The sequence below is a fragment of the Nocardia beijingensis NBRC 16342 genome, from assembly GCF_001612785.1.
GTDB lineage: Bacteria > Actinomycetota > Actinomycetes > Mycobacteriales > Mycobacteriaceae > Nocardia > Nocardia beijingensis.
The window spans coordinates 112,198-167,657 of record NZ_BDBC01000007.1; the positions used below are offsets into that span (position 1 = coordinate 112,198).

The 55,460-nt window shown below is 69.3% G+C and carries 56 protein-coding genes and 1 tRNA gene (2 of these 57 only partly in view); 30 read left to right on the forward strand and 27 right to left on the reverse strand.

The window, feature by feature from the left end:
• Positions 1-1,393: the 5' portion of an MmpA family trehalose lipid delivery protein gene (locus tag NB3_RS36020; protein WP_244891751.1), read on the reverse strand. Its footprint begins 758 nt before the window's first position; only the first 1,393 of its 2,151 coding nucleotides appear in the window; the start codon lies at positions 1,391-1,393; its stop codon lies off the left edge, out of view.
• A gap of 205 nt (positions 1,394-1,598) precedes the next feature.
• On the opposite strand from NB3_RS36020, the gene NB3_RS03495 reads away from it, so the two are divergent.
• Complete coding sequence (locus NB3_RS03495) at positions 1,599-2,834, forward strand: polysaccharide biosynthesis protein (protein WP_067796345.1); 1,236 nt, start codon at positions 1,599-1,601, stop codon at positions 2,832-2,834.
• Between the two features lie 24 nt (positions 2,835-2,858).
• Positions 2,859-3,224, forward strand: a complete 366-nt coding sequence (locus tag NB3_RS03500) for a VOC family protein (RefSeq protein WP_067796348.1) — start codon at positions 2,859-2,861, stop codon at positions 3,222-3,224.
• A 66-nt stretch (positions 3,225-3,290) separates the two neighbouring features.
• Here NB3_RS03500 and pgfA read toward each other — a convergent pair whose 3' ends face one another.
• A complete protein-coding gene (gene pgfA, locus NB3_RS03505; RefSeq protein ID WP_067796351.1) occupies positions 3,291-4,451 on the reverse strand; it encodes a cell envelope lipid trafficking protein PgfA in 1,161 nt (386 codons plus the stop codon).
• Positions 4,452-4,655: 204 nt separating this feature from the next.
• Between pgfA and NB3_RS03510 the strand changes: the two genes are divergently transcribed.
• Positions 4,656-5,840: an acyltransferase family protein gene (locus NB3_RS03510; RefSeq protein WP_067796354.1), complete on the forward strand. Its 1,185-nt coding sequence runs from the start codon at positions 4,656-4,658 to the stop codon at positions 5,838-5,840.
• Positions 5,841-5,854: 14 nt separating this feature from the next.
• Here the strand turns inward: NB3_RS03510 and NB3_RS03515 are convergent, their stop codons facing one another.
• From NB3_RS03515 to NB3_RS03530, 5 genes are all read right to left on the reverse strand, one after another.
• On the reverse strand, positions 5,855-6,319 hold the full coding sequence (locus NB3_RS03515; protein ID WP_067796585.1) for a DinB family protein: 465 nt from the start codon (positions 6,317-6,319) through the stop codon (positions 5,855-5,857).
• A 129-nt stretch (positions 6,320-6,448) separates the two neighbouring features.
• Entirely contained in the window at positions 6,449-10,825 is a 4,377-nt protein-coding gene (locus NB3_RS03520; RefSeq protein ID WP_174553162.1) for an alpha-(1->3)-arabinofuranosyltransferase domain-containing protein, read from the reverse strand.
• Positions 10,806-10,976 carry a DUF2613 domain-containing protein gene (locus NB3_RS33915; RefSeq protein ID WP_083880942.1) on the reverse strand — a complete coding sequence of 57 codons (171 nt, stop codon included), beginning with the start codon at positions 10,974-10,976 and terminating at the stop codon, positions 10,806-10,808. Before NB3_RS33915 ends, NB3_RS03520 begins: the two co-directional genes overlap by 20 nt.
• Positions 10,977-11,114: 138 nt before the next feature.
• Positions 11,115-12,209, reverse strand: a complete 1,095-nt coding sequence (locus NB3_RS03525; RefSeq protein ID WP_067796357.1) for an isochorismate synthase — start codon at positions 12,207-12,209, stop codon at positions 11,115-11,117.
• A gap of 67 nt (positions 12,210-12,276) precedes the next feature.
• Positions 12,277-12,750, reverse strand: a complete 474-nt coding sequence (locus NB3_RS03530) for a universal stress protein (protein WP_084485711.1) — start codon at positions 12,748-12,750, stop codon at positions 12,277-12,279.
• A 276-nt stretch (positions 12,751-13,026) separates the two neighbouring features.
• Between NB3_RS03530 and NB3_RS03535 the strand changes: the two genes are divergently transcribed.
• The 3 genes from NB3_RS03535 (at position 13,027) to NB3_RS03545 (ending at position 16,237) form a co-directional block, all read left to right on the forward strand.
• Positions 13,027-14,190 (forward strand): glycoside hydrolase family 3 N-terminal domain-containing protein, encoded by a 1,164-nt coding sequence (locus NB3_RS03535; RefSeq protein ID WP_067796359.1) that lies wholly within the window; start codon positions 13,027-13,029, stop codon positions 14,188-14,190.
• 99 nt (positions 14,191-14,289) lie between these two features.
• Positions 14,290-14,889 carry a TetR/AcrR family transcriptional regulator gene (locus tag NB3_RS03540; protein ID WP_067796592.1) on the forward strand — a complete coding sequence of 200 codons (600 nt, stop codon included), beginning with the start codon at positions 14,290-14,292 and terminating at the stop codon, positions 14,887-14,889.
• 52 nt (positions 14,890-14,941) lie between these two features.
• Positions 14,942-16,237, forward strand: coding sequence for a DUF5685 family protein (locus NB3_RS03545; RefSeq protein ID WP_084485713.1), 1,296 nt, complete (start codon positions 14,942-14,944; stop codon positions 16,235-16,237).
• Between the two features lie 93 nt (positions 16,238-16,330).
• On the opposite strand, the gene NB3_RS03550 is transcribed toward NB3_RS03545, so the two are convergent.
• The gene (locus tag NB3_RS03550; RefSeq protein ID WP_067796598.1) at positions 16,331-17,218 is read right to left on the reverse strand and encodes a MaoC family dehydratase; all 888 of its coding nucleotides are present in this window, start codon (positions 17,216-17,218) and stop codon (positions 16,331-16,333) included.
• Positions 17,218-18,576 carry a 3-oxoacyl-ACP reductase gene (locus NB3_RS03555; RefSeq protein ID WP_067796362.1) on the reverse strand — a complete coding sequence of 453 codons (1,359 nt, stop codon included), beginning with the start codon at positions 18,574-18,576 and terminating at the stop codon, positions 17,218-17,220. The genes NB3_RS03550 and NB3_RS03555 overlap by 1 nt, the downstream gene beginning before the upstream one ends.
• Before the next feature lie 209 nt (positions 18,577-18,785).
• On the opposite strand from NB3_RS03555, the gene NB3_RS03560 reads away from it, so the two are divergent.
• Entirely contained in the window at positions 18,786-20,108 is a 1,323-nt protein-coding gene (locus NB3_RS03560; RefSeq protein WP_067796366.1) for an acetyl-CoA C-acetyltransferase, read from the forward strand.
• Between the two features lie 48 nt (positions 20,109-20,156).
• On the opposite strand, the gene gnd is transcribed toward NB3_RS03560, so the two are convergent.
• Positions 20,157-21,185: a phosphogluconate dehydrogenase (NAD(+)-dependent, decarboxylating) gene (gnd, locus tag NB3_RS03565; protein WP_067796601.1), complete on the reverse strand. Its 1,029-nt coding sequence runs from the start codon at positions 21,183-21,185 to the stop codon at positions 20,157-20,159.
• A 555-nt stretch (positions 21,186-21,740) separates the two neighbouring features.
• Between gnd and NB3_RS03570 the strand changes: the two genes are divergently transcribed.
• Positions 21,741-23,396 (forward strand): VanW family protein, encoded by a 1,656-nt coding sequence (locus NB3_RS03570; protein WP_244891752.1) that lies wholly within the window; start codon positions 21,741-21,743, stop codon positions 23,394-23,396.
• A gap of 68 nt (positions 23,397-23,464) precedes the next feature.
• On the opposite strand, the gene NB3_RS03575 is transcribed toward NB3_RS03570, so the two are convergent.
• Together NB3_RS03575 and NB3_RS03580 are read right to left on the reverse strand one after the other, a co-directional pair.
• A complete protein-coding gene (locus tag NB3_RS03575; protein ID WP_067796372.1) occupies positions 23,465-23,671 on the reverse strand; it encodes a DUF397 domain-containing protein in 207 nt (68 codons plus the stop codon).
• Positions 23,668-24,561 (reverse strand): helix-turn-helix domain-containing protein, encoded by an 894-nt coding sequence (locus tag NB3_RS03580; RefSeq protein WP_067796375.1) that lies wholly within the window; start codon positions 24,559-24,561, stop codon positions 23,668-23,670. The genes NB3_RS03575 and NB3_RS03580 overlap by 4 nt, the downstream gene beginning before the upstream one ends.
• A 337-nt stretch (positions 24,562-24,898) precedes the next feature.
• Between NB3_RS03580 and NB3_RS03585 the strand changes: the two genes are divergently transcribed.
• The 4 genes from NB3_RS03585 (at position 24,899) to NB3_RS34780 (ending at position 27,579) form a co-directional block, all read left to right on the forward strand.
• Positions 24,899-25,330, forward strand: coding sequence for a DNA-directed RNA polymerase subunit beta (locus NB3_RS03585; RefSeq protein WP_244891753.1), 432 nt, complete (start codon positions 24,899-24,901; stop codon positions 25,328-25,330).
• A 257-nt stretch (positions 25,331-25,587) separates the two neighbouring features.
• Positions 25,588-25,797 (forward strand): hypothetical protein, encoded by a 210-nt coding sequence (locus NB3_RS03590; RefSeq protein ID WP_067796379.1) that lies wholly within the window; start codon positions 25,588-25,590, stop codon positions 25,795-25,797.
• A gap of 88 nt (positions 25,798-25,885) precedes the next feature.
• A complete protein-coding gene (locus tag NB3_RS34775) occupies positions 25,886-26,431 on the forward strand; it encodes a hypothetical protein (RefSeq protein WP_157111485.1) in 546 nt (181 codons plus the stop codon).
• 59 nt (positions 26,432-26,490) lie between these two features.
• On the forward strand, positions 26,491-27,579 hold the full coding sequence (locus tag NB3_RS34780; RefSeq protein ID WP_157111487.1) for a hypothetical protein: 1,089 nt from the start codon (positions 26,491-26,493) through the stop codon (positions 27,577-27,579).
• A 48-nt stretch (positions 27,580-27,627) separates the two neighbouring features.
• On the opposite strand, the gene NB3_RS03605 is transcribed toward NB3_RS34780, so the two are convergent.
• The 3 genes from NB3_RS03605 to NB3_RS03615 all read right to left on the reverse strand — a co-directional run bounded on the left by NB3_RS03605 (position 27,628) and on the right by NB3_RS03615 (position 31,561).
• The gene (locus NB3_RS03605) at positions 27,628-28,713 is read right to left on the reverse strand and encodes a glycoside hydrolase family 183 protein (protein WP_067796387.1); all 1,086 of its coding nucleotides are present in this window, start codon (positions 28,711-28,713) and stop codon (positions 27,628-27,630) included.
• An 86-nt stretch (positions 28,714-28,799) separates the two neighbouring features.
• The gene (locus NB3_RS03610) at positions 28,800-29,534 is read right to left on the reverse strand and encodes a helix-turn-helix domain-containing protein (RefSeq protein WP_244891754.1); all 735 of its coding nucleotides are present in this window, start codon (positions 29,532-29,534) and stop codon (positions 28,800-28,802) included.
• Between the two features lie 191 nt (positions 29,535-29,725).
• Positions 29,726-31,561 (reverse strand): acyl-CoA dehydrogenase, encoded by a 1,836-nt coding sequence (locus NB3_RS03615; RefSeq protein ID WP_067796393.1) that lies wholly within the window; start codon positions 31,559-31,561, stop codon positions 29,726-29,728.
• Positions 31,562-32,385: 824 nt separating this feature from the next.
• On the opposite strand from NB3_RS03615, the gene NB3_RS03620 reads away from it, so the two are divergent.
• Complete coding sequence (locus NB3_RS03620) at positions 32,386-33,006, forward strand: alpha/beta hydrolase family protein (protein ID WP_067796396.1); 621 nt, start codon at positions 32,386-32,388, stop codon at positions 33,004-33,006.
• Here NB3_RS03620 and NB3_RS03625 read toward each other — a convergent pair.
• From NB3_RS03625 to NB3_RS03640, 4 genes are all read right to left on the reverse strand, one after another.
• Positions 32,981-33,655 carry a class I SAM-dependent methyltransferase gene (locus tag NB3_RS03625; RefSeq protein WP_067796399.1) on the reverse strand — a complete coding sequence of 225 codons (675 nt, stop codon included), beginning with the start codon at positions 33,653-33,655 and terminating at the stop codon, positions 32,981-32,983. The two genes, NB3_RS03620 and NB3_RS03625, sit on opposite strands and share 26 nt — an antisense overlap.
• Before the next feature lie 49 nt (positions 33,656-33,704).
• The gene (locus NB3_RS03630) at positions 33,705-34,913 is read right to left on the reverse strand and encodes an erythromycin esterase family protein (RefSeq protein ID WP_067796402.1); all 1,209 of its coding nucleotides are present in this window, start codon (positions 34,911-34,913) and stop codon (positions 33,705-33,707) included.
• A 94-nt stretch (positions 34,914-35,007) separates the two neighbouring features.
• Complete coding sequence (locus tag NB3_RS03635) at positions 35,008-36,114, reverse strand: glycoside hydrolase family 183 protein (RefSeq protein WP_067796604.1); 1,107 nt, start codon at positions 36,112-36,114, stop codon at positions 35,008-35,010.
• 176 nt (positions 36,115-36,290) lie between these two features.
• A complete protein-coding gene (locus NB3_RS03640) occupies positions 36,291-37,046 on the reverse strand; it encodes a crotonase/enoyl-CoA hydratase family protein (RefSeq protein ID WP_067796405.1) in 756 nt (251 codons plus the stop codon).
• A gap of 117 nt (positions 37,047-37,163) precedes the next feature.
• On the opposite strand from NB3_RS03640, the gene NB3_RS03645 reads away from it, so the two are divergent.
• Genes NB3_RS03645 through NB3_RS03655 form a run of 3 tightly spaced genes read left to right on the forward strand, consistent with a single transcriptional unit; the run spans position 37,164 to position 40,095 of the window.
• On the forward strand, positions 37,164-38,693 hold the full coding sequence (locus NB3_RS03645; protein WP_067796408.1) for an acetyl-CoA acetyltransferase: 1,530 nt from the start codon (positions 37,164-37,166) through the stop codon (positions 38,691-38,693).
• Positions 38,690-39,454 carry a crotonase/enoyl-CoA hydratase family protein gene (locus NB3_RS03650; RefSeq protein ID WP_067796411.1) on the forward strand — a complete coding sequence of 255 codons (765 nt, stop codon included), beginning with the start codon at positions 38,690-38,692 and terminating at the stop codon, positions 39,452-39,454. The genes NB3_RS03645 and NB3_RS03650 overlap by 4 nt, the downstream gene beginning before the upstream one ends.
• Positions 39,439-40,095, forward strand: coding sequence for a TetR/AcrR family transcriptional regulator (locus tag NB3_RS03655; protein WP_084485715.1), 657 nt, complete (start codon positions 39,439-39,441; stop codon positions 40,093-40,095). Before NB3_RS03650 ends, NB3_RS03655 begins: the two co-directional genes overlap by 16 nt.
• 12 nt (positions 40,096-40,107) lie before the next feature.
• Here NB3_RS03655 and NB3_RS03660 read toward each other — a convergent pair whose 3' ends face one another.
• The gene (locus NB3_RS03660; RefSeq protein ID WP_067796417.1) at positions 40,108-40,899 is read right to left on the reverse strand and encodes an alpha/beta fold hydrolase; all 792 of its coding nucleotides are present in this window, start codon (positions 40,897-40,899) and stop codon (positions 40,108-40,110) included.
• 110 nt (positions 40,900-41,009) lie between these two features.
• Between NB3_RS03660 and NB3_RS03665 the strand changes: the two genes are divergently transcribed.
• From NB3_RS03665 to NB3_RS03680, 4 genes are all read left to right on the forward strand, one after another.
• A complete protein-coding gene (locus tag NB3_RS03665; protein ID WP_039802891.1) occupies positions 41,010-41,234 on the forward strand; it encodes a hypothetical protein in 225 nt (74 codons plus the stop codon).
• On the forward strand, positions 41,221-41,517 hold the full coding sequence (locus NB3_RS03670) for a hypothetical protein (RefSeq protein ID WP_067796420.1): 297 nt from the start codon (positions 41,221-41,223) through the stop codon (positions 41,515-41,517). The genes NB3_RS03665 and NB3_RS03670 overlap by 14 nt, the downstream gene beginning before the upstream one ends.
• A 127-nt stretch (positions 41,518-41,644) precedes the next feature.
• Positions 41,645-41,974: a hypothetical protein gene (locus NB3_RS03675; RefSeq protein ID WP_244891755.1), complete on the forward strand. Its 330-nt coding sequence runs from the start codon at positions 41,645-41,647 to the stop codon at positions 41,972-41,974.
• A 108-nt stretch (positions 41,975-42,082) separates the two neighbouring features.
• Positions 42,083-42,712: a hypothetical protein gene (locus NB3_RS03680; RefSeq protein WP_157111489.1), complete on the forward strand. Its 630-nt coding sequence runs from the start codon at positions 42,083-42,085 to the stop codon at positions 42,710-42,712.
• A 30-nt stretch (positions 42,713-42,742) separates the two neighbouring features.
• On the opposite strand, the gene NB3_RS03685 is transcribed toward NB3_RS03680, so the two are convergent.
• Positions 42,743-43,045: a DUF1905 domain-containing protein gene (locus NB3_RS03685; protein ID WP_067796428.1), complete on the reverse strand. Its 303-nt coding sequence runs from the start codon at positions 43,043-43,045 to the stop codon at positions 42,743-42,745.
• Between the two features lie 31 nt (positions 43,046-43,076).
• Between NB3_RS03685 and NB3_RS36025 the strand changes: the two genes are divergently transcribed.
• The 3 genes from NB3_RS36025 to NB3_RS03700 are packed head-to-tail and all read left to right on the forward strand — an operon-like array spanning position 43,077 to position 45,980.
• Positions 43,077-43,295 (forward strand): hypothetical protein, encoded by a 219-nt coding sequence (locus NB3_RS36025; RefSeq protein ID WP_067796431.1) that lies wholly within the window; start codon positions 43,077-43,079, stop codon positions 43,293-43,295.
• 31 nt (positions 43,296-43,326) lie between these two features.
• Complete coding sequence (locus tag NB3_RS03695; protein ID WP_067796611.1) at positions 43,327-44,550, forward strand: acyl-CoA dehydrogenase family protein; 1,224 nt, start codon at positions 43,327-43,329, stop codon at positions 44,548-44,550.
• Positions 44,547-45,980, forward strand: coding sequence for an LLM class flavin-dependent oxidoreductase (locus tag NB3_RS03700; RefSeq protein ID WP_067796608.1), 1,434 nt, complete (start codon positions 44,547-44,549; stop codon positions 45,978-45,980). The genes NB3_RS03695 and NB3_RS03700 overlap by 4 nt, the downstream gene beginning before the upstream one ends.
• Positions 45,981-46,041: 61 nt before the next feature.
• On the opposite strand, the gene msrC is transcribed toward NB3_RS03700, so the two are convergent.
• On the reverse strand, positions 46,042-46,524 hold the full coding sequence (gene msrC, locus NB3_RS03705) for a free L-methionine (R)-S-oxide reductase MsrC (RefSeq protein ID WP_067796433.1): 483 nt from the start codon (positions 46,522-46,524) through the stop codon (positions 46,042-46,044).
• Positions 46,525-46,622: 98 nt separating this feature from the next.
• Here msrC and NB3_RS03710 point away from each other — a divergent pair, with 98 nt between their 5' ends.
• The 6 genes from NB3_RS03710 (at position 46,623) to NB3_RS03735 (ending at position 52,884) form a co-directional block, all read left to right on the forward strand.
• Positions 46,623-48,014 carry a styrene monooxygenase/indole monooxygenase family protein gene (locus tag NB3_RS03710; protein ID WP_067796436.1) on the forward strand — a complete coding sequence of 464 codons (1,392 nt, stop codon included), beginning with the start codon at positions 46,623-46,625 and terminating at the stop codon, positions 48,012-48,014.
• Between the two features lie 127 nt (positions 48,015-48,141).
• A complete protein-coding gene (gene sfnG / locus NB3_RS03715; RefSeq protein ID WP_067796439.1) occupies positions 48,142-49,257 on the forward strand; it encodes a dimethylsulfone monooxygenase SfnG in 1,116 nt (371 codons plus the stop codon).
• Entirely contained in the window at positions 49,257-50,474 is a 1,218-nt protein-coding gene (locus NB3_RS03720; RefSeq protein ID WP_067796442.1) for an SfnB family sulfur acquisition oxidoreductase, read from the forward strand. The genes sfnG and NB3_RS03720 overlap by 1 nt, the downstream gene beginning before the upstream one ends.
• 11 nt (positions 50,475-50,485) lie before the next feature.
• Positions 50,486-51,001, forward strand: coding sequence for an NADPH-dependent FMN reductase (locus tag NB3_RS03725; RefSeq protein ID WP_067796445.1), 516 nt, complete (start codon positions 50,486-50,488; stop codon positions 50,999-51,001).
• A complete protein-coding gene (locus NB3_RS03730; RefSeq protein WP_067796447.1) occupies positions 50,994-51,509 on the forward strand; it encodes a flavin reductase family protein in 516 nt (171 codons plus the stop codon). Before NB3_RS03725 ends, NB3_RS03730 begins: the two co-directional genes overlap by 8 nt.
• Before the next feature lie 247 nt (positions 51,510-51,756).
• Positions 51,757-52,884 carry a methyltransferase gene (locus tag NB3_RS03735; protein ID WP_067796449.1) on the forward strand — a complete coding sequence of 376 codons (1,128 nt, stop codon included), beginning with the start codon at positions 51,757-51,759 and terminating at the stop codon, positions 52,882-52,884.
• A gap of 244 nt (positions 52,885-53,128) precedes the next feature.
• Here NB3_RS03735 and NB3_RS03740 read toward each other — a convergent pair whose 3' ends face one another.
• The gene (locus NB3_RS03740; protein ID WP_067796451.1) at positions 53,129-54,013 is read right to left on the reverse strand and encodes an RNA polymerase sigma-70 factor; all 885 of its coding nucleotides are present in this window, start codon (positions 54,011-54,013) and stop codon (positions 53,129-53,131) included.
• A 47-nt stretch (positions 54,014-54,060) separates the two neighbouring features.
• Positions 54,061-54,444, reverse strand: a complete 384-nt coding sequence (locus NB3_RS03745; RefSeq protein ID WP_067796453.1) for a DoxX family protein — start codon at positions 54,442-54,444, stop codon at positions 54,061-54,063.
• Positions 54,445-54,795: 351 nt separating this feature from the next.
• Here NB3_RS03745 and NB3_RS36505 point away from each other — a divergent pair, with 351 nt between their 5' ends.
• Entirely contained in the window at positions 54,796-54,927 is a 132-nt protein-coding gene (locus NB3_RS36505; protein WP_280516564.1) for a hypothetical protein, read from the forward strand.
• Between the two features lie 142 nt (positions 54,928-55,069).
• On the opposite strand, the gene NB3_RS03750 is transcribed toward NB3_RS36505, so the two are convergent.
• The 3 genes from NB3_RS03750 to NB3_RS03760 all read right to left on the reverse strand — a co-directional run.
• A tRNA-Gly gene (locus NB3_RS03750) sits at positions 55,070-55,143 on the reverse strand.
• A gap of 94 nt (positions 55,144-55,237) precedes the next feature.
• The gene (locus NB3_RS03755) at positions 55,238-55,453 is read right to left on the reverse strand and encodes a DUF397 domain-containing protein (RefSeq protein WP_067796455.1); all 216 of its coding nucleotides are present in this window, start codon (positions 55,451-55,453) and stop codon (positions 55,238-55,240) included.
• Positions 55,450-55,460 carry the final stretch of a helix-turn-helix domain-containing protein gene (locus NB3_RS03760; protein WP_067796457.1) on the reverse strand. Its footprint extends 874 nt past the window's final position, so only the last 11 of its 885 coding nucleotides appear in the window; its start codon lies off the right edge, out of view; its stop codon occupies positions 55,450-55,452. Before NB3_RS03760 ends, NB3_RS03755 begins: the two co-directional genes overlap by 4 nt.

Sequence of the window (55,460 nt, forward strand, 5' to 3'; positions counted from 1 at the left end):
TCGGGTACGTCGTCTCGGGTCGGGCCGTTGTCGGGTTCGATGTGGTCGGGTACGTCGTCTCGGGTCGGGCCGTTGTCGGGTTCGATGTGGCCGGAGACGTCGTCGCGGGCCGCTCCATTGCGGAGTCCGTGTCCGCGCGGAGCAGACGCCGGGCCGTCGCCGCGCAACCAGCCGCCGCGCACAGGGCGAAAGCGGGCATGGCCAGGGCCGCGTACTTCTGCGTGTCGCGCAGCAGACCCGCGCCGGGCACGTGCGCGACCAGCCACTCCATGGCGTGCATGCCCCACGCGGTCGCGCCGAGCGCGGGGAACAGGATCGCGATGACCGCGAGCAACAGCAATGCCCGGCGGACATGGCGGTTGTCGGGGTCGGCCCCGCCGGTCGCCACGGAGCGAACGCCCAGCGCGACGATCGCCAGCAGCACCAGGGTGGCGACCGCGGCCAGCGGCGTGGTGCGTGAGTCCGGCACCGCATCGGCGTTCCAGATCCCGCCGAGACCGGCCAGGCTCCCGAGCGTGCCGAGACCAGGTTCGGCCCGCGCGGCGAACGCGGCGATGCCCGCCGGATCGGACGGTTCCGCACCGGCGCCGGACAGCACGGTCGCGACCAGCCACGGCGCGGAAGCGGCAAGCCAGAGCACGAGCGTCCCGAGCAGTTGGCGTTGATGCACCAGCGCGATCGCGGTCGCGCCCGCCAGCAGCGCGCCGGTCGGGGTGAGCCCGGCCGCGGCGAGCGCTCCGGCGAGGGCCGCCCACGCGGCTGCCGTTCGGATGGTCGGGCGTCGGGCCGCCGGGCCGCCGAACCGAGTCCCGCCTTCGCTCGCCGTGCCGGTTGGTGCGGAAGCGTGAACTGAATCGGCTGGCGCTGGGCGGTCGGAGGAGTGGGGCACATCCAGCTTGTTCGACAGGACTCGCCGGCGCCGTTTCGCGGTGGCCGCTGATCGGAGGTGGTAGGCGGTCAGCGCTGTCCACGGCAACGCCGCGTAGCCCGCGAGCAGGCTCCAGTGCCCTTGGAGCAGGCGTTCGGCCACGTACGGATTCCATAACGCGACCGTCGCGGCGAGCAGCTGCGGGCCGAGCGACGCGCGCAGCAGTTCGCGCGCGAGCGCCGCAGCCCCGTACGCCGCGGCCCAGAGGGCACAGAGCAGAATCGCCTTGACCACCAGCCCGCCGTCCACGAACGACGACAACGCCGCGAGCAGCGCGTCCTGCGGCACCGCCCGCGGCGCGGCATCGCCGAGACCGAGCGCCGCGTCGGTCGGATAGCTGCGCGGAGTGCTCACGGCGTCACGCAACAGCAGATACCCCGGCGCGAGCAACGGCCCGGCGACGAGCAGCGTCACGACCGCGCTGTATGCCGCGACCACCGCTCGAGTCCGACCGCTCCCGCTCACGCCTGAGCACTGTACGTCCCGAGCACCGCAGTCGCCGATCCAGTGGGACCGGCGCGGAAATGTCCCGTTCAGTTGCGCCGGGACCGCGCGGCACCGCGTATCAGCGCCGTTGCGGGGTTTCGTGCACGTTGCTCCCGAGTCGGCGGCGCCTCACCGCTCGTGGTCCGGCGGGGCGCGCAGGATGGCGGACCGCACGGGTGGGACGATGGGCGGCGTGTCTGCTGTCGCTCGGTTTCCCGTGGTGGCGGATCTGACGTGGGTGACGGCGGGTGCGATGACCGCGAACGTCGCCGGGTATCTACTGCAACTGCTGGCCGGGCGGTGGCTGGGGGTCACCGGGTACAGCGAGTTCGCGAGCCTGCTCGCCGTCCAGCTGCTGTGCGCGGTGCCCGCGCTGGCGTTGCAGAACGTGGTGGCCAGGGAACTCGTGCGCGGCGCGGGAACGGCCGCGCTGCGCGGGCTGCAATGGCGCTGCGCGGTGATCGTCGCCGTGGCGGCCGCGGTGCTGGTGCCGCTGGTCGCCGTCACGCTGCACGCCGGGGTGGCCGCCACCGCGGCGGCGCTCGGCGCGGCGCCCGCGCTGGTGCTTTTGTCCGGTGAGCAGGGCGTGCTGCAGGGCGGCAAGCGGTTTCGCGCGTTGGGAGCCGTGCTCGGCGCCGCCGGGATCGCCCGGGTCGCGCCCGCGCTGGTGATCCTCGCGCTTGGCGGCGGCGCGACGCTCGCACTGTGGGCGGCGGCCTGCGGCATCGCGACGGCGGCGCTGCTGGCCAGGATCGTCGCCGGTGCGTCGGGGCGCGCCGATACCGGAACCGAACCGCGCGTCGCCGCCCCCGGTGTGCTGCCGGTCCTGCGGGCCGCCCAGGTGCAGGCGGCGATGATGGCGCTCTCGTCGGCGGACCTGATCGTGGTCCGGATCGTGCTCGATGACGTGGACGCCAGCCGCTACGCCCTCGGCACCATCGCCACGAAGATCGCCTTTTGGCTTCCGCAGGCGGTCGGTGTCGTGCTGTATCCGCGAATGGCGCAGCCGACGCACTCCGCGAGCGCGATCCGGGCGGCGCTCGCGGTGCTCAGCGGCATCGGTCTCGTCGCCGTGCTCGGGGCCGCGCTGGCCGCGCCGCTCGCCCCGCTGCTGGCGGGCGAGGACTACGCCCCGATCCAGGGCCTGCTGTGGATTTTCGCGCTGCACGGCGCGCTGCTCGCGGTGCTGCAAGGCGCGGTGTTGTCGGCGATCGCCGTCGACCGCACCTCGCTGGCCCTGGTCACCTGGCTCGGCCTGGCCGTCGAGGTCACCTTGATGCTGTCGCTGGCCCGCACGATTCCCGCGCTCATCACCACGGCGGTGTCGGTCGCGGCCACCACCACCGTCGTGGTCGCCGTCATGGTCCTGCGCGCGGCCGATCACACGGCGCGCCCGGAACCGCTGCGCCCGGTCGGCTGACCACACACCGCCTACGATCGGCGCATGATCACCGCGGTGCACACCTTGGTCTACGCGGACGATCCCGACGCCGCCCGCGCGTTCTTCCGCGATGTCCTCGGCCTGCCGAACCTCGACGCGGGCGACGGTTGGCTGTTGTTCGCCACCGGGCCGAGCGAACTGGGCGTTCATCCCACCGATGCGCCGCCGCGTCACGAGATCTCCCTGATGTGCGACGACCTGGAACGAACGATGAGCGACCTGGCCGCCCGTGGAGCGCGGTTCGAGGGCGAGATCGCCGAGCGCGGTTTCGGGCGCTGCGTGGACCTGCGCGTGCCGGGTGCGGGCACGATGCTGCTGTATCAACCGCGGCATCCGGTCGCCTATCCGCTCGCGGGCGGCGAAGTATAGGGACCGAAACGAAATCGGCTCCCCAGCCGGAAGGCGGGGGAGCCGAATTCAGGGGCGTTCAGCCGATCAAGGCTTCTTGTCGATCCGAATCTGTTCGGTCGGCGCATCGTCCGCGCCGCGGTTGACGTGCGGAGCGGGACCGGCCGGAGCCGAGCCGCCAGGACGCTGGAACGGAGCGCCGCCCGCCCGCGCGGGCGTCGGAGCCGAGCCGCCGCGGATGCCGAGAACCACACCGACGATCAGCGCGATCACGCCGAGGACGCCGAGCACGATGGGCAGGATGCGGCCGTACAGCGACAGCTTGTCGATGTTCTCCTTGGCCACCGCGAGCTGCGACTCGATCGTGTTCTCGTCGAAGACGAGGTGCGACTTCAGCGCGGTGACCTCCGGCTTGTCCGCCGTGCGCGAGTAGTAGAGGTGCAGCGCCTCGCCGCCCTTGACGACCGTGCCGGTTTGCGGCTCCACCCACAGGTCACGGGTGTTGGTGTAGAAGCGGGTCATCGTCACGGGGGCATCGCCGCCCTCGACGCCCCACTTGGCGGCGGGCAGGCTCAGCCGGTTGGTCGGCGCGGGAACGACGTCGTACAGGTTGGTGGCCGGCACCGACATCTGGAAGTGGTAGACCTTCGTGTTGTTGATCTCGGTCTCTTCGATGAAGTTCGCGTCGAAGGTCTTGCGCACGTTGAGGTCGAAGTACGGGTAGGTCTTCTTCTCGGTGCCGATCGGGAAGCGGTATTGCAGACCGGTGTGCTGCACCGGCTCCGCGATGCTCTGGCCCTCCAGGTTCGCGGTCACCGCGATCGAGCCGTTGGGCTCGGTGCCGACGGGCTCGCCGGTCACCCGGTCGATGGTCACCCGGTCGACGGTCGCGGTGAGCAGGCCGGTGTCGCCCTGCTTGTCGATGCGCCGCAGCGTCTGGCCCGCCTGCACGGTCATCTGGTGGGCGTCGGCCGGGTCCTCGACGGTGAGGAAGCGCTGCGAGACCAGCGGAACGTTGGTGTCCACCTTCGCCGAGCCTTCCGGAGCGGTGAGCGACTTGGAGTCGAGCACCAGGCTGTCCTCACCCTGCTGGTTCGTCGCGATGGTGGTGATCTCCAGGTCGAGGGGAGTTTTCGCCAGCTTGTCGACGGTGTAGGTCGGGATCATGATTGCGGCGACGATCAGCAACGCGCCGAGACCCACGAGCAGGCAGGCCACCGTCCTTCTGGTACCGGCACTCAGTGCCATGCAAACTCTCCTCGTCGTAGAACACGGGTCGCTCCGGCGAGCACCGCGGGCTCGCCACGGCGCTCGTGAGCCCCGACACTAACAGTCCGATGTCGTACCATGCGGCGTCGAGGCCGGAAACGGCCCAGAAATCGCCCGAGTCTAACGCGAAATCTGAAACGTCGGGTTATCAACTGTGGATCCGGCGAGGCAGACTGGAACCCGATGACCGCAACCCTCCCCACCACCGCGCCCGCGACCGAAAAGGTGCGCCCTCGCGCGTTCGTGCCCGCCTTGGAAGGCATGCGCGGCATGGCCGCGCTCGGCGTGCTGCTGACCCACGTCGCCTTCCAGACCGGCGCCGCCGGTACGCCGGTCATCGGCCGGGTGTGGGGCCGGTTCGACATGGCCGTGGCGGTGTTCTTCGCACTGTCGGGCTTCCTGCTCTGGCGCCCGCACGCGGCGGCGGCGCGCGGCCTCGACAGCGCCCCGCCCGTGGGCTACTACCTGCGACATCGTGCCGCTCGCATCCTCCCCGCGTACTGGCTGGTGGTGTGCGCGGTCCTGGTGCTGCTGCCGAGTGCGGCCGGTACGGCGGGCCTGCGGGTATGGGTGTCGAACCTGGCCCTGTTGCAGGTATTCGTGCCGCTGACGCTCACCGACGGCCTCACGCAGATGTGGAGCCTGTCGGTGGAGGTGGCGTTCTATCTAGTGCTGCCATTGCTGGCGTTCGCGCTGGTGCGCCTGCGCGGCCGCGCGGCGCGGTGGCGGGCGCCGTTGCTGGTCGCGGTCGCTCTGCTCAGCCTCGGCTGGAACTTCATCCCGGTGCCGACGCCGGACGCCATCCACGCGGACAATTGGCTGCCGGGCTATCTGCCTTGGTTCGCCGCCGGCATGCTCCTCGCGGAGCTCGCCGAACATAGCGTCCGGCTATCACGCTGGTGGAAAGTCGGAGCGAATCAGCCGCTGATGTGGACCGTCGCGGTGGCGGCCTTCCTGCTGGCGGCGACCGATCTGGCCGGGCCCGCCGGTCTGACCCGCGCCGAACCGTGGCAGTACGCGGTGAAGATGGGCCTCGGGGCGATCATCGGGTTCACGCTGCTCGCGCCGCTGGTGCTGCGCGAGCAGGCGGCGCGCGGGCACCGCTGGCTGGAGTCGCCGGTGGCCGCGACGCTCGGCCGCTGGTCCTACGGCATCTTCATCTGGCACCTCGCGGTGCTGTCGATCGTCTTCCCGGTGTTCGGCATCCTGCCGTTCCAGGGCGACTTCGGTTACGTTCTTGTGCTCACCGTCGCCGTCACCCTTCCGGTCGCGGCGGCCAGCTACGCGCTGGTGGAGGAGCCGGTGCGGCGCTGGGCCCGCCGCAGGGACCGAGTGCGGCGGACGCCGGAACCCGAACCGGCGCCCTGATCGGCGGCGCGAGCTCAGCCGTCGAGTTGCCGGTGCATGTCGAGCAGATGGTGGCGCAACTCGTGCAGGGTGTGCACGGCCAGCCAGCGCAGGGAGCGATCCGCGGGTTCGGGGTAGGGGAAGCCGAGGGTGCGTTCCCAGTCGTCGTCGCCGAGTCGCTCCAGCACGTTGGCGAACAGCAGAGCGGCGTCCCGGATCTGGCGGGCCACGTCGGCGGGGTTCTGCTGGGCGTAACCGTCGTGCTCGACTCGTTCGTCGCGGCCCATCGGCGTCGCGGGCGGATTGTCCCAACGGCGCGCGGCCAGCACGCGTTCGCGCTGGGCCAGCAGCACGTCCCGGACATGGCAGGCGTACTCCAGCGGCGACCACACATCGGGCTTGCCGCGCTCGCGTAACTTGACGCTGTCCGCGCCGAGCAGGTCGGCGTACTCCACGGCGTGTTCCCGCGCCAGCGACGGCACGTCGGCCGCCGAAGCCATGTCGTAGACGAAACCGCATTCGGCACAGGTGCTCACGCGTGGTCACGTTAGCAACGGGTGCCATTGCGGCGCACGGCGAATGGGGTCTTGTGCAGCGGCGCTTCGCCCGCGCCCGCGCGCGGGGGCCGGTCAGTGCTCGCCGGTCGGCGGATCGGCCTCGTCCGGCTCGAGCGCGCCGGGTCGGCCGGCGTCCTCCGGCCGGGGCAGCGCCGCGATGCCGACCGCGATGATCGCGAGCAGCGCGGGCAATTGCACCAGCACGGAGCCACCCATATATCCGCCGGACGAGCGCCAAGGACCGGTGGACAGCGCGGCGGCGGACAGCATGGTGCCCGCGCCCGCCACGACGACGAGTACGCGGGAGGTGATGTACCGCGTGAAATAGGTTGCGGCCAAAGCGATCACCGTGAGGGCAGCGCCCACCGGACCGGCGATCACGGTGGCCGCGCCGGTGAGCCCCACCGCGCCCATCCAGCGAAGGCCCCTGGTGCCAGGCGTTTCGGCACTCGAATCCGCTTGTTCCGCAGGGATATCAGAGTCTTCGGACCGAGCGCGACGGGGAACGGCCAGGATCGCGAGCGGCAGGAGCAGCAGCAATCCGCCGAAGATGGCGAGGCGATACCACCGGTCGACCGGGAAGGCGATCGTCACCGGCCCGGTGGCATCGGCGGGAAGCAGCCAGCCCTGCTGCCAGCCGTCGACCACCACGGGCGCGAGCGCGCGACCGTCCGCGCTGGTCGCGCGCCATCCGACATTGGTGCTCAGCGGCAGCACGAGCAGGCGGTCACCCGCGTTCGGCTCCGGTGCGGCGGAGGTCTGCGCGTCGGTCCGGTGCAAGCGCAGCCGATCCACGAAGAACAGGTCGGTCGGGCCGACCGCCACGTCGGCCCGGCCCTGCGGCAACGCGAGTTCGTTCGACGTTCCGGTCTCGTCCGCGCACACCCGGGCCGCAACCGGCGCGCCGGAGCGCAGTTCGCCGACGGTGGCGGTGACCGTGGTGTGCAGTGTGCGCCCGCCCGCATCGATCGTCGGCCCCAATGCGCACGGGACGGTGACCGCACGGTCCAGCGCGGCGGCCGCCGGGTAGTCCGGCCCGATGACCGTCACCTCCGCCAGTCCGGGCGGCTGGGTCTGCACGAAGCCGAGCGCGGTCTTGTCCAGCACCGGCCGCCAGGTCCGCATGCTCAGCTCGATGCGGTCGGTCACGGTGGGGTGCAGGGAGATTCGCGCCGGTGCGCCGGGACCGTCGTCGTCCAGCTCGCGCACCTGCGGACCGTCACCGAGATTCACCGTCACCGAGGTGGGCGCCGCGGGCAGACCGCCGAGCGACGGGGTCAGCTCCAGGCCGGTCACCAGCGTGGGTTCGGGCAGTTCGAGGGTGAGCGTCGGCCTGCCCGCGGTCGGTTCGCGGACCGAGTCCTCCGGTGCGGTCCAGCTGGTGCGCGGATCGCCGTCGGTCGCGGCGAACGCGGCCCCGCGCAAGTCGCCGACGTCGGCCTTGCCCCTGGCCACCGGACGGTCCTGGTCGGTGAGCAGCGCCTCCAGCGCCGGGCCCTGCCTGGTGCGGACGGTCAGTTCCGGAGCCACCGATATCGGTTCCCCGACCGTCAGCGTGCGCTGGAACGTGCCGGGTTCCTCCGGGGCCAAGGCGAGGCCCTTGCTGCACCGCACCCGGTCGGGCGCGTCGAAACAGGCGCTGCGGCCGGGGAATTCCTGACCGAGATCCCATCCCCGCATCGGTGCGCCCGCGGCCGCGGGGGGCACCACGGTGCGATGCCGGATGTCCACCCGGACGGGCGCGTCGCGGGTCGAGTAGTCGTCCAGCGTGAGTTCGCTGATGCCGAATTGCCCGCCGGAGGAACCGTTCTCGGTGCGGATGGCGGTGATCGTCAGCCACTCGGTGCGGCCGGCGGGGAGCGAAACCGACACCGGCGCGCCGGGCTCGGATACCCGCACCGAGACGGTGCCGTTCGCGGTGCGCACCTCGATCCATTTGATCGGGTCGCCGATGGCGGCCGGACTGGTGGTCAGGTTCAGTTGCCCTGCCTTGATCGGGCGATCGAGATCGAGCCGGAGCCATTGGCCCAGGGCGTGTTCGGTGCCGTTGCTGATCCACGCGGTGGACGGATCGCCGTCGACGACGGCCGCGGTGGAACTCCCCGGCGCAGCACCGCCGAGCTGGGTGGCGTCCGCGGCCGAGCTCGACGCGGTGACGGTCGCGCCCGACCACTCGCCGCGCACCAGTTCGGCGCCGGGCACCGGATAGTCGGGGACCAGGTTGAAGGTGCGGCGCGCGTCGTCGGGGGCGCGCAACGCGGAGTTGTGGTTGTCCACCCGGCCGAAATCGGTTTCGCGATCCATCGGCGTATCCGTGACGGTCACCGGGCCCATCGGCAGCCCAGCTCTGGAGGCGTCCGCGGCGAGCAGGGCGGGTGACCGGGCGAGACCGGGATCGCGGCGCATCCGCTCGAGCACTTCGGGTCCACCCTGAACGACCGGGACGTCCGCGAGCGGAACGGTGTACGCCCCGGGGAACGCGTCGGGCGCGCCGGCGCCGCCGCGTACATCGGCGGGCGTGCCGCGTCCGGGCGTGTCCACCCGGTAGATCTCGACCGCCGGATACGGCGGGCGCAGGTCACCGTCGGCCACCAAGCCGTCGGCGAGCACCAGCGATTCGATGGGGTTGCCGAACTCGGCGACCCTGCGCAGGCCGGGTGACCCGTCCAGCGCCTGATGGGCCAGCATCGGCCGGGTCGAGCGGGAGGTCTCCGGGTCGAGGTCGTTGCGCAGGACGACGACGCCGATGCCCTGGGCGCTCAGCGTCGCGGCCAGTCCCTGCGACGGCCTGCCGTCGGCGATGAGCCGCTGCACCGAATCCATCGCGCGGATGGTGCCCGGCGGGTTCAGCGGCACCGCGTCGCGGATCGCCCACGGCGTAGTGGCCAGCGCTTGCAGCGGTTCGTCGCGCGTGAGTCCCCAGACCTGGCTGCCGAACGGGGCGCCGGGCACCACCAGGGCGCGAGTATCGGCGGCGTTGTGCTCGAGCCAGTCCGCGGTCTGCTGCCAGTACTCGGGCACGCGGTCGTAGGCGCCGCGCGGCGCGAGTTTGCCGGTCCAGGCCAGCGAAGTGGACAGGGCCAGCGCGGTGAGGATCAGCGCCGCTACCGCGACCGAGCGGTCGCGCTCCGGGTGGGCGAACGCGCTGCGCCACACCTTCCGCGGCACCGAGGCGGGCAGCGGAACCCGGGCGAGCAGCTGCGCCAGCCCCAGCACGAGCGGGATGCGGATCAGCGGCTCCAGCTTGTGCACGTTGCGCAGCGGGGCGCCGCCGGAGTCCAGGAAGACGCGCACCGACTCGGCGAACGGTCCGCTCAGCTCACCGACGAATCCGGCGCAGATACCGACCAGCCCGACGCACAGGATCAGCGCCAGCCTGCCCCGGTACGGCATGGACCGCAGGGCCAGGCCCGCCATGCCCGCCGCCGCGACCAGCCCGGTGGCCAGCACCGCGGCGGGCTGGGTGACCAGCACCGCGCCCGCGATGCGTTCCGGCGAGACGAACGGCGTCCAACTGTCGGTGCCGCGCAGCACCTCACCCAGCGATGCCCACTGCGTGGTCACGCCCGAGGACTCGATGTAGTCCAGGAACGGCGGACTCACCTTGCCCAGCAGCAGCAAAGGCACCGCCCACCAGAACGTGGCCAGCACCAGCAGCGGAATCCAGGCGGCGGTGAAGCGCCACCAGCGCCGGTTCGCGGCACGTCGCCCGCCGGCGGACGCGATTCGTCCGCGGCTCAGCGCGGGCGAGGCAGCCGCCCACCACAGCAGGGCGGGCAGGAAGGCGGCCACCGTGGCGACCGCGTTGACCGAGCCCATCAGCGCCAGCGCCAGCGCGCTGCCCGCGGGCGAGGCGGCCCCGCCGCGCCGCCGGTTGCGCGCGACACCGAGTGCGGCGGGCGCGAGCAGCACCCACGGCGCCAGCATCATGGGCAGCGTCTCGGAGGAGATGGACCCGACGGTGGTCAGGACCCGCGGCGACAGCGCGAAGGCGAGCGCGGCGACGACACGCGACCCGCGCGTGCCGATGCCGAGCGCCTCACACAGGCGGACGATCCCCCAGAACCCGGCGAGCAGCAGCAGCGCCCACCAGATCCGCTGCGTCACCCAGGCGGGCACGCCAAGCAGATGGCCGAGGGAGAAGAACGCGCCGTGCGGGAAGAAGTAGCCGTAGGCCTGGTTCTGCACCTGGCCCATCGGCGCCTGGCTGCTCCACAGATGGCTCGCGCGTTCGAGGAAGCCGAGCGGATTCTGCGCCAGGTCGTATTTCGTGTCGGCGACCGTGAGGCCGGGCGCCTGCAGGAAGGTCAGCAGGAACGCCACTACGACGGTCGCGGCGAACCAGCCTCTGCCCAGCGGCGCGGTGCTGTGCTGCCCCGGCGCCCCGGACGATCCGAGCGAGTCGGCGGGTGAAGCGGAGGTCAGCGGGTCAGCGGCTGCCGTACTCAACGTTGTTCAGCAGCGAGGAGTCCTTGTCGCCGCTGCGGTCGATCTCCGGCCGCGAGTTCTGCTGGACCGCCATGGTGATGAGGAAGACGCTGAGCACGCCCAGCACGGCGCCCGCGACGGCACTCGCAACACCCGGGACAGCAAACTTCATCGCGGTACTCCAATACGTCGATGCAGGCACGTTCCCGGCCAACCTAGCAGGACGTCCGGTATTTGTATGCGTTCAGGCCGCCGAATCTCCGTCGGCCGGGTCCGCGAGCGCTCGACGGACCGCCGGGAAGCGGCCGCGTCAGTGCGCGGGCAGAGCGCAGTGCAGCGCGCCGAGCAGGGTGCGCAGCTTCGCGGTGGTCTCGTCGAGTTCCGCCTGCGGGTCGGAGGCCGCGACGATGCCGCCGCCCGCGTACGCCCGCAGGGAGCGGCCGTCGGCCGAGAGTTCCGCGCAGCGGATCGCGACCACCCAGGCGCCGTCGCCGTCGGCGTCGCACCAGCCGACGGCGCCGCCGTAGAAACCGCGATCGTCCTCGACGCGCGTGATGGTGTCCAGGGCCAGATCGGTGGGGGTGCCGCACACGGCGGGTGTGGGGTGCAGCGACAGCGCCAGGTCGAGCGCGGTGATCGAGGCGTCGCGCAGGCGTCCCGTGATCGGCGTCGCCAGATGCCACACCTCGTGGGTGCTGATCAGTTCGGGGCCTTCCGGAATCGACAGCTCGGCGCAGACGGGGCCGAGTCGCTCCCGGATCCAGTCGATCACGAACGCGTGCTCGTCGCGGTTCTTCGTGCTGGCCAGCAGTTGTGCCGCTTGTGCCGCGTCGGCTTCCGGGTCGGTCAGCCGTGGCGCGGTGCCCGCCAGCGGGCGCAGCGTCACCGTGTCACCCTGCCGGGCGATCAGCACTTCTGGCGTCGCGCCGACCAGCGTCGCGCCGGGACGTCCGGCCGGGGTGAGATCGACCGCGAAGACGTTCGCGTGCGGATGCCGCGTCAGCAGGTGCCCCGCGACGACTTCCGGATCGAGCGCGGCCTCCGCCTCGGCCAGCACCGAACGCGCCGCGACCACCTTGCGCAGCGGTTGGGCCGGATCGTTGAGCTGCTCCACCAGTTTGGTCACCCGTGCCACGTGCTCGGCCGGGCTGGGAATCTCGGTCACCGCCCGCACCGGCGGCAGTTCCGGCACCGCCGCGGGCCGCCATGGTCCAGCGGTGTGCACCGCGTGCTCCGGCACGCTCAGCGCGGCGGGTTCTCGTGGATCGAAGGGCAGCGCCCCCACCACCAGCGGCGCACTGCCGTCCAGCAGCGCCGCGCGCGCTCGTCGCGCGTCGTCGAAGCGGACTCGGCTCCCATGACCCCGAACAACGCCGTCGGCCCGAGCGAGCAGGAACCCATCCATGCACCCAACATAATCCCGTGGCCGCGTCCCACCGTGGTGGAGCGATCGAGATCTCACGCGAGCGCGGTCACGGGTTCTTGCCGGGTGGGACGAGCAGGACGGGGCGGTGGCAATGCTTGAGAACCGCGTCGGCCACGCTGCTGTGCAGGAGCGCGCGGAGGCCGGTGGCGCCGCGGGTGCCCGCCACGATGATGTCGACGTCCAGCTCGTCGGCGCAGTCGACGATGGCGTTCCAGATGGTGGTGCCGCATTCGGCCGTGCGCGCCTCGGCGTTCAGTCCGGCCAGTCGTGCCAGCCGCACGCCCTCTGCGTTGATCGCGCGCGCGTCGACGTAGGCGATGTCCTCGATCTCGTCGTCCGGCACCCACTCCGGTTGCATGACACCCGACAGCCCCGACAGGCGAGCGGCTTGGCGCACCATCGGCTCCCACGCGGTGAGCACGACGGCCCGGTCGGCGCTGAGGAATCGTCCGGCGTATTCGACGGCGCGCTTGGCGTTCTCGGAGCCGTCGTAGGCGATGAGCATCAGATCGCAGGGCACGATGACCTCCTGAGAAGGACGCACGGCGACACCTCGAGATTACCCCGCGCACGGCCGGGGGAACCGGCTCTTTCCTTACCGTGACCTGCCGGAACGTCATCGCGGCCGAGGCCGGCGTTGCAGGCGGATGACCGCGATGCCCGACGCGCCGAGGGGCCGCCGTGTCGAGGAATGACGTCCGGGGAGCAACGATCCGGCACCGGTGCGCGAGTTACCCGCCGGGTAGGGATGTAGCGAGTGCGGTCGCGCACGCCGCGGCGAGTACGGTTGACCTCTATGCGGAAGACGCCTCTGCTCGTCCTCACCGTTCTCGCCGCCGTCGCCACCGCCTGCTCGAACGGCGGCTCCACCGAGTCGGCCTCGTCGAGTACGACCACCACGACGGACGCGACCACCGCCGCGATCCCCGTCACCAGCTCGGCGCCGCCGGACTGCAACGCGGGATACCTCGCGCAGTTCACCACCCGCCAGAAGCTCGCCCAGTTGCTGACCGTGGGCGTCACCGGCGCGGCCGACGCCACCAACGTGGTGCGCAACGAGCAGATCGGCGGCATCTTCGTCGGCGGCTGGACCGACCAGGCGCTGCTCGCCTCCGGTCAGATCGCGCAGGTGAAGCAGGCGGCCAAGGTGCCGCTGATGGTGACCATCGATGAGGAGGGCGGCCGGGTCTCCCGGGTGCGCGACCTGATCGGCGCCGCGCCGTCGGCGCGGGAGACGGCGCAGACCATGAGCACGGAGCAGTTCTACGACGCGACGCTGACCAGGGGCCGCGCGCTGAAGGATCTCGGCGTGACGGTGGACTTCGCTCCCGACGTCGACGTCAGCTCCCAGCCGGACGACTCCGTCATCGGCGACCGCTCCTTCTCCGACGACCCGGAGGTGGTCACCCGCTACGCGGACGCCTACATCCGCGCCATGCGCGAGGTCGGCGTCGGCACGGTCATGAAGCACTTCCCCGGTCACGGTTCCGGGTCGGGCGACTCGCACACCGGCGCGGTGCGCACCCCGCCGCTGGACCAGATGCAGAACGTCGACCTGGTGCCGTTCCGCAACCTGATCGGCTCGGGCGCGGCGGTGATGGTGGGTCACCTCGACGTGCCCGGATTGACCACTCCCAACGTCCCGGCCAGCATCAGCCCGGAAGCGATGCGTTTGCTGCGCGAGGGCACCGGCTACGGGGCCGCGCCGTTCCAGGGACCGATCTTCACCGACGATCTGGGTGGCATGGCGGCGATCACGAGCCGGATGTCGATCGCGGACGCCGTCGAAGCCGCGTTGGTCGCCGGGGCGGACAGTGCCCTGTGGATCACCACCGATGCGGTGTCACAGGTGCTCGACCGGCTGGAGCAGGCGGTATCGAGCGGGCGACTGCCGATGGCCCAGGTGGATGCCTCGGTGTTGCGGTTGGCCGCGTACAAGGGCGCGCTGCCGCGCTGCTGACGCGCGCCGCACCGTCGGGCCGGGCGACTGGTGAGCAAATCGGACCGCCGGAACTTACCTTGGAGTAATATATGAGATTCACCTGTGGTAGGAGTGTGGATGGCGGGCGGTACGAAGCGGCTTCCGCGGGCGGTGCGCGAGCAGCAGATGCTCGACGCCGCCGTGGAGGTCTTCTCGCGTAGAGGCTTCCACGACACGTCGATGGACGCGATCGCCGCCGAGGCGAAGATCTCGAAGCCGATGCTGTATCTGTACTACGGCTCCAAGGACGAACTCTTCCGCGCCTGCATCCAGCGGGAGGGGATGCGGTTCATCGAATCCGTCGCGCCCGCGGGCAACCCGCTGCTCACCCCGCACGAACAGGTGCGCACCGCGCTGGAAGGCTTTCTCGGCTTCGTCGACCGCAACCGGCGTTCCTGGCAGGTGCTCTACCGGCAGGCCATCGGCCAGCAGGCGTTCGCCTCGGAGATCGAGAACGCGCGCGAACGCGTCATCGAACTGACCGCCAAACTGCTCGAGTCCAGCGCCAAGCACGCCGAGCCCGGGACCAATTTCGACGTCGTCGCGGTGGCCGTGATCGGCGCGGGCGAGGCCATCGCCGACCGCCTGGCCAGCGGCCGGATCGAGGTCGCCGAGGCCGTCGACCTGCTCGACGATCTGGCCTGGCGCGGTCTGGCGGGCCGGAAGAAAGCCGAGTAGCCCGCCTCCTGCCCGGACCGGTTGCTTCCACGCCGCCCTCCTGCCAAAGTGCGTGAGTTCGCACAGCGCGGACCGGCTCGCCGGAAGAGCCGGGGAGAACGGGGCGGAAGTGTTCGGGTTGCTCAGGCCGTGTGCGCACGGCGCTCAGAAGTACGGAATCGATGCGGCCGAATGGCAGGCGCATCTGTGCGGTTTGTGTCTCGGCTTGCGCGACGGGCACGGTCAGCTCGCCCGCGCCACCACCAACAAGGACGCGCTGGTGCTGAGCATGCTCACCGAGGCGCAGTCCGGATCGGCGGCGCGCGTCACCGCGGCGCCGTGCCCGCTGCGCGGGATGCGCCGCGCGTCGGTGGTCACCGCCGACGCGCCCGGCGTTCAGCTCGCCACCACCGCCTCGTTGCTGTTGGCGGCGGCCAAGATTCGCGATCACGTCGACGACGGTGAGGTGGCCGCACTCGCGCGGAGGCCGCTGGCGAAAGCCGCGACGCGGTGGCACCGGGAGGCCCGCACGGGCGCCGCGCGGATCGGGCTCGACGTCGAACCGCTCGTCGCGGCGCTCGACGCGCAGGTGCGGTTGGAGCAGCAGGCGCAAGAGCTGGTCGGCGTGGGCGGGCCCGCGTTCGTGCCGGAATCGCTTGCGGATTCCACGCATTGGCGTTCGGCGATGTCGTCGGCCGACCCGATCGACCGGCTGACCGCACCCACCCAGCTGTGCGCGTCGGCGTTCTTCGCGCACACCGCCGTACTCGCCGACCGTCCGGACAATGTCGACGCGCTGCGCGAAGCGGGGTGGCACTTCGGCCGGATCGCGCATCTGGCCGACGCCGTGACCGACTACGACGACGACGCGGGCAACGACCGCTTCAACCCGCTCGCGGCCACCGGCACCAGCATGCCGGAGGCATACGACCTGATGCGGCAATCCAACTCGCGTCTGCGCGCGGCGGTCGCGGCGGCCGAGCTCAGCCGGGTGCCCACCGTCCGCTGGATGCTGCTCGACCCGCTGAGCGCGGTGCTGCGGCGTATCGGCGGCGGACTCGGCGCGTTCGCCGCCCACACCTGCTCGGTGTCGCCCGGCGCCGAAGGGGCGTCGCGGACCGATGTCCGTGCCCACGCACACGGAACACGTCACCGTCCGCCGACTCGCCGCCCGGGTATCGGTGAGTCGCTGGCGCTCATCCTGGGCGCCTACTGCACCGGTTACGCCTGCTGCGCCGACCACACGCAACCGTGCACGGGCGAGCGCAAGGACGCGTGGATCAAGAACTGCGACTGCGGCGATTGCGGTGACTGCGGCGGATGCGATTGCGGTGATTGCAACTGCTGCGACTGCGGTTGCGACTGCTGAGCGATTCCCCCGAGCGTCGCACGGCTCGGCCTACTCCGAAAAGCACGAAGCCGCATCCCGATTCGGGGAATCGGGATGCGGCTCGCGAATGGTTCAGCGCAGGGTGGCCGTCAGATGCGGGTACCCCTTCTTCGGGTGACGCAGCGCCAGATCCCACCCGCCTTCGACCTGATCGGCGTACAGGTTGACGGTGGAGGGCAGCAGAATCGGCTTGCCGAACTTGACCGAGTACGTGGTCTGCTCCGGAATGCGACCCTCGACCGCGCCGAGAACGGTCGCCGCCGACCACATGCCGTGCGCGATCGACCGGGGGAAGCCGAACGCCTTGGCGCCCAACGCCGACGTGTGGATCGGATTGTGGTCACCGGACGCGGCCGCGTACCGGGTGATCGTCTTCTGATCCACCCGCAGGGTGCGCAGCGGGGGCGGCGGAACCTCCTCCGGCTTCGGCTCCGGCTTGGGCTCGCCCGACAGCGAGGTGCGCTGCTGGTGCAGGAACGTGGTGACCTGGTGCCACACCTGCTCCCGGCCCACCTTCACGTCGCTGATCGCGTCCACGAGCAGGCCCTTCGGGTGCTCGCGCAGGTTCTCGATGTGCGTGCGGATGTCCAGCGGCTCGCTCACCGAGATCTCGCGGGTGCGCTCGATGACGTTCTGCGCGTGCACCGCGCCCACCGCGACGAACGGGAAGTCCCGCGCCACCACCAGCTGCATGGCCAGCGGGAAGGTGAGGATGAACGGATAGGTCAGCGGGAGCGCGTCACCGAACCGCAGGCCGGTCGCGCGGCAGTAGGCGGCCAGATGATCCGGGTCGACCCGCAGCCCGTCGAGCCGCACGGCCCGGTCCGGCAGCGTCGGCTTGCGCGCCGACAGCAGCGGCACCGCGCCGAGCGCGGCCTTGACGAACAGGCGGCTGTTCTTCGGCGGTTCGGTGAGGGCGATCACCTGGGTCTTCTCCTTGCCTGCCGGAGCCTGGGTCATCATGCTCCGATCAGGCTCTGCCCGCAGACCCGCACCACGTTGCCGGTGACCGCGTTCGACGCCGGGCTCGCGAAGTAGGCGATGGTCTCGGCGACGTCGACGGTCTGGCCGCCCTGCAGCAGCGAGCTCATCAGCCTGCCCGCTTCCCGGGTGGCCAGCGGGATGGCGGCGGTCATCGCGGTCTCGATGAAACCGGGCGCGACGGCGTTGATGGTGATGTTCTTCTCCGCCAGCTTCGGCGCCTCGGCGTTCACCATGCCGATGACGCCCGCTTTGGACGCGCCGTAGTTGGTCTGCCCGCGGTTGCCCGCGATGCCCGCGATCGAGGACACGTCGATCACGCGACCGCCTTCCTTCAGCGCGCCCCTGGCCACCAGGCCCTCGGTGATCCGGTGCGGCGCGGCGAGATTCACGTTGATGACCGCGTTCCAGCGGCCCTCGTCCATGTTCGCCAGCAGCTTGTCGCGGGTGATGCCCGCGTTGTGCACGACGATGTCGATGCCGCCGAAACGCTCGGTGGCGAACTCGGCCAGCTTCTCCGCCGCGTCGGGCGCGGTCACGTCGAGCGCGAGCGCGGTGCCGCCCACCTTGTTCGCGGTCTGCGACAGCGCCTCGCCCGCCGCCGGGATGTCGGCCACGATCACCTGGGCGCCGTCGCGGGCGAACACCTCGGCGATGGTCGCGCCGATGCCGCGCGCCGCGCCGGTCACCACCGCGACCTTGCCCTCGAGCGGGCGGTCCCAGTCGGCGGGCGCGGTCGAGTCGTCCTTGCCGACCCGGATGACCTGGCCGTCGACGAACGCCGACTTGGCTGAGAGCAGGAAGCGCAGGGTCGACTCCAGGCCGGTCGCCGCGGCGGACGCCTCGGGGTGCAGGTAGACCAGCTGGGCGGTCGAGCCGCGCAGCAGTTCCTTGCCCACCGAACGGGTGAAGCCCTCCAGCGCGCGCTGCGCGATCTGCTCGTCCACGCTCGAAGTCAGCTCCGGGGTGGTGCCGATGACCACGACGCGCCCGGACGGGGTGAGGCTGCGCATGGCGGGCTGGAAGAACTCGAACAGTTGCGAGAGGTCCTCGATGGTGCCGATGCCGGTGGCGTCGAACACCAGGGCGCCGTACTTGGTGTCCTGGCTCGGGGCGTCGGCGAAGGTGTAGTCCGACAGCAGGGCGCGCACCGGCTCGGCGACCCGGCCCTTGCCGCCGAGCAGCACCGGCCCGGACAGCGGCGGCTCGCCCTTGACGTAGCGGCGCAGCGTCTCCGGCTTCGGCAGGCCGAGCTTGCCGGCCAGGAACGCGCCAGGCGCGGAGTGTACGAACGATCCATAGAGGTTGGGAGCACCCTTGCTCTTGCTGGCTGCCACTATTCCTACCTTTTCTGAGTTCTGTCTCTCGGGTCTGGGTATCGCCCCTGCGTGGTCTGCTGGCGCACTTTTGCGGGGGTACGTGTCGACATTAAACTTACTCCAGAGTAAGTTTAATGTAAACAACCGCGACGGGGCGCCGAGCAGCGCGGAATGTCCGCGCTCCACCGGGCCGCCGGGACACCCATCCACGAACCTTGGAGACTCGAGTGACTAGCAAAGCCCGTTCGGCCAAGAGTGCCGCCAAGACCGGCAGGACCACCCGTCCGGTCGCGATCGTCGGTGGCAACCGGATTCCGTTCGCTCGCTCCGACAAGGCGTACGCGCACGCCTCCAACCAGGACATGTTCACCGCCGCGCTGGACGGGCTCGTCAGCCGCTTCGGCTTGCAGGGCGAGCGGCTCGGCATGGTCGCAGGCGGCGCCGTGCTCAAGCGGGTCGGCGAGCACGGCCTGATCCGGGAGAGCGTGCTCGGCAGCAAGCTCAGCCCCTACACCCCGGCGCACGACCTGCAGCTGGCCTGCGGCACCGGCCTCCAGGCGATCGTCACCGTCGGTGACGCGATCGCCGCGGGCCGGATCGAAGCGGGCATCGGCGGCGGCACCGACACCACCTCGGACGCCCCGATCGGCGTGAGCGAGGGCATGCGCGAGTGGATGCTCGACGCCAACCGCGCCAAGACCGGCAAGGACCGCCTCAAGCTGGTCGGCCAGCTGCGCCCGAGCATGCTCGGCATCGAGATCCCGCGCAACGCCGAGCCGCGCACCGGGCTGTCCATGGGCGAGCACGCCGCCATCACCGCCAAGGAGTTCGGCATCCCGCGCGAAGCGCAGGACGAGCTGGCCTACCTGTCGCACAAGAACATGGCGGCCGCCTACGACCGCGGTTTCTTCGACGACCTCATCACGCCGTTCCTCGGCCTGACCCGCGACGACAACCTGCGGCCGAACTCCTCGATCGAGAAGCTGGCGACGCTGAAGCCGGTCTTCGGGGTCAAAGCGGGCGACGCGACCATGACCGCGGGCAACTCCACCCCGCTGACCGACGGCGCCTCCGCGGTGCTGCTGTCCAGCGAGGAGTGGGCCACCGAGCGCAAGCTGCCGGTGCTGGCGCACCTGGTGGACAGCGAGGTCGCGGCGGTCGACTACATCCACGGCCCCGACGGCCTGCTGATGGCCCCCACCTACGCGGTGCCGCGCCTGCTCGCGCGCAACGGCCTGACCTTGCAGGACTTCGACTACTACGAGATCCACGAGGCGTTCGCCTCGGTCGTGCTGGCCACCCTGGCCGCGTGGGAGTCCGACGCCTACTGCAAGGAGCGCCTCGGCCTGGACGGCGCGCTCGGTTCGATCGATCGGGCCAAGCTGAACGTCAACGGCTCGTCGCTGGCCGCCGGTCACCCGTTCGCCGCCACCGGCGGCCGCATCGTGGCCTCCACCGCGAAGCTGCTGGCCGAAAAGGGCTCCGGCCGCGCGCTGATCTCCATCTGCGCTGCGGGCGGCCAGGGCGTCGTCGCGATCCTCGAGCGCTGACATGGTCGAAGGTGGTCCGATCGGTAACCCGGTCGGACCACCTTCGCGTCATTTGCCGGGCAGCTCGATGTGCCCGCCGAAGGCTTTGCGCATCGCCGAGAGCACTTTGTCGGCGTACAGCGATTCGCCCCGCGAGGAGAATCGCTCGAACAGGGCGGAAGCCAGCACGGGCACGGGCACGCCGGTGTCGATGGCGGCATCGATGGTCCAGCGGCCCTCGCCGGAGTCGGACACCCGGCCGCTGTAGGAATCCAGGTTCGGGTCCGCGTGCAGCGCGGCCGCGGTGAGGTCGAGCAGCCAGGACGCGACCACCGATCCCCGCCGCCACACCTCGGTGATCTCGGGAATGTCCAGGTCGTACTGGTAGTACTCGGGGTGCTCCAGCGGCGTCTCCTCCGCCGAGAACTCGCCCGTGTGCTCGGCCCCGTAGTTGGCCCTTCGCAGAATGTTCAGCCCTTCGGCGTAGGCGGCCATCGCCCCGTACTCGATGCCGTTGTGCACCATCTTCACGAAATGGCCCGCGCCCACCGGGCCGCAGTGCAGATAACCCAGCTCGGCCGTGGACGGCTCGCCGGTGCGTCCCGGTGTCCGCTCCGCCGCCCCGAGACCGGGCGCGATGGATTTCAGCAGCGGGTCCAGGTGCTTCACCGGTTCGGCCTCGCCGCCGATCATCAGGCAGAAGCCGCGGGTCCGGCCGAACACCCCGCCCGAGGTGCCGATGTCGACGTAATGGATGCTTTTGGGCCGCAGGCGCTCCGCGCGCGCGAGATCCTCGTGGTAGCGGCTGTTGCCGCCGTCGATGACGATGTCTCCCGGTTCGAGCAGCTCAGCGACCTGCTCGATCACCGCCCCCGTCGCCCCGGCGGGGATCATCACCCAGACCACGCGCGGGGTCTCCAGCATGCCGACGAACTCGGTGAGATCGGTGCTGCCCCGGAAGCCGTCCCCGAGCTCGGCGCGAAGTTCATCGATGTGCGAGGAACGACGTTCGTATCCGACGGCGGTGTGTCCGTCCTCGACGACGCGGCGCACGATGTTCGCACCCATCCGGCCGAGGCCGATCATTCCCAGCTGCATGCCATCCATCTCCCTCGTGTCTGCGAAGTCTTGCCGCGGGGTCGTCTCGATTCTCCCGCGTGGAATCCGTCACTGTTCGGTCCGCGGGTGTAACGCGGCCCGCGACAGCCCGATAAACAGGTCGGCTCCGCGTAGTTGCCTGACCCCCGACCCGGCAACTGCGCGGGGCTCTTTGTGTGGTGTACCCGGTTCTTCGCGTGAGATGTGCGTTATGCCCGAGCTGTGCCGACCCCTGTCGGCGTGCACCACTATCGTTGGCAGGGACGCGCAGTGGTGCGGGTCCACAATTCAATCGAACGGGGAGGACGGTTCGTGACGAGCCAGCCGAGTACCGGAGGTCGCGGCCCACAGGCTGGTGGCGAAGTCGGATGGCGCCAGCTCCTCGGGGCAGACCGCCCCCAGGCAGCGGACCGGTCGGTCGCCTGGAATGGTGACGAACAGCTCACCCAGCCCCTGCAAGCTACCCCGCGGCGGCCCGTGCCGCCCGCACCCCGCCGTCGGCCCGCGCGTCGCCCGATCTCCACTCCGCCACCGAAGCGCCTGGACAGCGCCGTCGTGCGCCGGGTGGGTCTCGCGGTCGGCGCCGTGCTCGCCGTCGCCGGTCTCGGCTACGTAGTCGACCTGGTGCTGTCCTCGGGCGAGGTCGCGCGGGGTACCGTCGTCGCGGGCGTCGACGTCGGCGGCAAGGACAAAGCCGCCGCCGACGCCCAGCTGCGCGCCGAACTGGACCCGAGGGCGAGCCGGGAACTACCGCTGCGCATCGGCGACGTGCAGACCCGCATCGTGCCGAGCGCCGCCGGACTGTCCGTGGACTGGGACGCCACTTGGTCGCGGATCGGCTCGCAGCCGCTCAACCCGTTCACTCGACTCGCCTCGTTCTTCACCACCCGCGAGGTGCCGATCGTCAGCGCGATCGACGAACCCGCCCTGGATCGGCAGCTCACCGAGCTGCGGGTGCACGACCGGCCGTCGGTCGATGGCACCGTCACCTTCCGTAACGCCGAGCCCGTTGCGGTGCCGCCCGTTCCGGGCCGGGTGCTCGACGTCGCCGCCGCGCGCACGGAACTGGCCGAGCGGTGGGTCACCGGCACGACGGTGGATCTTCCCGTGGTCCCCGCGCCGTTGCAGGTGCGCCCGGAGGCCGTGGACAAGGCGCTGCGCGAGATCGCCCAGCCCGCGGTGCGCGCGCCGATCGCGTTCGCGGGCAAGGGCGGCGCGGGCAGGCTCGATCCGGAGCAGATCGCGTCGGTCCTGGCGTTCGGGCCGGACGGGCAAGGCGGTCTCGCGGCGTCGGTGAATCAGGACGCCGCGATCGCTCTGCTCGGCCCGCAACTGGCCACCACGGAGGTCGAGCCGAAGGACGCGACGTTCGCGGTGGCGGGTGGCAAGGCGTCGGTCGTGCCCGCCGTGGTCGGTGACAAGATCAACTGGCCCAAGACCTTCGAGCAGTTCACCGCGCTGCTGACCGCACCGGGCGAGCGGACCGCGCAGGTGGTCTACGAACGGGTGGAGCCGAAGCTGACCACCGAGGCCGCGCAGGGGCTCGGCGTGGTCGAACCCGTCGGCTCGTTCACCACCGGCGGTTTCAGCGGCCCCTCCGGCGTCAATATCCGCACCGTGGCCAGAAAGGTCAACGGTGCGATCGTGAAGCCGGGAGAAACGTTCTCGCTCAACGATTTCACCGGCCCGCGCGGTACCGCGGAGGGATACGTCGAGTCCGGCATCATCGACCACGGCCGTCCGAGCACCGCGGTCGGCGGCGGCATCAGCCAGTTCGCCACCACGCTCTACAACGCGGCATACTTCGCCGGGCTCGAGGACGCGGGCCACACCGAGCACAGCTACTACATCTCCCGCTACCCCGCCGCCCGCGAGGCCACCGTCTTCGACGGCGTGATCGACCTGAAGTTCCGCAACAACACCCAGACCGGCATCTACATCGAGACCGCGGCGACCGACGCCGAGATCACCGTCCGCCTGTGGGGGACGAAGACGGTCGACGTCGAATCCATCACCGGCGAGAAGACCAAACCGACCGAGCCCAACACCGTCACCTTGCCCAAGGGCAAGGACTGCATCGCCACCGAGGGCGCTCCCGGCTTCACGATCTCCGACACCCGCGTCATCACCGACCGGAAGACGGGCCGCGAAGTATCCCGCAAGACCCGCACGGTGAAGTACGACCCTGTTCCGATCGTCAAGTGCGAGTGAGGGATCGGCCCGAGCACGCGGTTCCCGAATCCGCCCCGCCCACTCAGGGCGGGGCTCTGCGTTTCCGTCTACGGACGCTCGAATTCGCGATCGACAACGCCAGCGGTGAATGCATCCCACTCGGCAGGCGTGAAGATCAGCGCCGGGCCGGTCGGATTCTTCGAGTCACGCACGCCCACCATGCCTTTGTCGAGAAACGCAACCTCAACACATTCCTTGCCGGAAGAGCTTCGGCTGGACTTGAACCACTTGGCCCCCGACAGGTCGACGTTCACGCGCCATACTCCTTTGCTACCGCCAGGATGAGATCCTTGGACTTGTCGTGGTCCAACGCTACCCGGTCTATCTCCCGCAACGCGCTGCGATAGCGAGCCACTTCGGCTTCACGCTCCAGGTACAGGTCCCCGGCGTACTCCTCCACGTACACAATGGGCGGCTCGGTCAACTTGGTCTGCGGCAGCTCGGGAAATTCGAGAAGGATGAACGACCCGACCAGTGACCCGAGATGCTTGGGCGCGGTGAAGGGCACTACCCGAACGGAAACATTCGGCAGTTCCGACGCTGCCGAGAGGTGGAGCAACTGATCCGTCATCACTCCCGGACCGCCTACCTGGTCGCGCACCGCTGCTTCGGACAGCAGGACATCGACTGTGAATTCCGGGTCTGCGAGTCGGGTTTGCCTGCGGGCCGCCAGTTCGATCCGGCCTTCGATGGCTTCGGGCGACAGCTCTGGTATTTCCGACCAAGCCAGCGCACGGCGGTACTCGGCGGTCTGGAGCAGACCGGGGATGATGGTGACTTTCCACGCGGTCAACCGATGCGCTGCTTCTTTGAGGGCTAGATAGTGGTCGAACCCGGTCGGAAGCTCGGCGTCCGCGTACGCTCGCCAATAGCCCCCGCCCCGCTCCCGCGCTGCTCGGACTTCCGAGACCAACCCAAGCAGGATGCGCCGTTCGGTATTGCTGGCACCGTAGGCATCACACAAGGCGTTCACTTGAAAGCTGGTCACCCTTGTGGACTGGCCCTCCTCGATACGGCCAATCGACTGCGGAGATGTCTCGGCCAGCCTCGCCGCTTCGGCTTGGGAAATGTGCTTGGCAATCCGCAATCGGCGCAGTTCACGGCCCAGAGCCCGGCGGGCGAGGGTACTACCGGTAACGCTCATGTCGTTAGCCTCACTATCGAGTGACCCGGATTTTGGAAGCCGCCAACGGGCAGCTTCCGTGTGGCGGCGTACGCACTGAAAGTACGGCATCTAGCAATCGGATTCGTGCGATTGAGGATTCCAGTTCCACGGTCTTGGGTGTCTCCTGGATGTGCGCCCGGTTGGAAGCGCGGAACCGCATGTCCCTCAGTGTGGTTCGCTTCCGTCCTCGGGTACCGGTCAGGGGGTTGTCGAGGACCGGGCGCACCTTGATGCCCCTCCGATTCGAGTAGAGGTCTGTATGGGCCACATAGCGTTTGGGGACACGCCGCTGTCTCGATGCCACTACTACCGGAACGTGTGTGACCTACCCGCGACGGTCGACCCGCCCCATGTGGGCCGGATCGTGGCCCGCTGCGGCTCGGTGTGGGCGATCACCATGCCCGCTGTGCTGGGGCAGGCGGTGAAGGTGTGGATGCAGAACCAGGGGTACAAGCTCGGTCCGATCTTGTCGCATCCACGGTCGAAGAGGTGGACGTTCATCATTCGGCCTGACCTGCCGGATGAGATTTCGTTGTTCGCTGAGATGTTTCGGTTGGATGTGTCCATTGCGCGTGAGGGCGGAACGATCGGGCTGCCCAGTCCCGCCGATGTTGGGACGAAGTTCCGTGCGTGGATTGCGCGCCCAGACAGCCACGTTCGCCCTTCTGGTCACGTGATCATTGAAGCTATCCGCGCGGTCCGAGCCGAGAAGACCGCGCGGCGTCGGCGGGTGATGACGTATGCCTGATAGTGCCCCCCTGGTCGCCCTGTGTTGACTCTGCTACAGGGCGGCAAGTCCGGCAGATATGACGCCCGAGTGGGCTTAGCTGAGTTCTATAGACGCTGGGGGCACCACAATCCGGCGTGGCCTGTGTCGAGCCGGAAAGCGGCCGATCAAGCGCTCATGATGCATGAGGATTGCGACCCGTTGGAGTGCTCGACGCGGGTAGCGGCCGTGATCGTTTCGGGTGACGACTACCGGTATTTCCGGGATCGGGGCATGTGATGGCATCCCCGCTGCCGGACGAACCTGACGTGCACTTGATAGTGCGGCTGCGCGGCTACCAGTTGCACTACGCGGCATGCCTCACCGCGGCTTTGATCTTCGTCCAGGACGAAGGTGTACGCCACCACACGGACGGCGTGCATGTGGGCGGTGGCGTCCCTGACCGCTTGCCGAGGTTGCCGGGGGAGCGGCTATATGTCGAGCGATGATGCGACAGCCATCCCCGCCTGCCGCTTGCACTAGTGACCGTGCAGGCGCGAGACTGACCTGTTCGGACCATCACTAAAAGGAGTGGCCGTGGGGAATGACGAGCAGATGATGATGGACCTTGGTGTCGAGATCGAGGTGGACGAAGATCTGGTGCGGCAGCGTCACGAGTGGGCCGAATGGATCGCCCCGCAACGCATGGAATCGCAGATACAGAAATTCCTTACCGAAACGCTTCCGGATGTACACCCGGAGTTGTCGCTGTGCCCGTGGTGGGAGCCGCCGTTACTGTATCGGATCTGCGATCAACTGCCCGAGGTGTTTCCTGATACGGAAACGCTCGTCGCTACCGAAAACCAAGATGCAGCCGATCAATTAATTCGTTTCCTCGGAGAATTGTTCGTTCACTGCGCCGGTGCGGGGTGGATCAATATTCCGGGAAACGGATCGGTACTGTACGACCGGATCGGCCCATCCCTGCACTTCGCGTATACCGATATCGTCGTGAATCCAGTGTATTTGGCGGTAACGGTCGCCGACGACGGCTTGTTTGCCGTCGTGACGGGCGAGCTTGCCGAACATGTTCGGGAATGGACAGCCGCCGGAAAGCCGCCCGCACCGGGCGCTGCGGCTTAACCACCTGCCGCCCAACGTCTTTCATCTGACAACTACACCTCACGGGGGGTGGCGGAGTCATGACCGACGACGCCGACAAGCGCGCCGAACGATTGCGGCAGGACGCCCAGCGTGCCGCGCGATTGCGGCAGGAAGCGGCCGACCGTCAACGCGGCAGAAACAACAACACCAGGGGTGAATATTTCCACCGGGGAATGGCTCAGATCCGTGGCGAGACACGAGAAAGCGGTTGGGTTCGGGAACACAGAGAAGACTTGCCTGGCGGTAAGTATGTGAAGCTCGACCAGGCGCGCGTTCTCGGCGGCGAGAAAGCATTCTCCGAATACAAGAGCGGCCGGGTCGACGGCAAGGCACGCGACCAGCTCGCCGCACACCGGTACCTTCTGGAGAAAGGCATATACCGATCCGGGCAGTGGGTGACCGTCAAGGGCGAAGTGATCGCACCGGAAATCCGTACTTTGATCGAGGAAATGGCACGCGATCTCGAGGGCAAGTTCCAGCATGTCGAAGTATCGAGAGAAATGGCGGTGCAGGCCATCGGCCTGGGGGAGACGCTGACTCCGGGAAAGACGATGGAACTGCCTGGGGTGGGCGATAAGGCGCGGGCGCAACAGCACGCCATCGAGAGAATCGAGAATCGGGCCAGGGACACGGCCAACCGGTTCAGGGAAATAGAACGGTTCCACAACGCAGCCGATCGAGGAAGGGCCGAGGCAGCCCACCGAGCCAGGGAGACCGCCGAACGCGCGCAGGTCGAACGGGTAGCTGCCGAACGGGTGGCGCTGGAATTCCCCGTGCCAGGTCTGTTCCAGGAACGGGAGGCCGTCGACACCGGGGAACAGGTGGCCCGAGAGGCGGCCGACGCTGCCAGCCTGGAGCGGGCAGCAGCCGACGCCCGCACGGCGGAGGAGAAAGCGCGCGAAGACGCCCGAATTGCCCGCGAGGCGGCCGACAAGGAACGCGCGGAAGAACTGGCGCGATTGCAAGCCCGGGGAGTGCCTCCGGAAGTGGTGAAGCTTCTCGGGCTCGGGCAAGCGCAGCCACCGTCAGCGGCGGTGCGGGAGCCGCCTGGTCATGCGCCGGGCGTTGTGCGTGGCGGTACCGGGCAAGGGCAAGAACGCAGCCGGGGGATCACCCGTGACCGGTGACATTGCTTGCGCTACAAGAATTCGAATCCGGAAGGCCGGATGCCCTTTTCACAGCGGTGTTCGCATCAGCAGCACGTTGTACTGGGTGTGCTGGGTGACCAAGAAGTAGAGGTCGCGGCCGGTCTGGTACGGGTAGATCATGGGCGCGTACGCCGTGGGAAGGGCGCGCGCGTCGATCAGCACGCGCGGTTCGCTCCATGGTCCTTCGGGAGCCGGTGCGGTGCGCAGGACGACGCTGTTGGCCGGATCCGTGGTCAGCATGACGTACTGGCCCAGATATTGGTTCCACATCACCGAGAGCTCGGCGACGCCGCCGACGATCGGAGCCGCGGTCTTGGCGTCGGTGGGCTTCCACTCTCTGCCGTCCCAGTATTCGTAGGCATCGATATTCGCGATATCGGATTCCTTGGCGCGGGAGACGAATCCGGGGTTGTTGCGGCCGGCCGGTGTGCCGTAGCGGTAGACGTAGCCGTTCGCTTTGAGGAACGCGTTCTGCTGAAAGTTCTCGTGCCCGTCGACATTCGCCCGGCGAGTGTGGGTCAGCTGTGTCCACGTGGTGCCGCCGTCACCGGAGGCGGCCAGCGTGGAGAAGTTCGTGTTCCACTTCCCGTGATCGCCCCATTCGCGCACCGACATCAAGCTCATGTACTGCACGCCCCCCACCGAGATGCCCGCGGTGGGAATCAGGCTGATCTCGATGCCGGGAATCTTGGGGCTCGGCAACGGATTCGGCACCACGTCGTCGAAGAAGATGCCCTCGGCCGGATCGTGCCTGGAGCTGCGGAACAGCACATTGCTGGTCCAGGCCCAGATGCTGCCCGCGAGCAGGTTGGGGATGCCGATGCCCGCGCTGTCGCCGAAGGCGGTGATCATGCGGCCGTTGCCGTCGTCCCACATGATGCCGAGATCCGTGCCGAGCACGTTCACGTTCTGGGTGCGATTCGGGCTGTCCATGCCCGTCACCTGGAACACCGCTCGGGCCGGGCCGGGCAGGTCGGGCAGGCCGTGAATGCCGTTGAGCGCCGGGATCGGAATGACGTTGTTCGGGTCGGCCCCTGCGGGCGTCGCGGCGGCCAGCGCCAGGACTGCGGCCAGCGCGCCGGCCCCGGCGAGTGCGGACAGCGATCGAGTCATCCGGCAATTCCCTTCCTCTGGGACGCAGTCTGCTCGGTCATTGTGCCCGCTCGCCGCCGGGATGTCGCCCACATCGATGGGTCGATTCAGCGCGTCGGGCCGACGGTCACCAACCGGTAGAGCCACCACGGGCGCTCGGGCAGTTCGGGGCTGTAGACCCGCATGCTCATCGACCGCACCCGTCTGGTGGCGGGGTCGCGCACCTGCAAGCGGCGGCGGGGGATGTCCTCGGGGCGCACCTCGGTGGTCCACATGCGATCCCAATCGGGGGAGCGGCGGCAGCGTGCGGCGATCTCCTCGACGCGTTCGCGCGGCGCGAGCGGGGACAGGATACGGAACGCGTCGACGAGCAGGTGCGCTTCCACCGCCCAGTCCACCATCACCCGCCGGGCCGCCGCGTCGAGGAACATCCACTCCAGCACGTTTCCCCGGCCGACCGCGCCCGGAAACGCGCGTTCGTAGGCGGAATTGGCTTCCACCAGATCCTGGGTGGGCATCCGCTGGAAGCAGGCCGGGTCCGGGAGGCTGTGCAGGTCGGCCCGGTCGTCGGGAGTCGGCACGTCGGGGCCGGGTCCGTAGGCCGCCGAGTAGAAGTCCGGCAGCGTCAGCACGACGATGTGCTTGCGGTACCAGATCGGCACCTCGAGCGCGTCGAACAAGCGTTGCAACAGGGACTGATTCGGCGCGACCGTACCCGTTTCGATCTGGTCGAGCACCGCTTCGGTTAGGTCGGCGCGCGCGGCGAGATGGGCGGGAGTGATCCCCGCGGCGAGGCGTCGTTCGCGCAGATAAGCGCCGATGCCAGTTGCCTTGCGCGTCACCTCGGGCACCTCTGCCGACATTTGTCGCGTCGAACTGTGCGAAGCGGGAGGTTCGGGTTGCCTCCCGGGAGCACGCAATCTACCGGAGAGGATCGGCGTCGAGCGGTGATCGAACGTCACGAATCGACAAATGTAGACGACAACGGCCCGGAGAAGATCTCCGGGCCGTTGCCGTCAGGTTGTGCGAAGCGTCAGAACGCGGCTTCGTCCAGCTCCATGATGTCGTTGTCCAGGTTGGACAGCACCGCGCGAGTGGCGGTCAGCTCCGGCAGGATGTTGCGGGCGAAGAACTGCGCGACCGCGATCTTGCCGTGGTAGAACGCCTCGTCGGCGCCGGTCGCGCCGTTGTCGAGCGCCGCGATGGCGACCTCGGCCTGACGCAGCAGCTGCCAGCCGATGAGCAGGTCACCCACCGAGAGCAGGAACCGAACCGAACCCAGGCCGACCTTGTACAGCTCGCTCGGCTGCTCCTGGGCGCCCATCAGGTGACCGGTGAGCGTGGCGGCCATGGCCTGCACGTCCTCAAGCGCGGTGGCCAGCAGCTTGCGCTCGCCCTTGAGGCGGCCGTTGCCCGCCTCGGAGTCGATGAACTTCTGCACCTGGCCGGCCACGTGGGCCAGCGCGACGCCGCGATCGCGGGCGATCTTGCGGAAGAAGAAGTCCTGCGCCTGGATGGCGGTGGTGCCCTCGTAGAGCGAGTCGATCTTCGCGTCGCGGATGTACTGCTCGATCGGGTAGTCCTGCAGGAAGCCGGAACCGCCGAGGGTCTGCAGCGACTCGGTCAGGTACTGGTAGGCCCGCTCGGAGCCGACGCCCTTCACGATCGGCAGCAGCAGGTCGTTGACCCGCGCGGCGAGATCGGCGTCCGCGCCCGAGACCAGCTGAGCGACATCTTCGTTCTGGTGGGCGGCGGTGTACAGGTACACCGCGCGCAGGCCCTCGGCGTACGCCTTCTGGGTGGCCAGCGAACGACGGACGTCCGGGTGGTGGGTGATGGTCACGCGGGGCGCGGCCTTGTCGGTCATCTTGGTCAGGTCGGCGCCCTGGACCCGCTCCTTGGCGTAGTCCCGCGCGTTCAGGTAACCGGTCGACAGGGTCGCGATGGCCTTGGTGCCCACCATCATGCGGGCGTGCTCGATGACCTCGAACATCTGCGCGATGCCGTTGTGCACCTCGCCGACCAGCCAGCCCTTGGCCGGAACGCCGTGGCCGCCGAAGGTGACCTCGCAGGTGGCCGAGACCTTCAGGCCCATCTTGTGCTCGACGTTGGTGACGAAGACGCCGTTGCGCTCGCCCAGCTCACCGGTCTCGTGGTCGAAGTGGAACTTCGGCACGAAGAACAGCGACAGGCCCTTGGTGCCCGGCCCTGCGCCCTCGGGGCGAGCCAGCACCAGGTGCATGATGTTCGGGAACAGGTCGTCGGAGTCGGCGGAGGTGATGAACCGCTTGACGCCCTCGATGTGCCAGGAGCCGTCCTCCTGCTTGATCGCCTTGGTGCGGCCTGCGCCGACATCGGAGCCCGCGTCGGGCTCGGTCAGCACCATGGTGGCGCCCCAGCCCTGCTCGGCGGCGATCTGCGCCCACTTCTTCTGCTCGTCGGTGGCGTTGTTGTAGAAGATGTTCGCGAAGCCGGGACCGGCGGCGTACATGAAGGCGGCGGGCTGCGCGCCCAGGATCAGTTCGGCGATGGCCCAGTAGGCGGCACGCGGGATCGGCAGGCCGCCCAGCTCCTCGGCGATGCCCAGCTTGTCCCAGCCGCCGTCCTGCAGGGTGCGGTAGCTCTTCTTGAACGACTCGGGCAGCGTGACCGTGTGGTTCTGCGGGTCGAAGACCGGCGGGTTGCGGTCGGCGTCGGCGAACGACTCACCGAGCGGACCCTCGGCCAGGCGACGCACCTCGTTGAGCATCTCCTTGACCGTGTCGGTGTCGAGATCGCCGTAGGCGCCGCTGTCCAGGATCGACCCGAGGCCGAGGACCTCGAAGAGGTTGAACTCCAGGTCGCGGACGTTGCTCTTGTAGTGACCCATTGTCAGTACTCACTCTCCGTTGAGTTGGTGCGGTCGGTATGGTTGCCGTTCCCGCCCGTTGTTCGCTCCACCGGGGTAGTCGTGCCGGTTTTCCGCATGCTACTCGCGGGTAACTTATGAAACATATTACCGGCCGGTAATGACTGCGCAAAGTGTCAAGCCGCCGAATGTGACGCGTTTTACAGTGTCTGATGGCCGCGACTTCGTCGCGGCGTGTTCGCGGCCCCCTCATGGCTCGCGTCCGAGCGACCGCCGCTTGCTCCTCCGTCGCCTACGCGGCGGCCGCTCGAACGCAAGCCGGGCCGCGAACGGCGGATGCGCGGTCTCGCTTCGCTCGAAACCTGTGGTCCAGGTGCGCTGGGCGCGTTGGTCGCGGAGCTACTTACCAGGCGCGCGGTGGAAGTGGATGGCTGGCGGCTCGCCGTGGCTGCTGCTGCTCCTTCGTCGCGGATGTGGTGGCCCTCGGACGCGGGGCGGGGCGCGTCGGTTTCGGCGAGCGAACCAGGAGGACTCGACTCGTCGAATCTCGGCACGCACTGTCGTGCGCTGATCAACTGCCCGAGTTGGCGGGGACCGGCGCGCACGGTCTTACCGGCCACCAGCTCCGATCTCGGGCATGCAGTCGAGAGTTCGCACGCTTACGCGCCCAGCGCACCGCCACCACGTCTTTCGAGCGAAGCGAGACCGAGCATCCGCGTTCGCGGCCCGGCTCGCGTGTGCGCGGCCGCCGCGTCCGCGACGAAGGAGCAAGCGGCGGTCGCGCACACGCGAGCCACCAGAGGGCCGCGAACACCCAGCGCCGCAGGCGCTGGAAAATAAACACCGTGCTGATCGAGACGAGTGCCGGGCCGGCTGAGGTCGAGCTCGAACAGCCGCGTAAGCCCGCGTTTCTGCTCGTGCTCACGCATGGGTCCGGGGGTGGGGTGGAGGCGAAGGACCTGCTCGCGGTGCGTGACGCCGCGTTGCGGCTGGGGGGTGGGGTCGCGCGGGTGGTGCAGCCGTATCGGGTTGCGGGGCGGCGGGCGCCGGGGTCGGCGGTGCAGCAGGACGAGGCTTGGCTGGAGGTTGTCGCGCGGTTGCGCGGGCGCAAGCGCGTTCCCCTGATTCAGGGTGGGCGCAGCAACGGCGCGCGGGTGGCTTGTCGTACTGCCGTCGCGGCGCGGGCCCGTGGCGTCCTCGCGCTCTCGTTCCCACTGCATCCGCCCGGTAAGCCGGAGAAGTCCCGGCGGGACGAGCTGCTGGCTCCGGGAGACATCGAGGTGGTCGTCGTCAACGGGGGCAACGATCCGTTCGGCATCCCCGATCCGGCCGACGCCGCCGAAGTCCGCGTCATCCCGGGACAGCCGCACGCGTTCCGCGCGGGCTTCGACCTGATCGCCGAGACCGTGACCCCGTGGCTGGAGCGCTGGTCCTGCACTCCTACTCGGCCGGGCGGGTGGCGATGACCAGCGCGTCGATGGCGTCGCCCAGCTCGGTGGGCCGGTAGACGCGGTCGGCGAGGCGCACGCGCACCTCGTTCGCCGCCGCGAGCGGGCCGAGGTCGGCCACGATGTCGTCGGGAGTGAACAGGATGGACGGGTCCTGCGGCCCGCCGCAGCCATCGGTGATGTTGGTGGTGTCGTGGCCGAGCACGAGCAGGGTGCCTTCCGGCGCCAGCAGGCCGGCCGCCTTGCGGACCAGCGCGCGGCGCTGCTCGGCGGGCAAATGCAGGAAGACCATCAACACCAGCTCGAACGGCCCGGTGATCCCCGCCTCGTCCAGGTCGGTGACGTCCGCGCACTGCCAGGTGATGCGACCGCGAACCGAACGGGACAACCGCGACGCCACGGTGCGGCCCTTGTCGATGCCGACTTGGGAGTAGTCCACGGCGTGCACCTGCCAGCCGTGCGTGGCGAGCCACAACGTGTTGCGACCCTCGCCGCACGCCAAGTCGAGAGCGCGTGGGAACTCCGGCGCTTCCCCCTCGGGTGTGGCGGCTTGCAGCGGCGCACGGCGTTCCAACCCGTAGACATGCTCCACCACGGTGTTGTTCGGCGGTGCGCCCCAGACCAATTCCGTTTGCGCGTAGCGCTCGTCCCAGTCGGCCGCATCCATATTTCGAGTCTATTGATCGCGCGGCCCGCGCCCGGCGGGGTTGCCCGAGTCAGTCCGATACCTGCGAGAGCCAGTGCACCGGCGTGGTCTCGCGCACGTGGATCAGCACGTCGAACGCACCGGCGAGCGACGAGAGCCGGATATTGGCCGTGGCGTCGGCAGACGGGTCGTAGACGCCGCTGATGGTGCGCAACTTCGCCGGGCCGGTCAGCCAATCCTGGACCGGCAGCGGCGCCGCGGCGTGCAGATCCACGTAGTAGGCGGGCAGGTCGACCTCGCCCAGCGCGGCATCGACCAGGTCGGGCTGCGGGTCGGGGGCCACGGCCGCGCCGAGGTCGCCGTGCTGGAAGCCGATGCCGACGGACAGGTATCCGTCGCCCAGCTCGGCGCGCAAATGGCTTCCGGCGCCGTGGAATTCGGCCGAGCCGAAGACGATCGGAAGGCTGGTGGTGTGCGCGAGGCCGTCCCAGTAGACGATCTTGGCGCCGGTCGAGCGCTGCCATGCCAGCACGGTCTCGGCGGCCGGCCGCTCGTCGCGGGCGAACCCTCGGCTCGCGACGCTCTGGCGGTGGAAGTCGAGGATCAGGCGAGCGTGGGCGAGCGCCGTGGCCCGCTCACCGGTGTCCGGCACTGCCGCGAGCAGCGCGAGGGCGTCTTCGGCGTGCTCGGTGAACGGGCGACCGGGGTGGATGCCCTGATGACGTTGGACGTGTTCGTCGACTTGATGTGCGGTGCGGATCGGCGCGAGGTGCGCCTCGATCGCGGCGAACCGATCGGGAGCCGCGCGGCGCACGTAGTCGAGCACCGCGTCGTAGTCGCTCGGCTCGGCACGAGGCGGTTCGACGCCGAAGACGCGTACCGGGTCCTGCGGATGCGCCAGGTTGTACGCGCGCATCCAGCGCAGCGCGGCCACCGATTCCGCGGTGCGCCACGGGCGCCAGGCTCCGGCGAGCACCGTTTCGGGATCGCCCTCGCCCGTGGTGACGTACCGGTCCCAGCGTTCGCCGGAACGCGCGCTGTCCTGGATGGCCAGCGCACGGAAACCGTGCCGTTCGACCAGCGCGCGGAACAGCCGCTCGCGCACGCCGAAGGTCTGCCGGGAGAACCGCGTCGACTCACCGAGCCCGACCACCGTGGCGGCGGCGAGCCGCGCGAGCAAGGCGTCGAGTTCGGTGCCGACCGCGTCCGGCTCGGAACTGTCGATCGCGACGGCGTTGTCGCGCAACCAGGCGCGAACGTCGACGGTGGTGCTGGACATGGTGCCTCCCGGAGGGTGGAAGATCCGACGCGAGCAGCCTCATACATGAACCATTGTTGAGGTCAAGCGTCGCGTCGGATCACCCGGTTCCGGGTCACAGCGTCGTGCGCATCAGCAGGACGTTGTACTGGCTGTGTACGGTCGTGAGGAAATACAGATCGCGCCCGGTCTGGTACGGAAAGATCGAAGGCGCGTAGGCGCTGGGCAATTCGCGGGTATCGATCAGCACCTCTGGTTCACTCCACGGTCCGGCCGGCGCGGACGCGCGCCGCATCACCACGGAATTGAACCGGTCGGTGGTGAGCGAAATGTATTGCCCCAGATAGGCGTTGTACATCACCGACAATTCGCCGACGCCGAACATGATGGGCGCCGCGGCATTCACGTCGCCCTTGCGCCACGCTCCGCCGTCCCAGTATTCGTATTCGGCGAGATTCCCGATGTCCTGCGCGCGCACGCGGGCGACATGGGCGGTGTGATTGCGTCCGGACCGCGTGCCGTATTCGTAGATGTAGCCGCCGTCGGCGAGGAAGGCGTTCATCTGGAAGTTGGCGTTCCCGCCCTCGTTGTTCCTGCGCGTCTCCGGCAGTTCGGCCCAGGTCTCGCCGTTGTCCCCGGAGACGGCGAGACCGGAGAAGTTGGTGCTCCACTGGCCGACGTCGTCCCAGCTCTTCACCGACATCAGGCTCATGTACTGCACACCGTCGACGGCGATGCCCGCGGTGGGAATCCGGCTGATCTCCAGGAAAGGAATCTTCGGACTGGCGATCAGATCGCGCGCCTGACCGAACATGTCGCGCACCACGCTGTCGAAGAAGATGCCATCGGCCGGGTCGGTGGTGTGGCTGCGCAGCAGGATATTGCTGCGCCAAGCCCACATGCTGCCCGCGAGCAGATTGGGAAAACCGACGCCGGCGGTGTCGCCGAACGCCGTGAGCATTTCGCCGTGCCCGTTGTCCCACATGATGCCGAGGTCGGTGCCGAGAACGTTGTAGGACTGCGTGTTGTTCGGGCTGGCCATGCCGGTCACCTGGAAGACCGCTTTGGTGCGGCCCAGCAGATTCGGCAACCCGGTCGAGCCGTTGAGCACCGGGATCGGATTGATGGCGTTCGGATTCGCGATGGCGGGTGTAGACGCCGTGATGAGCAGGACAGAGGCGCCCGCCAGCGCCGAGAGCAGGAAGGATGCGGTCTTGATCACTGTCTGTGAGCCCTCCGGTTTCTTCCCGAGAGCGGTGCTGAACACGGACGTCCCGCGATACACAGACCCTTCGCAGTGTGCCGCGCACCACTAGTCGACTGGCTGGCAAATCGTGCAAATGGTAGCAGCGGAACCGGGGGCGCGGAGGCTTCTCGCGCAGAATAGCAAATCTACAGCTAATCCTCGGTACGGCGGCTGCGCGCCTTGCGGAGGATCAGGGGAAGTTGGGTCGCGCGCTCGATGGCGAGCGTTCGCCGAGTGGATGCTCGCCAGGACTTCTCGAAGAGTTTCTTGGCGGAGGCGACCGCGTGCGGGGACCGCGTCGCGAGGCGGTCGGCGAGCTTCTCGGCCTCCGCGACGGGGTCCGGCGTCAGTTCGGTGACCAAGCCGATCCGTGCGGCGCGATCCGCGTCGACGAGGTCGGCGGTCATGGTGAGCAGGAGGGCTTTGTCCATGCCGATCAGCCTGGATAGCGTTGCCGCTCCGGTCATGTCGGGGATCAGGCCGTGCTTGGCCTCCATGGCGGAGAACTCGGCGTCGGGGGTGGCGAAACGGACGTCGGCGGCGAGCGCGAGTTGGAGACCGCCGCCGTAGCAGCGTCCGTGCACCGCCGCGATCACCGGCACGGGCAGGCGGCGCCAGGCCCAGCACGCCTCCTGGAAGGCGTTGGTGCCTCGCCAGGGTAGCGGCACGAAGTTCCGAACGATCGCCAGCGGGTCGCTCATCGCCGCGGAGATGTCCAGTCCGCTGCTGAAGCTCGGGCCGTTGCCGGACAGGATGACCGCGCGCACCTCGCTTCTGCGGGCCACCAGCTTCGCGTTGGCAACCAGGTCGTGGAGCATGTCGATGGTCAGGCCGTTGTGCTTGTCCGGCCGGTCCAGCGTGACGTACGCGCGGTGGCCGTCGAACCGCACGGCGATGTGGGTGCCCATGGCCGAATCTTACTGTTGAGTCAGTTCTGCGGCGCGCCCTGTTGCCGTCGTCTCCGGCCTCTGTTCTAATCGAACTCGAATTACCGTCAATGCTGACGGTAATGGAGCGGAGGACGCATGCTGCCAGCCGGAATGGACCCGAGGACGCCGGTGCTCGTCGGCGCTGGGCAGGTCGTACACCGACCGGGTGAGCCGGGCTTGCCCGGCCCCGTCGAACTCGCCGCCGAATCCCTGCGCCGCGCGGGCGCCGACAGCGGCGTCGGCGACCGATTGCTGCGCTCGGCCGATCTGATCGCCGCCGTCGCCCCGGTCAGCCGCCCCTACGGTGACCTGGGCGCGCTCGTCGCGGCCGACCTTGGCGTCAGCCCGAAAAGGACTGTGCAGTCGGTGCGTTTCGGCGGCGACGCGCCGCAGCGGCTGCTCAACGTGGTCGCGCAGGCCATCGCCGACGGCCGCTCGGAGGTCGCCCTGCTCACCGGAGCCGAAGCGGTGTACTCCGGCAACACGGCCGCCCGCTCCGGCACGGCGGTGCACTGGCCGGAACAGCCGGAAGACGTGGCTCCCGACGAGATCATCGGCTCCGATCGCGGGCCGAACTCCGACATGGAGACCGCCGCCGGCCTGTGGGGCCCGGTGTACTTCTACGCGCTGATGGAGACGGCCCTGCGCCGCAGGCTCGGGTCGACCGAAGCCGCGCACCGGGAGCGGATCGGCGGACTGTGGTCGCGGCTGTCGGAGATCGCGGCACGCAATCCGTACGCGTGGCAGCCCGCCGCGCAGTCCGCCGCCGAACTCGTGACGCCCGCGCCGGCAAACCGGATGGTGTCGACGCCGTATCCCAAGCTGCTGGTCGCGAACCTGACCGTGGACCTGGGCGCCGGGCTTATCCTGTGCAGTGCGGCGGCGGCCGACGCCGCCGGTGTGCCGCGGGACCGCTGGGTGTTCCCGCACGCGGGCGCCACCGCGACCGACGAGTGGTTCGTCTCCGAGCGGGCGGACATGTCCCGCTCGCCCGCGATCGCCGCGGCGGGCGCGGCGGCCCTCGGCGCGGCGGGGATCGTGATCGACGACGTCGCGCACGTCGACCTGTACTCGTGCTTCCCCGTGGCGGTGCAGATCGCCGCCGAGGAACTCGGCCTGCCGATCGACGATCCGGCCCGGCCGCTGTCGGTCACCGGCGGTCTGACCTTCGCGGGCGGGCCGGGCAACAACTACACGACGCACTCGATCGCGACGCTGTCGGGCATCCTCCGCGCGGACCCCGGCGCGTACGGCCTGGCGACGGCGCTCGGCTGGTACAGCACCAAGCACGGCGTCGGGGTGTACTCCACCGAGCCGCCGCGGCGGCTGTTTCGTGCGATCGAGGCGCAGGTGCCCGCGGCGCGGCGGGAACCGGCGCCCGGGTACACCGGCCCCGCCACGGTCGAGGCGTACACCGTCGCCTACCGAAAAGGCCCCGCGCCGGACCGCGCCGACGAGCCGGAAGCCGTTGTGGTGAGCGCGCTGACGCCGGAGGGGACCCGCATACTGGTCCGGGCGTCGGATGACGGCACCCTCGCGGCGTTCACCGCGGGCGATCCGCTCGGCGCGGACGCCGAGATCGCCGCGGACACGTTCACCCTGCTCACCGAGAGGAGCGCCCGATGACCGACTCGGTCCTGATCGAGCGGCGCGACGCGATCACCGTGCTGACGGTCAACCGCCCCGAGGCGCGCAACGCGATCAACCTGGCCACCGCGCAGGCCATCGAGGCCGCCGTCGACGAGTTCGAAGCCGACCAGGCCGCACGCGTGCTCGTGCTCACCGGCGCGGGCGGAACCTTCAGCGCCGGAATGGATCTCGTCGCCGCGTCGAAAGGCGAGATGCCGATGACGCAGCGCAGGGGCCCGCTCGGCATCACGGCGAAGCCACCGGCGAAACCGATGATCTCCGCGGTCGAGGGCTTCGCGCTGGCCGGTGGTTTCGAGCTGGCGCTCGCGGGTGACCTCATCGTCGCCGCGCGCGACGCGCAGTTCGGCATCCCCGAGGTCAAGCGCGGTCTGGTGGCCGCGGGCGGTGGCGTGCTGCGCCTGACCCAGCGGCTGCCGCGCAGCACCGCCGCCGAACTCGCCCTCACCGGAGGACGGATCGGCGCCGAGCGGCTCTACCAGCTCGGTTTGGTCAACCGGGTCACCGATCCCGGCGCGGCGCTGTCGGTGGCGCTGGAACTCGCGGCCGAGATCGTCGCCGCCGCACCGCTCGCGGTGGCCGCGAGCAAGCGCATCATCGACGAGTCGCCGGATTGGCCGGTCGCGGAGGGGTTCGCGAAGCAGGGCGAGATCGCCCTGCCCGCCCTGATCTCCAAGGACGCCGCCGAAGGCGCTCTGGCGTTCGCGCAGAAGCGCGAGCCCCAGTGGCAGGGCCGCTGACGGCGGGACACGTCCGGCAGCCGCAGGCGCAGCGCAGGGAGCGCATGCGCGCGCGGCTGCTGGACGCGGCGGTGGAGAGCCTGGTCGAGGTCGGTTACGCGGGCACGACCACGCTCGAGGTGCAGAAGCGGGCGGGCGTGCCGCGCGGCACGTTGCAGCACTATTTCCCGACCAGGGCCGACCTGCTCGCCGGCGCCGTCGAACACGTGGCTCGCCGCCGATTCGACCAGCTGACCAGCGAATTCGAGGCCATTCCCGACGACGCGGACCGGCTGGAGACGGCCGTCGAGCTGACCATGCGGATGCTCAGCGGCCCGTCGTTCTGGGCGGCGCTGGAGATGTGGGTCGGCGCGCGGACCGACCCGGAGCTGCGCGCGGCGTTCCTGCCGCTGGAGGTTCGCCTGTTCGAGCTGATGCACACCAGTATCCGCGACAGCTTCCGGCGCGAATTCCCGGACGATCCCCGGGTGCCGACGATCACCGAGTTCACCATCGAGATCATGACCGGTCTGGCCCTGCGCGTGCTGCTCACCGGCGACTTGTCCCGCAACCGGCTGCTGCGGCATCGGTGGGGCAACGCCGTGCGCGTCCTGCTCGGCACGGCCTCCGCGGACACGTTGCTCGACCCGCCCGCCGACTGAACCGGGCGGACGCTACCGCACGCGGGTGATCGTCTCGAGCAATACCTGGGCGCACCCGGCTGGGTCGTCGAAGAACGGCGTGTGCCCGCTGCCGTGCAGGGTGACGTGCTCGGCGTCCGGCAGCACGGTGCGCGCCCTGCGGCTCTGCGTCGCGTAGGTGAGCAGGATGTCGCGGCTGCCCCAGGCGATGGTCACCGGAATGTCGGCCAGCGAACCCAGTTCCGGCAGCCGGACGTGGGTGAACGAGGCGATCGCCTCGTCGAAGCCCGCGGCGTCGGCCGCGCCGAGCGCGGTCTCCAGCGCCACCTTCGCATCCAGCGCCCACGGCTTGCCGAAGACCAGCGAGAGGAAGAGGGTCCGGCCCGCGGCGGTGCCGAGGACGGACGGCAGGGCGGGCCGCAGCTTGCGCGCCAGCGCCCGCGACTTGCCCAGCGACTGCTGGCACCACACGCGTCCGGCGGTGTCCCAGAACCCGATCGGGGAGTAGGCGGTCACCGAGCGGGCCAGCCCGCGAGCGCCCAATTCCAGCGTGATCAGCCCGCCCATCGAGTTACCGGCGAGATGCGGCTGTTCGATCCCTTGCGCGGCGAGGAATTCGGCGAGCGCGTCGGTCAGGTTGGGCACCGTGTTGTGCGCGAGCGGCTGCGTCGTACCGCCGAAACCGGGCAGGTCGACGGCGATCACCTCGTACGACGCGGCCAGGGTGTCGATGATCGGCTCCCACACCTGCCACCGGCTTCCGACCCCGTGTACCAGCACGATCGGGTCACCCGCGCCGACGCGGTGATGGTGCAACGTCGTCATGCGGCAACCCTAACAGCAGTCAAGTGTCATCAGTTGGGATCGCGCAGTCGTTCGGCCGGTCGTCGCGGAGGGCTGGCGCCGGGGCTCGCGGCGTCGGTACGATAATTGGTATGGCAACGCGTAAGGTCACCCTTTCGCTGGACGAAGCCGCTTGGTCGTATGCCGAACAGGCGGCCGCTCGAGCGGGAATGTCGCCGTCGGCTTGGATTTCGAAAGCCGCGCGACGGGAGGCCGTGCGCACCGGGGTCGGTCCGGTGCCGGATGTGACCGCTGAGGCCGCCGCGGACGCGGCCGAGCTGGCGGCCGCCGAGGAGGCGATGCGTGCGTCGGGGTGAACTGTGGATCTACAACCCGCATGGTTCGCCGCGCCGCCGAACGGTCGTGCTCATCAGCAGTGACGGCATCAACGAATCGCCACGCCCCTGGCTCATCGCGGCCGAGGTGATCGAAGACGATCCGCAGGACATCCTCGCGGTTCCGGTGCAGGAACACGGCTGGGTGCACGCGGGCAACATCGGGCGCATCTTCCGCGGTTGGCTGGCCGAACGGGTGGACGCGGTGGACACCGAGACGCTGGAACGGCTCGACACCGCGTTGCGCGCGGCGATGGACCTGTAGCGAACGGCGCGACATACTCCCCCGCGGTGGTTGCCGCCGGTGACTACCGCCGAAGGCCGGACGGCATTATGGTGACCACGCCACCGACGGTGGTCAGTCGAGGAAGAGGAGTCAGGTGCGGATCTGCATGATCGCCGCGGCGCTCATCGCGCTGCCGGTGCTCGCGGCATGCGGCAGCGACAAGGACACGGCGGCGCCGACGGTGACGCAGGCCGATCTCGCCAAGTCGCTGCAGGACAAGGGCCTCAAGAACAAGCAACTGGCCGAATGCGCCGCGAAGGTGTTCGTCGACCAGGGCATCTCGCAGGCCGGACTGCGCATCATGATCAGCGACGAGTACGACACCAAGGCCCCCAACCAGGAAACGCTGGGGATGAGCGAAGAGGACGCGGACAAGGCGCGTTCGGCCAGCAGTCGCATCGCGAGCGAGTGCATGTCGGCGGCTCAGACGCGCTGAACTCCGGGCCCGGTGGCTCGGTCGGCTTTCGCGTAGCGAGGCGGTACGGCAGACCGTACGTTGTCGCTACGTCGACGCGGGTGTCGACCAGAAGCCGAGGATCCGACCGTGTCACAGCCGCCTTTCCCGACATCGCCGAGTCCGGTGGGATCACCCGCGACGCGACAGGTCACCCCGTCCGGTCGCTGGTTCGCGCTGGGCGGCGCGCTGATCGGCCTCGGCATCATCGGCGGGATCGTCCTCGGCGCTTTCGGTTTCCTCCAGACCTCCGGCCGGATCGACGACTTCCAGCGGGTCAAGGTGCCCGGCTCCGGCGTGGTGAACTTGGCGGAATCCGGCGGTCACACGGTGTATCTGGAGTACTCCGGTGCGTCGTCCCGGGCACCCTCCGGCACGGTCAGCCTGCGAGTGCTCGACCCGGACGGCCAACATGCGGAGTTGCGGAAGTACGACGCGACCATCACGTATTCCTTCGGCAGGCACGAGGGCAGGGCCGGGTTCTCGTTCGAGGCCACGAAGCCGGGCGCCTATCGGGTCACTACGGCGGGTAGTTCGGAGGTGACGGTCGCCATCGGACAGGGGCTCGGCTCGTCGTTCGTCGGCACCCTGCTCGGCGCGCTCGCCCTCGGCTTCGGCGGTGTGGTGCTCGGTGTGCTGGTGATCGTGGTGGGGGCGGTCAAGCGAAGTGCGAACAGGCGCAAAGCCGCGGGATTCCCGGGACGGTCGGTCGAATACTGAACGGCGCGAACACATTCCTGACCGCGCGCCTCAGAGCGCGACGGTGAGTTCGATGCGCGCCGTCGATCCGGCCTCGAGCCCCTCGGCGACCCGCACCGCTTTCTTCATAGGCAGCACGTAGGTCGCTCGCGACTTGTCCGGAAACAGCGACGTGGACCACCGCGAACCGCCGACGACCACATGCACCCGCACCGCGCCGAAGCCGCCGGAGCGATGCGCGTACCGCTCCTCGATCTCATCGGCCACGTCCTCGGGCAGCGAGACGAAATGCCAAGCGGCATCGCCGGGGTGCTCCCAGACTTCCGCCGTGAACGAGTACCGCGAACCAGCCACGTCGCGACTGTAGCGGTGGGCACCGACAGCGATGCACGGCTACGAACTGGGTCTGCGCGCCGACGGCATCTCCATCGGCACTGCCACCAGCTACGACCGCACCGGCCCGCTCGGCACCTGCGCCGTCACCGCGCTGTCCAACGCGCGCAGGCAGGTCGACCTGGCCGCGACGTCTCGCACCGGAGAAGCCGCACGAGGTCCAGCTCCGCGGGTCGGCGACTATTTCGATCGTGCTGCGCGCAACCCGTGAGTGCCCGCCCGGGGTGCGCGATGGTGGGCTGATGACGACCACCGAGGCGAAATCCACCACCGATGCCGAACTGGATGCGATCTTCGGTCCCATCTACGACCGGATCGCCCAGGGCGCCGTGACGCGGGAACTCGATCGCACGCTTCCCTACGACGAGGTCGGACTGCTGCGCGCGGCGAAATTCGGCGCGCTGCGCGTTCCGGTCGAGTTCGGCGGCTACGGCGTCACGGTTCGACAGCTGTTCCGGTTGCTCGTCGAACTCGCCGCCGCGGAATCGAACCTGCCGCAGGCGCTGCGGGTGCACTTCTCCTTCGTCGAGGATCAACTGCTGGCGGAGGAGGGGCCCGAGCGGGAGCGCTGGCTGCGCGCGGTGGCCGACGGCACGCTGGTGGGCAACGCGATCACCGAACCCGGCGTCGGCGCGGTGGACCGCTACCGCACCACGCTGACCCGCGACGGCGAGCGTTGGCTGCTCAACGGTGTGAAGTACTACAGCACGGGCTCGCTGTACGCCGACTACATCCTGGCCGCCGCCGACCGCGACGGCGAGCGCGTGGGCGTGCTGGTGGACGCGAACGCCGAGGGAGTGCGCCAGCACGACGACTGGGACGGCTTCGGCCAGCGGCTGACCGCCAGCGGAACAACGGAATTCACCGACGTGGCGGTGACCGAGGACCGCATCCTCGGCCCCGGCTACGGCGCGCCAGGACCGACCTACGCGACCTCCTACCTGCAACTGGTCCAACTCGCGGTGCTGGCGGGCATCGCCAAGCGCGCCGAGCGGGACGTCCGGGAGTGGGTCGCGGCGCGCACCCGTGGCTACACGCACTCCGCCGCCGACCTGCCGCGGCACGATCCGCTGGTGCAACAGGTGATCGGGCGGCTGTCGGCCGCCGCGTTCGCCGCCGAAGCCAGTGTGCTCGCCGTCGCCGACGTGCTCGACGGGGTGCTCGCGGGCGGAGCGAAGAACGAGAGCGCGGTGGTGGCGGCCGAACTCGCCGCGGCCCGGGCGCAGCTGGCCGTCATCGATCTGGTGCTGCCCGCCACGTCGTCGCTGTTCGAAGTGGGTGGCGCTTCGGTGGTTTCGGAAAAGCTGCGGTTGGACCGGCACTGGCGCAACGCCCGCACCATCTCGGTGCACAACCCGGCGATCCAGAAGGCGCGGGCGATCGGCGATCACCTGCTCAACGGCGCCGATCTGCCCTTCGCGTGGAGCGCGGGCGAACGCGCCACGGCCGCCGGAGACGCGCGGTGACCCGCCGGATCCGGTTCAACGCCTTCGACATGAACTGCGTCGCCCACCAGTCCCCCGGGCTGTGGCGGCATCCCGACGACCAGTCGCACCGCTACAAGGAGCTGAGCTACTGGACCGAGCTGGCGAAGCTGCTGGAACGCGGCCGCTTCGACGGCATCTTCATCGCCGACGTCCTCGGCACCTACGACGTCTACGGCGGCAACGACATCGCCGCGCTGCGCCAGGGCGCGCAGATCCCGGTGGCCGATCCACTGCTGCTGGTCTCCGCGATGGCGGCGGTGACCGAGCATCTCGGGTTCGGCATCACCACCGGCACCGGATTCGAGCACCCGTACCCGTTCGCGCGGCGGCTGTCCACGCTGGACCATCTGACCAACGGCAGGCTCGGCTGGAACGTGGTGACCGGCTATCTGCCCTCCGCGGCCCGTAATTTCGGCGCCGCCGACCAGCTCGACCACGACGAGCGCTACAACCAAGCCGACGAGTACCTCGAGGTGCTCTACAAGCTGTGGGAAGGGTCGTGGGAGGACGACGCGGTGGTCCGCGACGCGGCCGCCGGCGTCTACGTGGACCCGGGGAAGGTGCACCACATCGGTCATCGCGGCACGCACTACACGGTCCCTGGCATTCATCTGTCGGAGCCGTCGCCGCAACGCACGCCGGTGATCTACCAGGCGGGAGCGTCGCCGCGCGGGGTGCGGTTCGCGGCCGAGAACGCCGAGGCGATCTTCATCGCCGGTCCGTCCAAACGTGTCCTCGCGCAGACGGTTTCCCGGATCAGGGACGCGCTGGAGGCGGCGGGACGGGCCCGTGACGCGGCGCGCGTCTACGCGCTCGCGACGATCGTCACCGACGCGACCGACGAGGCGGCGCGGCGCAAGCACGAGGAGTATCTGTCCTACGCGAGCGTCGAGGGCGGGCTGGTGTTCATGTCCGGCTGGATGGGCATCGACCTGTCCCGCTACGACCTCGACGACCCGATCGGCCAAGTCGAGAGCAACGCGATCCAGTCGGCGGTGGCGGCGTTCCAGGAATTCGACGACGACGGGCGGGAATGGACCGTCCGCGACATCGGCAAATGGGCCGGTATCGGCGGCATGGGCCCGGTGTTCGTCGGTTCCGGGGAGACGGTCGCCGACCTGCTCCAGGAGTGGGCCGCCGAAACCGACCTGGACGGCTTCAACCTGGCTTACGCGATCACACCCGGCACCTTCGAGGACATCGTCCGTCACGTGGTGCCGGTGCTGACCGCCCGAGGCGCGTACACCCCTGAGTACACGCCGGGCACGCTGCGCAACGCGCTGTTCGGCGCGGGTGACCGATTGCCCGCCGACCATCGGGGCGCGAGCTACCGGCTGGGCGGTGCGGGATCGACGGCTCTGCCGGACGCGGTCGCGCGGCCGGGAGCGACGATCGAGGCGAACTCCTGACGTGTGCGGACGGCGCCGGAGCCCTCGCGGCCCGGCGCCGTCCGGCTTTCCGGCTGACGAATCAGAGCGCGGCGAGGAATATCTCGGCTAACGCTTCCAGCCCGGCCCGATCGATTTCGTCGAAGCGCTCGGGCAGCGGACTATCGAGATCGAATACGCCGATCAGCGCATCATCGCGGACCAGTGGGACGACTATTTCCGAACGTGTGTCGGCGTCGCACGCGATATGACCGTCGAATGCGTGCACATCGGGAACGAGTTGGGTTGTCCTGGTCTGCGCCGCGGTGCCGCATACGCCTTTCCCCAACGCGATGCGCACACACGCGGGTTTGCCTTGGAACGGGCCGACGACCAGTTCCCGGCCGTCGTAGAAATAGAAACCCACCCAATTCACATTCGGCAGCGCGTGGAATACCAGCGCGGCGAGATTGGCCGCGTTGGCGATGCGGTCGGTCTCGCCCGTGACCAGCGCTTCGGCCTGGGCGGCGAGCCGGCGGTACTGCTCGGTGCGGTCTCCGGTGAGTTCGGCGACGACAAACGACATGGGCCGAATGGTACGCGGTGGGAATTCGCTGTCTGCCCATTGATTCTCGGTGATCGCAACACTCGGCGGCCGCGGTGCGGCCATCGCATCATCCCTGCATGACTTCGCAGCAATCCGTATCCCGTTCCACTCGTTCGGCCGCGGTTATCGGCGCCGGACAGACCGGCGTCACTGCGGCGCTAGGACTCCTCGACGCCGGTTTCGACGTCACCCTTTACAGCGAGCGCGATCAGCGCGCCTTGCGCGACGACGTGCCCGCCACCGGCACCGCGCTCGAATTCGGTGAGACGCAGCAGGCCGAGGCCGCGCTCGGATTGGACAGCTACACCGCGCGGGCGCCGAGGCACACCGGTTTGAGCGTGCGCATCGCGGGGCCCGGCCCCGAGCGTCCCGAATTGATCCAATTCGACGGGCATTTCGACGGATACGTCGGCGTCGCGGTGGACACTCGGCTCAAGGCCGACGAGCGGCTCACCGCGTTCCTGGAGCGCGGCGGCCGGTTCGTGGTCGAGCCGGTGACACCGGAGACGCTCGACGGCATCGCCGCCGCCAACGACCTCACCCTGGTCGCGACCGGGCGCGGCGGGCTGTCGGACCTGTTCCCGGTCGACGCGCAGCGCACCCCTTACGACGCGCCGCAGCGCTCGTTGCTCACCGTCGTCGTCACCGGTCTCGGGCACGACGAGAACGTCTTCGCTCATCGCAGCGTGGCCGGCGGCGCGCACAGCGGCTTCTCCATCCTCGCCGATCAGGGCGAGGGCTGGTGGGGTCCGTACCTGCACAAGGACGCGGGACCGAGCTGGGCCTTCCTCGGCTGGGCGCGGCCGGGCAGCGACTGGGAGAAGCGTTTCGCCGCGGCCGACTCCGCCGAATCGGCGCACCGGATCGTGCAGGACCTCTACCGCGACTACATCGAGTGGGACCTGCCGGAGGTGCTGGCCACCAAAACCATCCCCGAGGACCCGCACTCGTGGCTGAAGGGTGCGGTGCGCCCGGTCGTGCGGTCGGGTGTCGGGCGCACGGCGGGCGGGCACGTGGTCGCCGCGCTGGGTGACACCGCCATCGCCTACGACCCGATCGCCGGGCAGGGCGCGCAGAGCGGCCTGATCCAGGCGCAGCGGCTGGTCGCGGCGGCCGCCGTGCACGAAGGACCGTTCGACGAGGCGTGGATCGCGAAGCAGTACGCCGCGTTCCTGGCCGCGCGCGCCGACGCGGCGAACAAGGTGACCAGGCTGTTCCTCAGCGATCCCGAGCTGGCCGAGGTCGGCAACGCGTTCTTCGCCGCGGCGGCCGTCGACCCGGCGTTCGCTTCGGCGCTGGTCGGCCTGCTGCACCGGCCACAGCCGTTCCTGCCGGTCGACTCGCCGGAAGCGGTCAACGAGTTCATCACGCGGGTCACCGGCGAGGACGCCGCCGCGCTACTGGGCCGGTTCGCGCCCGCGGGCAAGTTCGCCAGGTCGGGCTACTCGCCCGCGCTGGCCGACGCCTGATCCGAATCGCACAGATTCAAAACCTCGTCCCGTCCGGGGGCCGGTGCTGGAGTGGAAGGAGCGCCGGACGCATGCGTGGCGTCCGGCCTCCGATCCGACGGCTACCCCCGATAACCATGGAGCAGCTATGACCACGGAGCAGATCGCCGAGCAGATCCGGTTCGCCTACTGGGTGCCCAACGTCAGCGGGGGACTGGTCACCAGCGACATCGAACAGCGCACCAGCTGGGATTTCGAATACAACAAGAAGCTGGCGCAGGCCGCGGAGAACAACGGCTTCGACTACGCGCTGTCCCAGGTGCGCTACACCGCCTCCTACGGCGCGGAATACCAGCACGAATCCACCTCGTTCAGCCTGGCACTGCTCGGCGCGACCGAACGGCTGAAGGTGATCGCGGCGGTGCATCCCGGGCTGTGGCATCCTGCGGTGCTGGCCAAATTCGGCGCCACCGCCGACCACCTGTCCAACGGCCGGTTCGCGATCAACGTCGTGTCCGGCTGGTTCGCGGGTGAGTTCACCGCGCTCGGCGAGCCGTGGCTCGAGCACGACGAGCGCTACCGGCGCAGCGCCGAATTCCTCGAGGTGATCCGCAAGATCTGGACCGAGGACAACGTGAACTACGGCGGCGATTTCTACCGCATCCGGGACTTCACCCTGAAGCCGAAGCCGCTGAACACTCCGGAGCGGCCGAATCCGGAACTCTTCCAGGGCGGCAACTCGACCGCCGCCCGCCGTAACGGCGGCCGCTTCGCGGACTGGTACTTCTCCAACGGCAAGGACTTCGACGGCGTCACCGAACAACTCGACGACCTGCGCGCCGTCGCCCGCGCCAACGACCGCGAGGTGAAGTTCGGGCTCAACGGCTTCATCATCGCCCGCGACACCGAGAAGGAAGCCCGCGACACTCTGCGCGAGATCATCGAGAAGGCGAACAAGCCCGCGGTGGAGGGTTTCCGCGACGCGGTGCAGCAGGCAGGCGCGTCCACTCAGGACCGCAAGGGCATGTGGGCCGACTCCACGTTCGAGGACCTGGTGCAGTACAACGACGGCTTCCGCACCCAGCTGATCGGCACGCCGGAGCAGGTGGCCGAGCGGATCGTCGCCTACAAGCAGCTCGGCGTCGACCTGATCCTCGGCGGATTCCTGCACTTCCAGGAGGAGATCGAGTACTTCGGCGCGAAGGTGCTCCCGCTGGTGCGCGAACTGGAAGCCGCGCAGCGGCCCGTCGCGGCGGTGAACTGATGACCGCGGTCGCCGCCGATCGCATCCTGTCGGCGGCCCAGGCGTTCGCGGTCGCCCAGCGGCTCGCGGCCGGCTTCGCGCCGGGCGCCGCCGAACGCGATCGGGAGCGCGCGCTGCCGTACGCGGAGGTCGATCGGCTGGCGGCCAGCGGTCTGCTCGCGATCACCGTGCCCGCCGCACACGGCGGCGCGGATCTGCCGCCGAGCGCGGTGGCGGAAGTGACGCGAATCCTCGCCACCGCCGACCCCAATATCGCGCAGATCCCGCACAGCCACTTCGTGTATGTGAATCTGCTGCGGCTCGCCGGTACGACGCGGCAGCAGGAGCGGTACTTCGGGCGGGTGCTCGACGGCGGGCGCATCGCCAACGCGCAGTCCGAGCGCGGCGGCGCGACCGTCGCCGACATCGCCACCACCTTGCGGCCGGTCGGTGACCGATTCCGGGTGGACGGCGTGAAGTACTACTGCACCGGGTCGCTGTTCGCCGATCTGTTCGCGGTGCTGACCCGGCTGGACGACCCGGAAGGGCGCAGCGGTCTCGAGCCGGGCGAGTACATCGTCTACCTGCCCGCCGGCACTCCCGGCGTGCGCGTCGTGGACGACTGGAACGGGATCGGGCAGCGCACCACCGGCAGCGGAACGGTGTCCTTCGACGAGGTGCTCGTCGACCGTGACCAGGTGATTCCCCGCTCCGGCGCGGTGCGAGCGCCCACCGGCTACGGCGCGTTCGCGCAATTGCTGCACGCCGCCATCGACACCGGCATCGCGCGGGGCGCCCGCACCGCCGCGACGGAATTCGTGCGCACGAAGAGTCGTCCGTGGTTCGAAGCCGGAGTGGCGAACGCGGTGGACGACCCGCTGTTGATCCAGCGTTTCGGTGAATTGTCCGTCGCGGTGACCGCAGCGGAGGCGACCCTCTCCTCGGCCGGATGGACGTTGGACGCGGCTATCAGGATCGACCAGAGCGCAGCGAAGGTCGCCCAGGCGTCGCTGGCCGTGGCGACCGCCAAAGTGCTCGCCGACCGCGCCGCCAACGACGTGTCCGCCGCGCTGTTCGAGGTCGCCGGAACGCGCAGCGCCGCAGCGGATCTCAATCTGCACCATTTCTGGCGCAACGCGCGCACGCACACCCTGCACGATCCGGTGCGCTGGAAATACCAGCACATCGGCCGGGCCTTGCTGCACGACGCCGCGCCTCCGCTCCACGGTGTGATCTGAAAGGAGACGAAATGACAGTCACTGTCGTCGTCGGAAATCCGAAACCCGCCTCACGCACGCTCACCGCGGCCACCTTGGTCGCACGGGGACTGCGGCCGGAGGTGGAGCCCACCGTGATCGACCTGGTCGAGTTCGGTCCCGCCCTGCTCAGTTGGGGTGACCCCGGCGTGGCCGAGGCGGTGCGCACCGTGGCCGGATCGGAACTCGTCGTCTTCGCCAGCCCCACCTTCAAGGCCACCTACACCGGGTTGCTGAAGCTGTTCCTCGAACAGTTCGAAGGCGGGACGGGTCTGGAAGGCGTGCTCGCGGTCCCGGTGATGCTCGGCGCCGGCCCGGCCCACGCCCTCGCGCCGGATCTGTTGCTGAAGCCCGTGCTCGTCGAAATCGGCGCCACCGCCGCGTTGCCCGGGCTCTACCTGTCCGATCGCACATTCGCCGAGGACGGCGTCATCGACCGGTACAGTGGTCGGTGGCGTTCGGTCGCCCAGGCACTGGCCCACAGCTCGAAGGCTGCGAATCATGCATGACCTGTTCGAATTCCCCGCCGACGGAGCCGGTCTGCGTCGCGCGTTCGCCAACTTCCCCAGCGGCGTCGTCGCCGTGTGCGCCGAAATCGACGGAACCCCGCACGGTCTCGCGGTGAGCACGTTCGTTCCCGTCTCCCTCGATCCGCCGCTGGTCTCGTTCTGCGTGCAGAACTCCTCGGCCACCTGGCCCAAACTCGCCGCCGCCAGCCACCTCGGCCTCAGCCTGCTCGGCACCGACCAGCAGGCCGCCGCCCGCTCCCTCGGCACCCGCGACGGCGACCGCTTCCGCGACATCCAGCTGCACCGCGGCTCCGGCGACGCCGTGTTCATCGACGGCGCGTCCGCCTGGATCGAGGGCGTCCAAGAGGCCCACGTCCCCGCGGGTGACCACGCCGTCGTCATCCTCCGCGTCCACCGCATCGCCACCCGCACCGACGTGGACCCACTCGTCTTCCACGGCAGCAAGTTCCGCCGTCTGCACGCCGAACCGGCGAACGGGGCGGCCTGAGGGGAGCTGAGAGAGTTCCTGACGGCCCGTTCGGCTTACCTGGCAGCGCTGTGGGAGACTCGGACGTCTCCTACGGAAAGGTCCGGCCATGACGCTCGGGATGGTTCTCGGTGATGTCCCGCGCACTTCGGCGCGGGCGTAGACAGACGACCTACTGACTCCTGCGCGCTGGTCGCACCGGTCTTTCGCGACTCCGCGTCGAAGTGCTCTTCGTGCCCTTTGCACGTTCGATCACGAGGAGTACGCGGTGTCCACCGTTTCCTGGACCGAGGACAAGACCTGCCAGACCGCCCGTTGGCATTCCGAAAACGGCGCGCTGCCACCGAATTCCATTGTGGTGGTGAACGACTCGACGACCGCTTACGCGGCTTGCCGATTGGCGCGAGCGGGAACCGGCCTGCTGTGGCGCGGGGATTTTCACAATGCGCGGCAACTGCTGCGGGCGATGGGGCGGCGGATCGAGCGGCAAGTCGCGCTGGGGGGTGATCCGGCCGAAGCATTCCGGCGGTATCGCGCGTCACGTCGCAGGCGCGCGCAAGTGCTCGGCAAGTTGCTTGTGTTGCTGGAAGACGACTACGCGCTGGCGTTGCGTCGGGCCCCCGACGTGCGGCGCGCCTGTATCGAGGCATACGGCACGCCGTGTGGGCGAGTGGTGGTCGCGCTCACCGAGTTGCTCGGCGTGCTCGGTGCGGCGCAGTGGCGGGAGAGGGGTGTGTACGTGCCCGCCCTCGGGGAGCGCATCCATCCGCACTACGGTGTGTTCTCGCCGGTCCGCGGCGAGTACGTCGATCTCGTCGCGTCCGCGCCGCTACCCGCACGGGCGGAGACAGCCTTCGATCTCGGCACGGGCACCGGTGTGCTCGCCGCGCTCCTGGACCGCCGTGGCTTCCGTCGAATTACCGCTACGGACAACAATCTCCGTGCGCTGACCTGCGCCCGCGCCAACCTCGACCGGCTGGGTATGTCCTCCGTCGACGTGCGAGGCCCGGCTCTCTTCCCGGACGGCGAGGCCGACCTCGTGGTGTGCAACCCGCCCTGGCTCCCCGGCACGCCTACCTCAGCCCTCGAAAGCGGTGTCTACGACGAGAACTCGTCCATGCTGCATGCCTTCCTCTCCGGCCTCGCCGCCCACTTGCGCCCCGGCGGCGAAGGCTGGCTGATCCTCTCCGACCTCCCTGAGCACCTCGGCTTACGCCCCCACGGCGACCTCCTCGCCCGCATCACCGCCGCAGGCCTCCACATCACCGCCCAACTGACCACCCACCCCACCCACCCCCGAGCCCGCAACCCCACCTCACCGCTCCACCTCGCCCGCTCCCGCGAGACCACCTCCCTCTACCGCCTGACCCCCTCGTTGAGCGGCACACGACGGTGAGGGCACTCACGATGCCCCGACCGAGCGGCGACGGCGTGCGCCCGGACAGCGCCATGAGCATCGGCGTGGACGCGCCCATCTTCGGCGGCGTTGACGAGCCTGTGCCGGAGTCGGTGCAGCGTGAACGGCCGCGCTGCATTCCTACGGTGTGGTGGTCGGGCAGCGCGGCCGCGCGCACCGCGCTGGCCGGTCGACGAATCGATGTCGTCGAGAGCCCACCGAGGTTCCGCCCGCCGGTCGGTGTTCAGCGCAAGGTGAAAGGGGTCTCGGAGGTGACGCGGGTCAGCTTTTCCGGGTTGCGGACGAAGTAGAGGCCGGTGATGTGGTCGTCCTCGATGTGGAAGGCCATGATGCCGTCGAGTACGCCGTCAAGGCTCAGCGCCAGTGCGGGGTGTCCGTTGATCAGGATGGTTTCGCAACTGAGCTCGGCTCGGACCTTGCCGGTGCCGCCGGTGATGTAGCGGGCGACCTTCTCGGCGCCGATGACGGGCTGGAGCGCGGCGCGCTTGATGCCGCCGCCGTCGCTCATGAGCACGACGTGCGGGGCGAGCACGTCGAGCAACCCTTGGGGGTCGCCGGATTCGAGCGCGCGCTGGAACGCTTCCACCGATGCGCGGGCCTGGCTGGGCGATACCACCGAACGTGGGCGGCGGGCCTCGACGTGGCGGCGGGCGCGGTGCGCGATCTGGCGGACGGTCGGCGGGGTCTTGCCGATCGCGGCCGCGATCTCCTCGTAGCCGAGGTCGAAGACCTCGCGCAACACGAAGACGGCGCGTTCAGTGGGCGAGAGCGTCTCGAGGACGAGCATCATCGCCATCGACATGTTCTCGGCGAGCTCGACGTGCTCGGCGACGTCGGGTGTGGTGAGCATCGGCTCCGGCAGCCACGGGCCGACGTATGACTCCCTGCGGCGCTTCATCGTGCGCAGCCTGTTGAGCGATTGCCGGGTGACGATCCGGACCAGATAGGCGCGTTCGTCGCTCACCGGCTCCAGGTCGGCTTTCACCCAGCGCAGCCAGGTCTCCTGGAGAACGTCCTCGGCGTCGGCGGCCGAGCCGAGCATCTCGTAGGCGACGGTGAACAACAGGTCGCGGTGGGCGACGAACGTGTCGGTCGCGTGGTCGCTCATCTTCTCGTCCCTTCTCCTCGGTGGTCGGCTGCGCTCGATCCGGGCAGTCAGCTGGTGAAAGGCTCGATGGCGAACCGGCCCCACGCGATGAACACCGCCACCGCGAGATACACCGAGTTCAGCACGACGAACTTGTACTCCCCGAGTCGGCCGTGCGTGATCATCGCGCCGACCATGAGCCCGACCCAGCAGACGGCCGTGACCGGCACCAGCGCCGGGGCGATGTCGAGTACGGCGGGCAGGATCAGACCGGCCGCCGCCAAGATCTGCAAGACTCCCAGACCCTTGACGAAGCCGTCCCCGGCAGTCGCGGTCCATTCCCCACCCGGCGACGCGGCGAGCTTCTCCCGCGGAACGAACGCTTTGGTGATGCCGCCGAAGAGGGCGAGCGCGGCCAACAGTCCCGTAGCGATCCACAGTGCGATGTTCATCGGAAACTCCTCCGTTTCTAGCGTGTCGGCCAAAAGACACCGCGCGAGCGAACACTGTGACAAGTCAGTGACCTAGATCACTCTTCAGCGGAATGCGCCAGGTCGATCCCATGCCGTCGGGGGGACCTTCGCGAGGACGTGGCGGCCCACCGAAACTGTGGCCAGCGGCATCAGGGGCATGCCGCCGACGGGTCCGCTGGCTAGCGTGACGGGTGGTCCCCCTCGCGACACAGGAGTTGTCAGATGAACCGAATGACGTTGAAAGTAATTGCCGCCGTTGCATTTTCCCTTGCCGCAGGTGCAGGCTCGGCAAACGCCGCGGTCACACCCAGCGGAATACCTTTGGAGCCCATGTCGAGTCCCCAATCGGCTCACGTCGGCACCCAGGCGACTCCGGTCGGCGTGGCTCCGGGCTCGAGCGACGAAAAGTCGTTGGTCTGCCTCGTGCACGCCCTGTCCAGCGGCGCCGTCTACTGCCTGTAACCCCGGTCATCGAGTGGCACATGACCGAGGGTCTACTCGCGATTCGCCGCGACCATGTGCCACTCGACGACGAGCACTGCGGGGCGGTTGGCGGGTAGCAGAAAGGCCCTGGATCGGCGGGGTGCCGATGCAGGGCCTTCGGTGGAGCCGATGACGGGAATCGAACCCGCGCTGTCTGCTTGGGAAGCAGAAGTTCTACCATTGAACTACATCGGCTGGGGGCAGATGTGCCAATCGAGACTGTAGCAGAAGCCGCGCGCGGGGTGGGAAAAGTCCAGCTAGATGCCGGTGAGCTGGGCCGATGGGTCGATTAGGGCCGCTGGTTCCGGTCGAACTCCCCGCCCACTACGCCAGCGGTGAAGGCGTCCCACCCGCTGAAGGTGAACACCAGCGCCGAACCACCTGGATCTTTGGAATCGCGGACTCCGATCATGCCCCCTCGGAGGAACGCGACCTCGACACAATCGCCGTGGCCCCCGCTGTGGCTGCTCTTGAACCACCGCGCCCCCGATAGATCGGTGCTCACCTTGCAA

What these genes read in the sequence shown, in the direction of transcription:
- msrC (WP_067796433.1), bottom strand. Translation starts at nt 46,524, where the DNA reads ATGTCGTTTGTCGTCGCCGAACTCACCGGAGACCGCACCGAGCAGTAC.
- NB3_RS03525 (WP_067796357.1), bottom strand. Translation starts at nt 12,209, where the DNA reads ATGGATGGGTTCCTGCTCGCTCGGGCCGACGGCGTTGTTCGGGGTCAT.
- NB3_RS03650 (WP_067796411.1), top strand. Translation starts at nt 38,690, where the DNA reads ATGACCGACTCGGTCCTGATCGAGCGGCGCGACGCGATCACCGTGCTG.
- NB3_RS03660 (WP_067796417.1), bottom strand. Translation starts at nt 40,899, where the DNA reads ATGACGACGTTGCACCATCACCGCGTCGGCGCGGGTGACCCGATCGTG.
- NB3_RS33915 (WP_083880942.1), bottom strand. Translation starts at nt 10,976, where the DNA reads ATGAAGTTTGCTGTCCCGGGTGTTGCGAGTGCCGTCGCGGGCGCCGTG.
- sfnG (WP_067796439.1), top strand. Translation starts at nt 48,142, where the DNA reads ATGACCACGGAGCAGATCGCCGAGCAGATCCGGTTCGCCTACTGGGTG.
- NB3_RS03510 (WP_067796354.1), top strand. Translation starts at nt 4,656, where the DNA reads ATGACCGCAACCCTCCCCACCACCGCGCCCGCGACCGAAAAGGTGCGC.
- NB3_RS03500 (WP_067796348.1), top strand. Translation starts at nt 2,859, where the DNA reads ATGATCACCGCGGTGCACACCTTGGTCTACGCGGACGATCCCGACGCC.
- NB3_RS03730 (WP_067796447.1), top strand. Translation starts at nt 50,994, where the DNA reads ATGCATGACCTGTTCGAATTCCCCGCCGACGGAGCCGGTCTGCGTCGC.
- NB3_RS03580 (WP_067796375.1), bottom strand. Translation starts at nt 24,561, where the DNA reads ATGAGCGTTACCGGTAGTACCCTCGCCCGCCGGGCTCTGGGCCGTGAA.
- NB3_RS03550 (WP_067796598.1), bottom strand. Translation starts at nt 17,218, where the DNA reads ATGACCCAGGCTCCGGCAGGCAAGGAGAAGACCCAGGTGATCGCCCTC.
- gnd (WP_067796601.1), bottom strand. Translation starts at nt 21,185, where the DNA reads ATGCAGCTGGGAATGATCGGCCTCGGCCGGATGGGTGCGAACATCGTG.
- NB3_RS03540 (WP_067796592.1), top strand. Translation starts at nt 14,290, where the DNA reads ATGGCGGGCGGTACGAAGCGGCTTCCGCGGGCGGTGCGCGAGCAGCAG.
- NB3_RS03640 (WP_067796405.1), bottom strand. Translation starts at nt 37,046, where the DNA reads ATGGGCACCCACATCGCCGTGCGGTTCGACGGCCACCGCGCGTACGTC.
- NB3_RS03740 (WP_067796451.1), bottom strand. Translation starts at nt 54,013, where the DNA reads ATGAGCGACCACGCGACCGACACGTTCGTCGCCCACCGCGACCTGTTG.
- NB3_RS03675 (WP_244891755.1), top strand. Translation starts at nt 41,645, where the DNA reads ATGATCGCCGCGGCGCTCATCGCGCTGCCGGTGCTCGCGGCATGCGGC.
- NB3_RS03630 (WP_067796402.1), bottom strand. Translation starts at nt 34,913, where the DNA reads ATGTCCAGCACCACCGTCGACGTTCGCGCCTGGTTGCGCGACAACGCC.
- NB3_RS03725 (WP_067796445.1), top strand. Translation starts at nt 50,486, where the DNA reads ATGACAGTCACTGTCGTCGTCGGAAATCCGAAACCCGCCTCACGCACG.
- NB3_RS34780 (WP_157111487.1), top strand. Translation starts at nt 26,491, where the DNA reads ATGACCGACGACGCCGACAAGCGCGCCGAACGATTGCGGCAGGACGCC.
- NB3_RS03615 (WP_067796393.1), bottom strand. Translation starts at nt 31,561, where the DNA reads ATGGGTCACTACAAGAGCAACGTCCGCGACCTGGAGTTCAACCTCTTC.
- NB3_RS03605 (WP_067796387.1), bottom strand. Translation starts at nt 28,713, where the DNA reads ATGACTCGATCGCTGTCCGCACTCGCCGGGGCCGGCGCGCTGGCCGCA.
- NB3_RS36505 (WP_280516564.1), top strand. Translation starts at nt 54,796, where the DNA reads ATGTCGAGTCCCCAATCGGCTCACGTCGGCACCCAGGCGACTCCGGTC.
- NB3_RS03535 (WP_067796359.1), top strand. Translation starts at nt 13,027, where the DNA reads ATGCGGAAGACGCCTCTGCTCGTCCTCACCGTTCTCGCCGCCGTCGCC.
- NB3_RS03645 (WP_067796408.1), top strand. Translation starts at nt 37,164, where the DNA reads ATGCTGCCAGCCGGAATGGACCCGAGGACGCCGGTGCTCGTCGGCGCT.
- NB3_RS36025 (WP_067796431.1), top strand. Translation starts at nt 43,077, where the DNA reads ATGCACGGCTACGAACTGGGTCTGCGCGCCGACGGCATCTCCATCGGC.
- NB3_RS03720 (WP_067796442.1), top strand. Translation starts at nt 49,257, where the DNA reads ATGACCGCGGTCGCCGCCGATCGCATCCTGTCGGCGGCCCAGGCGTTC.
- NB3_RS03710 (WP_067796436.1), top strand. Translation starts at nt 46,623, where the DNA reads ATGACTTCGCAGCAATCCGTATCCCGTTCCACTCGTTCGGCCGCGGTT.
- NB3_RS03625 (WP_067796399.1), bottom strand. Translation starts at nt 33,655, where the DNA reads ATGGATGCGGCCGACTGGGACGAGCGCTACGCGCAAACGGAATTGGTC.
- NB3_RS03515 (WP_067796585.1), bottom strand. Translation starts at nt 6,319, where the DNA reads ATGGCTTCGGCGGCCGACGTGCCGTCGCTGGCGCGGGAACACGCCGTG.
- pgfA (WP_067796351.1), bottom strand. Translation starts at nt 4,451, where the DNA reads ATGGCACTGAGTGCCGGTACCAGAAGGACGGTGGCCTGCCTGCTCGTG.
- NB3_RS03695 (WP_067796611.1), top strand. Translation starts at nt 43,327, where the DNA reads ATGACGACCACCGAGGCGAAATCCACCACCGATGCCGAACTGGATGCG.
- NB3_RS03745 (WP_067796453.1), bottom strand. Translation starts at nt 54,444, where the DNA reads ATGAACATCGCACTGTGGATCGCTACGGGACTGTTGGCCGCGCTCGCC.
- NB3_RS03590 (WP_067796379.1), top strand. Translation starts at nt 25,588, where the DNA reads ATGGCATCCCCGCTGCCGGACGAACCTGACGTGCACTTGATAGTGCGG.
- NB3_RS03665 (WP_039802891.1), top strand. Translation starts at nt 41,010, where the DNA reads ATGGCAACGCGTAAGGTCACCCTTTCGCTGGACGAAGCCGCTTGGTCG.
- NB3_RS03495 (WP_067796345.1), top strand. Translation starts at nt 1,599, where the DNA reads ATGGGCGGCGTGTCTGCTGTCGCTCGGTTTCCCGTGGTGGCGGATCTG.